A 50,820-nucleotide genomic window follows, 5' to 3' on the forward strand; every position below is an offset into this window, starting at 1 on the left:
CAGACTGGGTAACAGGTTGGATGAAGTCAAGAATCATGAAAAAAGAAAATTCAGTAAAGGGTTGGCAAGGAGTACTTAAAAAGATTGGATACTGGATCATGATCACGTTTGCATTTATGGTTGCAGCGGGCTTGATCGAAATCGGTGAGATAATCGGTGTAGACTTGCAGATTACAACACTGCTTGGATGGTTCGTGCTGGCCAGTTTGATTGTGAATGAAGCACGTTCCATCTGTGAAAACTTTGTTGAAGCTGGATTCAACGTACCAAAAATTTTGAGCAACGGCTTAGCTGTTGCCGACAAACTTATTAACAAAGAAAGCGAGGACGAAGAATAATGAAGATTTTGCTTATTGCAGGGCATGGTGCAGGCGATCAAGGAGCTTCCGGCTGCGGATACAAAGAAGTAAATTTGACTAGAGAGCTGGTCAACCTAATTGTACCGAAGCTTAGAAAGTATGCAACTGTGGATGTGTACAACGTAAACCGCAGCGCATTCTATGATGTACAGAACGGTACATTCAAAATCAGTAAGTACGATTATGTGCTGGAAGTACATTTCAATGCATTTAATGGATCCGGACACGGAACAGAAATCTTTGTAACAGACAGTGAGCAGTATACCGATGTAGAACAGTCCATCATGAACAATTTGGGAAAGCACTTCGTGAAGCGTGGTGGCTCCGGCGTCAAGGTGACAAACTGGCTGGTGATTTATACATGCAAGTGTTTAGGCATCAGCTCAGCATTATTAGAGACCTGCTTTATCGACAACAAGGCTGATATGGCCGAATACCAGGCAAGCAAAGAATCCGTCGCACAGGGCATTGTAGACGGCATTGCAGAAGGTTTCCAGTTGAAAGCAAATAGCACAGAGCAGAAGCCAGGTAATAAGCCTGCAGAACATAAGAAACCTTCCAAGCCTGCGAAACCAGCACAGCCTGATCAGATCCTACATGTTGGAGAATACTTCACAATTCCAGGAGTGCATAGCGTAGACCAGGTATTGGCCAACATGGATAGCATCTGGTGCGAGGAGATGACCGGGAACGGCGGTAACTCCATTCAGGCGGGACCACTTACCAAATGCGATAAGAACGGTAAGAAAACAAAGTCACAAGTTTTTAGCGTAGGTGATTACTGGAAATGTGACAAGAAATTTAAGGTGCTTGCGGTGGATAAACCTACAAATTCAGTGCAGGCAAATGTCGGAGGTCGTAAAATCTGGTTGTATGCTGGTCCACTGCGTGAAGTCTAATATATGAAATAACCCTACTTCTCTTGACTGAGAGGTAGGGACTTTTTTTGATGATTATTTTCATTTTAATGAAAATAAAAAATTACATTTACAATGCCAAATAATAAAAAATGAATTATAATAAACAGTGATGTATAATTATTCTATAATTTCAAGCAAAATAAATAATTTTGTTTTGCAGTAAAAGGTAAGGAGGAGAAGAAATGGTTGAATATAATGTTTATTGTGATGAAAGCTGTCATTTAGAACATGACAACAGTAATGTTATGGTTATTGGAGCTGTTTATTGCCCTAAAAAGATGGTAAAAAAAATTAATAAAGATATCTATAGCATAAAAGAACGATATGGGCTACCTAAAAACGGTGAACTTAAATGGGTGAAAATATCCAATAGTAATTTTAACGTTTATCGTGCATTGATTGAATATTTTTTCAGCAATAATGATTTACATTTTAGAGCAGTGATAGCAGATAAAACTAATCTGAATCATAAAAAATATTCACAAACCCATGATGATTGGTATTATAAAATTTATTATACTATGTTGAAGAATATTTTTTTGAAAGGGAGTACGTACAATATTTATATAGATATTAAAGATGTATTTTCAAATAAAAAAGCAAACAAACTACATGATGTTTGCTGTAACACATTTTGTGATTTTCAGCATAAAATGATATCAAAAGTACAACCAATACGCTCTAATGAAGTAGAAATAATGCAATTAACCGATATAATAATCGGTGCTATTGGGTATGTAAATAGAAATTTTATAGAGGGGCATAAGTATAGCGAAAGCAAACTAAAAATAATAGAATTAATAAAAGGGAAAAGCGGATATTCTTTAACGAAAAGTAGCTATTATACGGACTTTAAATTTAATTATCTTATCTGGAGTGCTGATTTTTATGACTAAATGCTATTCAGATTTACTAGAGCCTTATGAAGGCGGACAATATAAAATGTATCTTGAAAAGATATATAATATTTATAAGGAGGATTTACTAAATAATGGCGAATTACAACTTAAAGGTAAACCAGTTAAACTTAGGCATCATCCGATGTATAAAGAAAGAGAGGAAAGTTTCTATCACTTAACGCATAGAAAATATGACAAAAATACTTTTAGGCAACCTGACTTTAAAAGGTGCGAAAGAATTAGATGGATAAGGAAAATGATTGAAAATGTTGGTAGATGCAAGTGTTGTGGTGTGAATATTGAGAGTTGTGCTGGTATTTTGATTTGGATAGAAAAATATAAAGGTAGTGATCGTATTCATTTTTATTTAGAGAATGAGAATTTTCTATTAGTTATAGAGAAACGTACAGAATATTATTTAATTATTTCAAGTTTTTATGTTGATTATAATAAAAAGAGCTATTATATTAAAAAATATGAAGATAATAAGGCAGAATATAGCGATATATAAAAACAAAAAACGCCATTTAATAAATTAAATGACGTAATCAGAAACTCCTTCTACATCACGGTAGATGAGCATAAATGGATTATATCCACATACATATTATAAGATAAAATCAAAAAAAATCAATAAATTTTTGCAAAATCACATAATCTTTGTTGATTTTTTATTAGAATTAAGATATTATATACCTTCAGATTTAACTACTCTCCACACCAGAGAGTAGCCTTTTTTGTTAAATATGGAACTTCCAATGTTTTACTACGATAATGATTTGCAATTTTTGAAGAAATGCTATATAATTTCGTAGTCACTCTTTCATACAGTTTATGCAGTGACAATGGGACAAAAGCCGGCTATAAGCCGGCTTTTTATTATCGAATTAAAATTAAGAAAAATTAAATAATTAGAGTTTACATACATGTGAATATGTAATATACTTTTATTGGCTCTCTACCCCTTTCGGAAATACCCCAATATTTTCCCACAGAGAGTCAGGCCGGTGTATACCGGCTTTTTAAATCTGCAAGCAAATGAAATGTTGATTAAATGTAGGTATGGCATAAAGAAAAGAGCGTCAACGTGTAACTCTTTTCAATACTTAGAATTAGAGGTGTGAGTAATAACTATCACTCATTATAATATATGTTAAAACACAAAAAAAGTGCAGAAAAAACAAAATACTTGAAATTAAAAATATATATGATAGAATATTTTCGCCTGTTGAATATTGCCTAGGTATTGAACAAAGGCGGCCACTATCTTTGGCGAAGTTCGGATTTATCCGAACTTTTTTATTATCTTGCTTAATAACACTAAAATATTCATAACGTATTTACAAATGTTCATATAAACTATATAATGATTACGTTGCCGCCCATTAAAAAGAAAGAGATACCTAGGCAGTATTTTGCGGCACTTGACCACCTTAATGGTGGTTTTTTTATTAACGGTTATCAAACGTTTAATCTTTTATCAATAAGTATTATAATAAGCCTAATTAGGCATCTAATTCCTCCATATCATATATTGAGATACGCAGATGTATCTCAATAACACGTAAGGAGGAAATATATATGTGTAACAGATGTGAATGTAATGCTTATGACTTTAACGATTATGATTTTGACAGATTCGAGTGTGATAGAAACCGTAGATGCGATGATGATTTCGGCACAAACGCATTGAACGAAGCAGAACGAGTAGCTCGCAGTACAATGCGTCAACACTGTAGAGAAAATCGCTGTGCACGACAATTTGTACGCTGCATGAGAAATGCCCGGTGCGGATCTAATTGGTAACTTGCACTAAAACTTAATGTATATTTGTTCACTCTGATTTAGCTTTTAACTGTGTATTTGTGATTGCATCAGTAAAAATGTAATTTAAGAGTCTGTATATGAATAGCCAATTTGCTACTCTCCACATTGGAGAGTAGCATTGTTTGTATCAATTCATTTATCATATAATTCGTGATGCTCTATATCGATTGTGTTTGTCTTTGGTGTCCTGCCATTACAGCATTGCATAATAACGGTCAAAGTGGAATTTGTGTTAGGAAATATCTGTACACCGTTGATTATTTCTTTATCAAAATCATCTTTTATAACTTGTACATCATATTGTGCATAAGGACATGTCTGTGGAATGCTATGCAAGGAATGTGTGCTGTCTGGGGTAGGGAGAGTAATAGGTTCACTTAGCCCCTTTTCATCGGTATAACATCCCATTATAAATTTAGAAGCACTGTCTGTTCTCTCATACACTCTTATAGCTGCCTGATTAACAGGAGCACCGTTTGCTTCCATAGTTTCAATTGTTAATGTGCCTGTCATTTCACTCACCTCCGATATAAACTATGCAAAGGCGATTGCGATGTGTCATTAAAAATATATAGTAACCTGTTATCTATATAGATATTTTTATTTATTACTATGAAAATAATAAATTTAATTATGCATATTGGTCTTTATAGTTATACCGCACCACACACTAAGGTTGATATCTAGGCAGTATCTAACTTGCGGTATTGACCACCTATGGGTGGTCTTTTCAAGTGTGAGGGGCATGTTATACTTAAAAAAGGCGATTTGATTATCGCCTGTCATATCACTATAGTTTTACAACCCGGTATTCCCAGTAACCTCTATTACATGGACCTGAATGTATAGGCTCACAGCCAGGGATACGTCCAGAAATATATTTTCCTGTTAATAAATATTTTGCATTAGGTTTCTTTGTTGTTCCCAAAGCTCTTAATGCGATTCTACATACATCCACCTTATTATTTGTAAGGTATTGTACCCCACCACAATGACCAGCAGCAGTAATTATAAAATAAGCGATTTTTTTAAGTAGACCACCTGAGCGAAATTTAGGTGTTTCTGCATTAAATTGGTTTGCGTAGTCCCTAATTACGATGCTATTATCAGATTTATATATTACTTCAACATTATCTTCATATTTCTCAACTAGCTCATTATCTTGATTTTTGTATTTTTCTTCAACTACAGATTGATCAATACCACAAGATTCTGTCGAATTGGTATCAGCCTTTACATTAAAAATTGGTGTTGCAGATAATATCAGCAACATAGATATAAAGATTTTTTTCATTTTTATTTATCTCCCTTTTATTTTATGATTGATATAAAATACAATTATGAAAATTAGTATTGTAAACAATAAAGCAACATAGTTGTTTACAAAAGATAGTCTATATAAAACATTTAAAATAATTAATAAAGCAGCTCCCACCAAACACACAACTGCCATCTTATTGTCTTTACTCATGTAACCTCCTTTCTTCGCTTTTATGTCTATTAGAATTATGTTATTACTATGTTCCCACCCCTTTGCTTTATATAACTAATTTAACAAATCTCTATAAAAAATCAACTATATTTAAGGTTTCTTAAGAAAACGATTTCAGTATTTATGCATTGGAGACATAGCTTCACCTTATTATTCATGATAACATCACTATTTTTTGTAAATAGATTAGCAATAATATATTACCGTTATCTGTAAATAAATCTTTAAGCTTTTAAAAAATATATGGTATCATTGTGTTGGAGGTAAAGTGTATGCAAGAAAAGAGAAGTCCTTTAGAATGTCCGTTTTTAGATTATAAAGGTATTATGTATGTATTAGGTGATGTCTGTAAAAAGAGCCAAGCATATAAGATTATACATGATTTGTTAAATGAAAAAGATGCTAATGGAGATTTACTTATTGACCCTAAGCGGATGCCAAATATCGGTAAATTGATAGTCCCTACAGATATATTCTGTAAAAGATTCGGTATTGATAGAGACAGATATAAATAGTATCTATTGAAAAAAAGGAGCTAATATGTCAAAGAAAACAAGCCCATGTATTTTGTCTGTTGAAGCGGCGGGAGAATTATTAGGCTTAGATGCACAGACTGTTCGTATTTGTATCAGAGCAGGCCATTTTGGAGATTTTGCACGAGCGATAAAAAGCAAACCAACAAATGAATGCTATCTCTATATAATAAGTAAATTCAAACTATATCAATACTTAGGTTTGGATGTTAATTTGTCCACAGAGGAAACTTTGGAATTAGTGAGACAAGGGAAACCTCCTTTTATAGAACAAACATCATACCCTATAAAAGATTTGCTATCTGAAATGAAAAGTAAGGGATGCACACTTTTTGAAAGGAATACTGCAAGCACTGTATCAAGTGTTAGAAAGGTGATAAAGGAATAAACATCATAAACAGAAGTGCAAAAGTTTTCACACCCTGTTTTTTATATATAGTCATCCAAAGATATCCAGATATCTTGTATTCTTTTACAAGCGATGAAATTCGTCGGCTGTATTAGAGCGACAGCAACAAATTAACTGCAACTGGAAAACAGACATAGTTCAGAACGCTGTACGAAATTCGGATGGCGTTTTTTACTGGACGACTTAAAGTCCCTTGGTACCGGAGCGATATTTCCATTCTTCATTCATGTTGAATGGGAAAACCCTTATTAGTCATCAACTACGGATGAATTTCGTTCGCAGTTAATCCCATTTGCCAAGCATGGTGAATGGGATAAGGTTAGCATGGAACGCTTCTTATGACGAAAAAATGACGAAAAAATTTAAAAAAGTGTGTTCTATATGCAATGGATGATAGCGTATGACAGCTATTTATCGTATATGAATACGTATGAATGGTTAAAAGTTGTACGATTCCGACCGGGACCACCATTTGACGAAATGTAACCACTCAGAAATGAGTGGTTTTTTCTATGCTCTGCGGGGAAGGTGCCTTGATTCGAATAGGCTGCTCTTATTCAGCGGCGGAGGAGCTGGGATGTTATCCGTTCACCTTCCGGTTTTCGTCAGGGGATTCCTCATGAAGGGCAAATATTGCGGGGCGAGGCGTTTTATACGCGATAGCTTAACGATATATGGGTAACAGAGGAGGTTGTAGCCTGCGTGAGAAGCTGTGCGGTAAAATTACCATAGACAGCGACCATGAAAAACGATCCATATGTGAAAGGTGTACACTTTTCTTACACAGTCCCTTTCATAGAATGGTAGCTCTTACATTGATTAACATGCAGAAAGCGTATATAATGGTGTTATAAATTACATATGCAGGTTTGCAATCAGCCCGTTTCGATTATGATGTATTCTGTCATGATACGAAGCAGCGGCATAGCTCTACCTTCATTCCTGCAGCTGTTGAACTACATGAAAGAAGGTACCTTATGAAAAAAGGCTGGTTGTTTTCTCTGCTCGGAATTTTTTTATGTCTCATACTACTTGGCGGAGTCACCATCAATTCCATATATCGTGTCCAGCGACATGGACGCCTGATCAATTATACCGGAATCGTGCGCGGAGCTTCTCAGAAACTCGTGAAAATGGAGCTTAATGATATTCATGGGGATGACTTGATAGTGTACATTGATGATATTGTGAACAGCCTTTGTACCGGACGCGGTGCTTATGACCTGCCTTTGCCGGACGATGCTGACTATCTTGACGAGCTGCATCAAACAAAGGAAGCGTGGGAACAGCTGAAACAGCAAATCTATGCTGTCAGAACAAGCAGGAATGATCAAAACGTGAAGCATCAGCTGCTACAGGACAGTGAGGATTTCTTTCAGACAACCAATGATATGGTCTGCGCTGCAGAATCCTTTACCGAGCAGCATGCAAAGCGCCTGATGCTGCTGGATATAATCATGTTTTTGAGTGTGCTCGCTTTATGGGTTTTTATTTTTATAACAAATATTCGTAAAATACTCCGTTTGGAAACCACAAACAGACAGCTGAAGGATACGGCGGGAAGAGACACCCTAACCAAAGCCTATACACTTGAGTATTTCATCACAAGCGCAGAACAGCTTATGAAAAGCAATACGAAGTTTAAATACGCACTGTTCTATGTGGATTTTTCGGATTTCAAATATATCAATGATGTTTTCGGTTATGCGAACGGAGACAATCTGTTGAAGCACTATGCGGCGCTGCTGATAAAGGATAAGGAGCATGATGAACTGGTAGGACGCATCAATGCGGATAATTTTATCATTCTCCGTCATTATAACAGCAGAGCTGAGCTGACAAAACGGCAGTCTGCCGTGGATGCTGCTATTCGTGACTATATGCGCTCTCATCTTGACAGACAGGCGCTCAGTATTTGCTGCGGTATCTGCTGTCTGGAGGATGTCGATGAAAAGCTGAATCTGAATGAATTGCTGAACCGTGCCAATTTTGCGAGAAAAATGGTGAAAAACGGACATGAATTAAACAATTACTGCTTTTATGATGAAAGCATCCGGCAGCATTTACTGGAAGAAAAGTCGATAGAAAGCGGTATGGAGGAAGCTTTGAGTAGTCGCCAGTTTGAAGTGTTTTACCAGCCGAAGGTTTGTATGCGAACCGCAGAGATTGCAGGCTCGGAAGCACTGGTGCGCTGGCGTACGCAAAAGGGCACGTTGCGGATGCCGGATCAGTTTATCCCTGTCTTTGAAAAAAATCGTACCATCCCGCAGCTGGATCAATATGTATTCGAATCCGTATGTGTGTGGTTGCGAAATCTTCTGGATGAGGGTAAGCCGGTGCTTCCCGTATCTATCAATGTTTCACGTCTGCAGTTCTGCAATATGGATTTTGTAGAGACCTATGCAGGCATAAAAAAGCGCTATGCCATTCCGGACGGCCTGCTGGAAATTGAATTTACAGAATCCGTCATGTTTGACAACTGGGAGAGACTGACCTCCATTGTGGATCAGCTGCATTCCTGTGGCTTTGCATGCTCCATTGATGATTTCGGGAAGGGCTATTCTTCTCTGGGAATGTTTAAAAATCTGAATGTGGATGTATTGAAAATTGATGCGCTGTTTTTCCATAATCTGGAGACAGAGGAAAAGGATCGGCTGCTGGTTGAAAGCATCATTCAGCTTGTACGGCAGTTTGGTGTGAAAACAGTGGCAGAGGGGATTGAAACCAGGGAACAGATTGAAATTCTAAAGCATATGCGCTGTGATTATATTCAGGGCTATGTTTACTATAAGCCAATGCCGCAAAAGGAATATGAAAAGCTGCTGTTGCAGTTGTTTCCTCTTTGCGCACAAGAAGCGGTAACGGTATGTCCGGTTTGAAGACAGGAGGAATGCCTATGCAGGCTGGGGATTGTTTGCAAATTCTGCGTGAGATAAAGGATGTTTCCTTTGCGAGCGTTGATGAACAGGGGAATCCGCAGGTCAGAATCATTGATGTTATGCTTGTAGAGGGTGATAAGCTGTATTTCTGTACTTCAAGAGGGAAGGATTTTCACAGGCAGATGCTTCAGCATCCGCAAATCGCGATTACCGGAATGAACAGCGCGTATCAGATGGTGCGCCTGCAGGGGCGCTCGATTCGTCTGTCACAGCAGGAGTATTGGATTCATCGTATTTTTGATGAAAACCCGTCTATGAAGGACGTCTATCCCGGTAATTCGTTCAGCATACTGGATGCCTTTGTGGTTTGTGATGCACAGCTTGAATTCTTTGATCTTGGAAGACAGCCGATCGAACGCCGATATTTTACAATCGGTGAAGCATCGATGCCGAAAAAGGGGTTTATGATACAGGAGAGCTGTATCCAATGCGGAAGCTGTATTCGTCATTGTCCGCAGCAGTGCATTGTGTGTGGGGAACCCTGCTATATCCGGCAGAACAATTGCCTGCATTGCGGTCTGTGCGCAGAGGTTTGTCCAGTTCATGCGATCATCAGAAGATAAAGGCAACTCCTGTTTCTGTTGCAATGAGAAAAATGTGTGAATTTGCATGAGAATCAGGGTTAAGAAAAATGTAGTTGTCATGCAGCAATGAAGCGGTTTCATCTTTTACTGCTGTTCTCATTCATTAAGCACGGATAACAGCAGATTATTCTTAAAAAAATCAGGTTTTTTCCTGATATATGTGACATCTGTGTGATAATGTGCTATGATATTACTATCGCCGCTGTTATTTCAAATAGAAAGAGATACCTAGGCAAAGGAAGCGGCAGTCATCCGAAAGGATGACTTTTTTCGTTTGCAGGGGGATTCACCTGTCGTTCGCCTTTTATAAAAAATAGGAATCGTTCAGAGCTATCCGGATCGAGAACGGTAAGCTGCAGTATTAGCAGAGGGAAAAGAATCAAGTGTACGGGCTTGTAGAAAATAATGCACCTGATCTTTTTATATTTGCAGACTATCCAAATGTGTATCCCTGTCTGACTGCCCTGAATCGGTTGTCCTATAAATAGCCATGATGAAAGAAGCATACAGCAGGATAGGACTTATTTATATGGGGAATGATTGCTGGCGACCTTAATTTCGATAAATATTTTTATGTATTGCTTGACAATTCTTTCTCGATACTGTACTATTGTATTAGGTAGTTAATACAGTGATACACAAACCATTTACGAGGGAGGAATTATATGTTCTGGAAATTATGCAAGCATGAGCTGAAATGCTCATATCGAAGCTTTCTTGTTTTATATGCCATCGTCATGGTGGCGGCACTTCTGATGAATCCTAGGAATGAGGGAATGATAACCAACATTGCAGCAATTGTCTATATTATCATGAGTGTGGTTATGTTCATCATGTGTGTTGTCGTCATTATTAAGAATTACAGCAATTCGATGTTCTCCAGGAATTCGTATCTGACGCATACCCTGCCTGTCACAAGCACACAGCTGCTGTTGACAAAAATTCTGAGTGCGGTGTTCTGGATCATTGTTTCCGTGTTTGTCCTGTTTCTGTCGATGCTGATTATCGGTCTGCGTGTCAGCGGCTTTGATTTTTCAGCAATTACAGAGACGCTGCAGCAATTCTTCAGCACAGTGATTGCAGTGGATTCTCTGCTGTATCTGTTCTATATGATTGTCGGTACGGCAGAATCCGTGGCCTTGGTCTATCTGGTTATGAATATAACACATACCACCTATGTACCGCGATATCGCACGGCAGTTGCCATTCTGCTTTATATTCTGATATCCTGGATACTCAGCTTTGTGTTTGATCGGATATTACTTGCTCCGTTTCATCTTGCCTCCGATGATTTTGCCGGCACGATCATGGGGATGTTTATGGGAATGCAGGTGGAATACCAGTTCATGGCAGGTGTGGGCATCATGATTGTGAAATCCCTGCTGCTTCTCAGCCTGTTCTTCTTCGGAAGCAAATATATCCTGGATCATAAACTGGAAATAGAATGATGAATGACCTGAAGGAGAGAGCACTGATCATACTGATTATTCTGCTATTCTCGTTCTGGTATGTATTTACCGGATATCTGCTGCTGGATTATTTCAGAATCGGATGGCCAATCTATATCGTAGGAGCACTGCTGCTGGGAATTATCATCATAGCAGTACTGCAAACAGTGAAACGAATGAAAAACGGAGAGTATTAGGAAGGAAGTGAACCTGCATGAATTTTGATTCCAAGATGCCGATCTATCTGCAGATTATGGATGAAATAAAGCGATGGATCGTTACAGATGTATATCAGCCTTCTCAGAAAATTCCTTCTGTCCGTGAACTGGCTGTGGAATTTGGTGTCAATCCGAATACGGTACAGCGTGCGCTGAGTGAACTGGAGCGCAGCGGTCTAGTGGCGAGTGAACGCACGAGTGGCAGATTTATCTGCAACGATACAGAAATGATACGGAAATTAAAGGAAGATGTAATCTGTAGAAAAACAGATATGTTTATTGAAGAAATCCGTCAATACGGATGTGATGATGAAGCCATCATCGCCACAGTGGAAGAGAGGTTGCACAATGGAAAAGCTGATTGAAATAAGCGGGCTTAGCAAAGCCTATGGGAAAAAGCAGGCCCTGCATAATGTGGATATGGTTTTTGAGGGAGGGCAGATCATCGGTCTGCTCGGTCCTAACGGAAGTGGAAAGACAACGCTTTTAAAGGTTATGACCGGACTGCTGAAGGATTATGACGGTGTCGTAAAAATCGATGGAACATGCATCGGGGCAGAGACGAAGGCGATGGTGTCCTATCTGCCGGATGAGCCGTATTTCTCAGACTGGATGAAGGTGAAGGATGCACTGGCTATTTTTGTCGATATGTATGCGGATTTTGATCTGGATAAATGCCTGACGATTATGCGGCGTTTTCAAATTGATGATGGAATGCGCATCAAGACGATGTCTAAGGGGACAAAGGAAAAGTTTCAGCTGGCTCTGGTAATGAGTCGCAAGGCAAAAATCATCGTACTGGATGAGCCGATTGGCGGTGTCGATCCGGCCGCAAGGGAAGTGATTCTGGATACAATTCTGGAAAATTATTCTCCGGAGCAGACGATTCTTATTGCAACGCATCTGATTGCGGATATCGAACGTATCTTCAGTACAGTTGTCTTCATCAAAAACGGACAGATTGTCTTGAACAGTGAAGTCGAGGATGTGCGTCAGGAAACAGGAAAATCCATTGATGAACTGTTCCGTGAAGAATTCCGTTACTAAATAGTTGCTTGCTTTTCAACCATACAGGTATCAAGGAGATTTCCATCTGCGCTTTTCGTTCAGTGAAATGGGAATCTTTTTTTATTTTGCGAACTGCCTGTATATAATGTGTACAGCAGCTATGTCTGAAGCGGTGACTATGCCCGTATGCATTATCGGGCATATACGGTTGTGTATCACATGGAAGGCACGGTAGGTTATTGGACCATGGCTCGTACAAGCAGTATACACAGGCAAAAAGCTTAGCACATTATGCGATTGTCCTGCATTGCTGTATATGAAGAAGAGGGTACGATGAAGGCATCATGCAATTATAAAACTTCAAAACATCCTTCAGTATGCGATTGTTTGCACAGCATTGCAGACACAGCTTCGAAAAAGTGGGAAAATCCACAGTATTTTCTCTGTTCAAGGGCTTTTAAACACGATATAATAATGCAGTATATGAGTACATGAATTGATCTTGTTTGGGAGGTACATATGAAATATGATTTTGATACGGTTCTGTCGAGAACGGGAACCGGATGTATCAAATGGGATAAGCCCTTTGCTTGCAGTGATGAACAGACGGTGCTGCCTCTATGGGTGGCGGACATGGATTTTCCCTGCAGCACAGAGATACAGGAGGCCCTGCACCGTCGTGTGGAGGAGCAGATTTACGGATACTCCTGCGGCTTTGATGATGCATACAGAAACAGTGTAACTGGATGGTTTCAGCGTCGCTTTCAATGGACGATTGCGGCAGATTCCATCTTTTATGCAGGGGGAGTCGTTCCAGCTATCGCCTATCTTTTGGAAATTCTGAGTGAGGAGGGTGACAGCATACTGATTCAGCCGCCGGTATATTATCCGTTTCGCAATAAGATTCTGGCAACCAGGCGCTGTGTTGTGGAAAGTCCCCTGTGCATTACGGATGGAGTCTACACGATTGACTTTGCGGATTTAGAGGAAAAGCTGGCTGCGGATGAGGTAAAGGGAATGATTTTGTGTTCTCCGCATAATCCGGTAGGCCGGGTATGGTCAAAAGAAGAGCTGCAGCAGGTGGCTGATCTTGCGCATATCTATGGAAAATGGATCATCAGTGATGAAATTCACTGTGATCTGATACGGGAGGGAATTCATCATATCCCGTTACATACGCTGGTTCCGGAATATAAGGATGAAATCATCGTCTGTACAGCGCCCAGCAAAAGCTTTAATCTGGCAGGTCTGCAAAACAGTAATATCATCATCACAAAGCCGGAATATCAGCAGCGCTGGAAGGAGTTTGTCGGAAACCGACTGTCTTTGAACAGCTGCAATTCCTTTGCATTAGCGGCAACGAAGGCGGCATATAATGAAAGTGAAGACTGGTTGAATCAGGTGAATTCCTATATCGATCAGAATATTCGCTATGCATGTGACTATCTGGAAAAAGAGCTTCCGCAGGCTGTTGTTTCCCCCTGCGAAGGAACCTATCTGTTGTGGGTGGATGTCCGTGCGTACTGTCCTGACGAGAGGCAGCTCGAGAAGCGGATGCGACAGCAGTCTCTGATTTTGGATGAAGGCTATCTGTTCGGTGCACAGGGAAAGGGCTTTGAGCGTATCAATATGGCTGCACCGCGTTCTCTGATTGAAGAATGCATGCGCCGGTTTGTCAAAGCGGTGTCGGGGGAAGCTATAGAATAAAATGAAAAAGAGCAGCTGCTTTCTTCGAAAGAGGCTGCTGGAAAAGGAAAGGAAAATGGTATGCTGTATCTTGAATATATCGTATTGGCGGCACTGGTGGTGTTTTTGTCTGTACGTCTGTCGTATTACGTTGATTGTCTGGATAAGAAAACAAATCTGTCCGGTGCGTTTATAGGAGGTGTCATGCTTGCGGCTGTGACCTCTCTGCCTGAATTATTTACATCTCTGACTGCGGTTCTGGCACTGGATCAGCCGGATCTGGTACAGGGAAATGTGCTGGGTAGCAATATCTTCAATCTCTGTGTCATTGGAGGACTGATGCTGTTTACATCCCGCCGTTATCAAAGAGCCACACTGTCAAAATCACACAGCAAGACGCTGTGGTTCGGTCTGGTCATGTATGCCCTTGTATTTGCGGCCATCATGATGCCGAAGGAGGTTGGGTTCAGTTTTCTGAAGGTTAACCTGATGTCCGTTCTCATTCTGCTTGTGTATGCGGTAAATGTGAAATTCATGGGGAATGATGACAGCGGTGATGTGGAGGAGGAAGTGTATATCTCGCTGAGTGTAAGGCAGATTGCTGTTCGGTTTATCTGTTACAGTGTGGGACTTGTTATCGTAAGTATCCTGCTGACAACGGTAACGGACCGCCTTGCGGAGGAGCTGCAGCTGGGGGCTACGGTTGCCGGGGCAATCTTCCTGGGAGTGGCTACCTCACTGCCGGAGCTGAGTGCTTCTGTCAATCTGGTACGGATTGGAAATTTCAATGCATCCTTCGGTAATATCGTCGGCAGTAACCTGTTCAATTTTATCATACTCTGCTTTGCGGATGTTCTCTTTACGCAGGGAAGCATTTATGTCAATGAACCGCAGGTAATGAATCTGCTCGGCTTTGGTGCGTTTTCCATGGTCTGTACACTGGTGGTTATATATGGAAAGAAGCATCGCGCCCTGGTTCTGTTGGCGAGTGTGGCGATACTCGGCTCTTATGTCACAAGCATTTTACTGTCCATGTAATAAATAGCGGAGGGTATGGCTGTTTCTATGTTTTTTATGCTTTGAAAATAGAATAATCAGGAGGATCAGGTTCGTCTTTATCATGTACCTGATCTTTTTTTCTGTATATTTATCATCCTGCCTGTTTTTCGAATATGCATTTATACATTCATTTTTTGTACGGTTATGCAGATCGTGGTGGATAGGAATGACAGACAATGGCTTTGTTAATCTACTGAAACCATCTTGACAGAATGACCGGGATACGATAAGATAAACATAAATTAAACAGTGTTTAATTTATTAAGAGGTGATGACTGTGAGAACATTACGATTGAATGATACGGAATATGCGTTTTGCGATGAATTGGGGATGGAGACAGTGGATGTCAGAGAGTTGAAGCTGCAGGGCTGTATGGGATGTGGAGCCTGTGAACGTCGCATACATCATGGTGGTGAATGTGCAGTTGCGGATGATATGCAGATGCTGTATCCCAAAATCGCGCAATGTGAAAAGCTGGTCTTCATATGCCGGCAGAGCTTTGGGTGCTGCAGTCCGAAGTGCAAGCGCATTTTGGATCGTATGGCGGTGCTTGGCTATCCGGAATATACCGTAAAAAACAGGGAGCTGACCAAGAAGGGATGGAAAATACCGCTGCGTGAAATCGAATTTCTTCTTTACGGAGAGGCGACGCCACAGGAGCTGGCATTGTTTGAGGAATGGCTGGAGGAGATCCATGGTATTACCGGGGGTACGCTCATGCGTGTACAGTATATTGGTGAGGAGGCAGCACTATGTCCATACTGATTTTGAATCTGAGTCCGCGCAGGCTTGGAACCAGTGCCCTGTTGGGAAGACTTATGCAGGAACAGCTCGGTGAGCAGACGCAGCTGTGGAGCTGTCTGGATATCGAGGCTGCATGGGACAGCTTTCTGGAAGCTGCAGGGCTGGCAGATACATGGATTTTTATCACTCCCTGTTATGTGAACGCTATCCCGGGGGATGCAGTAGAGGTACTGGCTAAGCTGCATCAGGCAGAGCTGTCGAGAAACAAATATGTATATGCAATCGCACAGGGTGGAATGCCATACACTCATACGCATCACTGCTGTATCGGCAATATCGAGCTGTTTGCAAAGGCGATGCAGCTGCGCTGGATGGGCGGCTTGGTTATCGGGGGAGGGGCAATCATTGACGGTGTTACATTGAAGCGTCTTCCCAATGCGGTACCGGTGGAGCATTGCCTGCAGAAGCTGATTGCCTGTATACAGCATAAAACGAAAGTTGACAGCTTGCTTTCAAAGCAGGCGGAAATGAAAATCCCAGGCTTTGTAGCCCGTCTGATGTGTTTGAAAATGAATCATACGATTCACAAGCAGCAAAAGAAAATCAAAGCAGACCGCCATATCTGCTTTTATGCAAAGGAGGAGAAGCATGCGCGTAAAGGATGAGGAACAGATAGCATCACGCAGGGCGCTTATCATGCGTGCAGCCAGAGAAATCATGGAAACGCAGGGAATGGAGGCTTTAAGCATTCGTAAAATAGCGGCGATGATACAGCAGACACCCGGTATTATTTATCATTATTTTTCCGGGAAGGAGGAGCTGATGCTTGCGGTCGTACAGGAGGGATATCAACATATCCTGTGCATCATACAGCAGACCATGGCATCTGAAAAATCTCCCGCTGCCCAACTGCGAGCCACGTTGTTTGGTTATGTTAGAGGGATGCTGGAGGATCCGCTGCTTTATCAGGTCGTCATGCAGAGCAAGCTTCCTTCCGTACAAAAGCAGACTGCAATTTTGCAGGAAAATCTGCGCCAGCATCGAAAAAGTATTGCTATGCTGTGCACCTGTCTGGAGGAAGGCATAGCATGCGGAGAGTTCAGTGTGGAGCAGGTAGAGCTTCGCGCACAAGGCATCTGGTGCTGTGTATACGGTCTTTTGGAGCGTATCCTCATAGAACAGCCGGTGCCTGCATACCGGGATAAGGTCATTGAGGAAGTGCTGGATTTGATCATGGCATCTCTGCGACCGCATGAAACAGCATAGGAAGCAGAGCAGTCAGAAACGCAGGCATATGACAGAGACAGTATCACGATCTATGAGGCAGCCTGCAGAAAGCAGGGGAATGGAGAACAAATGAAAACACTGATTATTTATAAAAGTAAGCATGGCACCGGGAAAGAGGTGGCAGCGTATCTGCAGCAAAAGCTTTGCGCAGATTTACAGGAAGCAGACCCTGCACTGTCGTGGGAAGGCTATGAGCGCATTGTATGTGTTGGAAGCATTTATGCCGGCAGGCTGGCAAAGCAGCTGCTTGCCTGCATTCGTGCAAATACGAAGGAGCTGGCAGGGAAAAGCGTCGGTATGCTGCTGTGCGGTATGAGCGATGCTGCACCGGAAAAAATCATCACAGAAAATCTGGGAGAAGCATGTTATCGGCAGCTTGCCTTTTCTGTGAATATCGGCGGCAGACTGGACTTTCAGAAGCTGGGCTTTCTGGAAAGAAAAATCATCCGCATGGTGAATAAGCAGGAACATCTGTATGAGGATAAAGACGCTGTACTTGTAGACCGCCTGCGCTGGGATACGATTGACAGTGTCATTGCAGGGCAGACTCATGAAGCGTAAGCTCATCAAGGCTCTGGTGGTACTGATTCTTCTTGGCGCGGGAGGGATTGCTTATCAGTTCTATCAGACGAAGCAGCAAAGTGATGCGCTCGCATTTGAAGCCGTGGATATGAACCGTCTGCAGGATGGCAGCTATGAGGGAGAATGTCAGACTGGTCTGGTGCAGGTACGGCTGCGGCTGCGGATTCAGAATGCTGCCATACAGAGAATTGAACTGCTTCAGCACGATAACGGTATGGGGAAAGATGCTGAGCGTATTCTTGAAGATATTCAAAAGCAAAACAGTACGGTTGTCGATGATGTTTCCTCTGCCACCATATCCAGCAGAGCAATTCGCATGGCGGCACAGAATGCACTGAAAAAGGCGGCTCTGCCGCAGTAAAGCAGCCTTCCGCATTCCACCAGTGAATGGGGAACGCAAAGTCCGATTGGGATGAGCCAGTGCGGCTAACTGCTTAAACAGCGATATACGGATACATCCGAAAACGACGGGATGTATCCTTTTTATGTGCAGGGAAGAAAAATCTTGCGCCTGATCCATTACGGCACATGAGGATTGCTTTTTGCAGCCTGCGCAAGATGTTGTGAAAAGCGCAGCGGATATACGCAGTAAAAAGGGAGCGTCAGCTGAACATCGCATGCGTCGTGAACAAAATGGTCGCGCGTGGTTTGAATATGACACATCCGGAAAATGAGCGATAATTTTACTTTTTCAAAGGGGCGAAATATGCTATCATATAAGGAGCGGAAAAGAGGGATTCAATGGAACTGAAACTGATTGATTTAGTGAGAAAAATGGAACAGAACAATCCGGATCTGGAGTATTTTGAACAGGGTACCTTTACCATGAAGCCGGTATATATGAAGAAGTCCAATGTTATCAAAATGGAAATCTCTCTGCCGAAGCCACTGCCGTTTCAGGTATGGGATGTTTTCTGTATGCGTTTAACAAAGCTGACACGCTGCAGTGTGGATTTGCATATCACAGCTGAAAAGGCCGAAGCGGAGCTGCTGGAGGTATCCAGCTATATCGAACGCTTTGTCTCCCGGCATATGCAGCTGAAAATATTTCATGAATCACTGCCGACCATCAATGAACAGAAATATCTTGTCTATCAGATTCTGGATGAGCAGGAACGCGACCGGGCGATCCAGAATAAGCATTTGCTGCAGGAATTTCTGGAGCGCTGCGGCTTTCAGCTGGAAATTCATGTTGAGGAAATGAAAAAATCCGCACCGATTCCGACGGTCACGGTGAAAAGTGAGGCGGCAGCGAAGCCGGTGAAGGTGTATGAGGAAAAGAAAAGCTATAATTTTAAGCCGAAGGGGAAAAAGGGGCTGGACCAGTATGTGCCGTTTTCCATTCATGATATAACGGAAGAATGCCACGGTATCCGTATCCATGGTAAGATCTTTGAAACGGAAACACGAACGCTGCGCAATGGACGTGATATCCAGATGCTGTGGATCGGGGATGACGACGATGCCATCATCATGAAGCGGTTTGAACGCGGTGCCGTCACAAAGGAAGTACTGGCGGAAATAAAGAACGGAGACTGTGTCGTAGCCTATGGTAAGGCGGAATACGATGCCTATACCCGGGAGCTTGTCTTTATGCCTGACGTGATTGAAAAGGTTGCGGAAGTAAAGCGTGTGGATGAAGCAGAGGAAAAACGTGTGGAGCTGCATGTGCATACCAAGCTTTCGGAAATGGACGGTGTCTGCAATATTGAAGAATACATCGATCAGGCGAATGCGTGGGGAATGGATGCCATCGCCATTACTGATCATCTTGTCGTACAGGCCTTTCCAAAGGCACAGCATAAGGTGGAGGCGATCAATAAGGGCAGAGAAACACCGTTTAAAATGATTTACGGTCTGGAAATGAATATGGTGGATCCTGCACTGCAGATTGTTCGTAATATTCAGGACATTGAACTGGAAAAGGGGACCTATTGCGTATTTGACCTTGAAACAACCGGTCTATCCAGCCGTTTTGATCACATTATCGAATTCGGCGGGCAGATCGTTAAGGATCGTGCCTGTATAAAGAGTCTGCAGCTGTTTATCAAGCCGCCGGTGGCGCTGAGTGCCTTTACCACGGAGCTGACCGGTATTACGGAAGAGCATATGAAGAATGCGAAATCCTTTGCGGACAGCATAGATGAGATTCTCGACTTTATCGGGGACAGTATCCTGGTGGCACATAATGCGACCTTTGACTATAACTTTCTAAACGATGAGCTGGCAAGAATCGGACGTCCCCCAATCATGAATCCTGTGATTGATACACTGGATCTTGCCAGAAGCATGCAGGCGGACCGTAAGGGCTATCGGCTGGGGCAGATTGCCCGTTCCTATGGCATTCGATACGATGAGGATGTTGCTCACCGTGCCGATTATGATGCGGAGGTTCTTGCGCAGACCTATATGAATATGCTGAACGATTTGAAGCATATCAAAAACCTGCAGGAGCTTCAGGATATGCAGACAGCAGAGAGCTTTCGCAAGGTGCGTGTCAAGCATGTGACGATACTGGCGAAAAATATGGCGGGACTGAAGGAGCTGTTTGAGCTGGTGACGCTTTCCCATACCAGCTATCTTGCCTACAGCAGTAAAAGTACAAACAATATCGTAGCGGAGCCTAGAATTTTGCGAAGCGAAATTGAAAAGCGGCGTATCAACGGCAATCTGCTCATTGGCTCCAGCTGTCTGAACGGCGAAGTGTTTGACATGGCACAGACCCGCAATGAACAGACACTGGAGGAGGTTATGCAGTTTTATGATTACATAGAGCTGCAGCCGCTGGAAAACTACCGCCACCTTGTGGAACGTGATTCCATTTCCAGTATGGAGCGGTTAAAGGAAATTCTGACATCCATTGTGAATGCAGCCGATAAGCTGGATAAGCTTCTGGTTGCCAGCGGAGACTGTCATTATGTACAGCCCGGTGAGAAAATGATTCGTGATATTTATATTTCCTCACAGGCGATTGGCGGTGTCCGTCATCCTCTCTATATCTACAATCAGGAAAAGCGTCGGAAATTCAAGGCGCCGGACCAGCACTTCCGTACAACGAAGGAGATGCTGAAGGAATTCGCATGGCTGGGAGAACAGCGCGCCTATGATATGGTTATTAAAAACACCAAACGGATTGCCGATATGATCGGGGAAGTGAAGCCTGTCAAGGATCGTCTGTATCCGCCGGATATCGAGGGCTCTGATCAGAAGCTTACGGATATCTGTTATGAAAATGCTCATAAAAAATACGGACCGGTGCTTCCCGAAATCGTGGAAAAGCGCCTGGAAAAGGAGCTTGCAAGTATCATCGGACACGGCTTCTACGTTGTTTACTATATTTCCCATCTGCTGGTTAAAAAGAGTCTGAATGACGGGTACCTGGTAGGCTCTCGTGGATCGGTCGGCTCCAGCTTTGTTGCGACGATGTCGGAAATAACCGAGGTTAACCCGCTTGCACCGCATTATGTATGTCCGAAGTGTCATTATGTGAAATTTTATACGGACGGAAGCGTGGCAGATGGCTTTGATCTGCCGGATATCATCTGTCCAAACTGTGGAGAAACCATACGAGGGGACGGACACGATATTCCGTTTGAAACCTTCCTTGGCTTTGAAGGGGATAAGGTTCCCGATATCGATTTGAACTTCTCCGGTGATTATCAGCCCAATGCCCACGCCTATACAAAAGAGGTGTTCGGGGATGATCATGTGTACCGTGCAGGAACGATCGGTACCGTTGCGACGCAGACAGCGTTTGGTTATGTGAAGGGATATGAGGAGGAAATGGGCATTGAAGGCAGTATGCGAAATGCACAGGTCCTGCATCTGGCGAAGGGCTGTGAGGGAGTGAAGCGTACGACCGGGCAGCATCCGGGTGGTATTATCGTCATTCCGCTGGATTTGGATGTTCATGATTTTACACCGGTACAATACCCTGCCAACAACCCGTATGCGGAGTGGAAGACCACCCACTTTGAATTCCACGATATCCATGACAATGTTTTGAAATTTGATATTCTGGGACATGTCGATCCGACCGCAATGAAGATGCTGGAGCGGATGAGCGGGATTGATCCGACGACGATTCCGATGAATGATCCGGAAACGATGAGTGTTTTCTCCAAGGTGGATGCCCTGAAGATTGATACGAGTAAATCCTGTGAGGAAACCGGAGCAGCCGGATTACCGGAGTTTGGAACGCCGTTTGTGCGCGGTATACTGGAGCTGACGCGCCCGACCACCTTTGATGAGCTTTTGAAAATATCCGGTCTGAGCCATGGTACTGATGTCTGGCTGGGAAATGCGAAGGATCTGATCGACAACGGAACGTGTACGCTGAAGAGTGTCATCGGATGTCGAGATGATATCATGGTCTATCTGCTGCACAAGGGACTGCGGCCGAAGCTTGCCTTTACCATCATGGAGAGTGTGCGTAAGGGGAAGGGCTTGAAGGATGAATGGATTCCGGAAATGAAGGCCAACGGTGTGGAGGACTGGTATATTGATTCCTGTCTGAAAATCAAGTATATGTTCCCGAAGGCACATGCGACAGCCTATGTTATGATGGCGATTCGTATCGCATGGTTCAAGGTGCATCGTCCGCAGGTGTATTACTGCATGTTCTTCTCGATTCGCTGTGATGCCTATGATATTGAAACAATGATTAAGGGAGAACAGGCAATACGGCGCCGGATGCAGGAAATCAGCGATATGCTGAAAAATAATGAAACGAAAAAGGATGTTTCCAAAAAGGATAAGGATACCTTCAATACACTGGAGCTTGCTCTAGAAATGAACCTGCGGGGCTATTACTTTACCAATATTGATATCATGCGCTCAGCATCCCGTGAGTTTATCGTCGATCCGGAGAATGCGAACTACATCATTCCGCCGTTTACCAGCATCGACGGACTTGGTGAGAACGTTGCGGATACGGTTGTGGAGGCACGAAAGCAGGGAGCCTTCCTTTCCAAGGAGGATTTACAGCGGCGTACGGCATTGAGCGGAACACTGGTGAAGAAGATGGAGAGTATGGGAGTTCTGGAGGGAATGCAGGATGAAAATCAGATGTCTCTGTTTTCCTTTTAAGCGTTAAGGAATCCATCGACTCGCAAAACAACACTTCCGTGTTGTAGGATGAACAGGCATATGCCTGTTTTTCTTCGCCCTTACAAAAGAGCATTTACTCGTAAATTGCACCTGTACAGGCTGAACGGTGTGACTGCTGACAGCTTCGGCCGTATAAGAATCGAGTGGCAACGGGAAGTAATTTGTAAAAGGGAGATACGAATGCTATAATTTTAGAGAAAGAAGGATGAGATTTGTGAAAGAGAGAAAACATGGAAGTACGCTTCATATTCTGCATAGTGCAGGAAATTTTAAATATGTATTGATTGGGGAAGGGCTTGCGGCCGGTCTTTGTGCCGGTCTGATTGCCGTGCTGTATCGCATCATTCTGGGCTACGCGGAGGATTTTGTTGCGGCTGCGGTTGCATTTATCCGCACCGACTGGACGCATATTGTGTTGTGGTTTGCTTTTCTGCTCATACTGGGATTTCTGGTTGCGCAGCTCTTGAAGGCGGAGCCGTTGATCTCCGGTAGCGGAATTCCGCAGGTGGAAGGAGAAATCATGTCCTTTATCGACCAGCAGTGGACGCGTGTGCTGCCTGCGAAGGTGATTGGCGGAACGCTGTGTGCCTTCGGCGGTCTGTCTCTGGGAAGGGAAGGCCCCAGCATACAGCTGGGAGCGATGGCAGGAAAAGCGATTGCAAAGCTGTTTCACCGCGTAAAGATGGAAGAGCGTCTGCTTTTGACCTGCGGGGCTGCGGCAGGACTGGCTGCAGCATTTAACGCACCCCTTGCCGGTGTGATGTTTGCACTGGAGGAGATTCATAAAAATTTCAGCGTGTCGGTATTGATTTCCGTCATGTGTGCGAGTGTGAGCGGAGATTTTCTATCCCGCAATGTGTTCGGTCTGGCTCCGGCATTTCATTTTGAAGTCCTGAACACCTTTCCGCTTGGCTATTACTGGATGCTGATTCTGCTGGGAATCGTCTGCGGCTTGTTTGGAGTACTGTACAATAAATCCACGATGAGGGTGCAGGCACTGTTTGCAAAAAGCGGTCTGCGGCATTACGGTGTGATGGTGGCAATGCTGCTGTCCGGTGTGCTTGCCCTGTGTCTGAGCGATGTGCTTGGCAGCGGACATGCGATGATCGAAATGCTCAGTGAGAATCCTGTCATGATGCTTCGCACACTGTTTCTTTTGCTGGCAGTGAAATTTGCGTTCTCCCTTATCAGCTTCGGCTCCGGAGCCCCGGGCGGTATTTTCTTCCCGCTGCTTGTCCTTGGCAGCTTTACCGGGGCAATTTTCGGGAATATCGCCGTACAGGTGTTCGGCTTCTCTGCCGGCTATATGAATAATATAATCATTATGGCGATGGCAGGGGCATTTGCCGCTATCGTTCGCGCACCGATCACCGGAATCATTCTGATAGCAGAGATGAGTGGTACCTTGACGAATCTTCTGCCACTGGCGGTGGTATCGCTGATCAGCTATCTGTGCGCCAGTCTGTTGAACTGTGAGCCGATTTATGAAAGCCTGCTGCACAATCTCCTTGTGAAAAACGGTGTGAATCTTTCTGCCTTCCATGGAGAGCGCCATCTGGTGGAAGCCGTTGTAGAGCTGGGAAGTCCGGTCTGTGATCAGGCAATATGCGATGTGAAGTGGCCGAATAAGTGCCTGCTGATCAGCATTGAGCGGCAGGGGAAGGAGCTTCTGCCGAAAGGAAGTACTGTGCTGCATACCGGGGATAAGCTAATCGCCTTACTGGATGATGAGGATGCCCCCTATATTCAGCATCAGCTGGAAAAATGCTGTAGCTCAAAGCTGGAATAAAGAAGCGTATGGAAGCAGAAGGAATACGGTATACAGCTGGTTCATGAGACAGATGAACAGGAGAACTCCTAAGAAAATCATACAGCTTGTTCCTGTATGCAAGAGAATTATGAAAGTAGCGCAATCTGGAAGCAGGGGAAAGACATATGCTTGTGAAGGAAGAAAATGGAGGCGTTTATGAAGCTGGTTTATAAAAATCTTACCATCTGCAGCAAAGCGGAAGGAAGTATTCCTGTATGTGATACAACCTGTGTACCTCAGCTGCAGGAAAATCTAATGAACAGCACTTTGCAGCTGTATCTGCTGCTGGATACCATTTATGCCGGCTATATGCAGGTGACGCTTCAGTCTGCACGCACGGTGACGATCGCAATGCGGCTGGCGAATATCGGAAAGGATTTTGCACTGCTGCATCGACAGTATGTGTATATGCTGCTGTTCTACGTCCTGTATCGCTGGGATATCAAGCAGGTGATGATGGAGGTGGATGCAAAGGAGCAGCAGCTGCAGGAAAATCTTGTTCAGCTGGGCTTTCAAAGAATCGAATATGAGCAGGAACATCCTGCCATAGCAAAGACCCCTCTTCTGTACCGATTACAGAAGTCTGATTTCAATCGTACAGATAATCAGGATGCAACGGAACTGCAGAAGCTTTCTCTGGAACAGCTCTGGGAACTGTTTCCGATTGTCATACGACCGTATAATGAGCAATATACAGCATGGTATGATGCGCAGCGTCTTCACCTTCAGGAGCTGCTGAAAGCCTCCATTGTAAGGATGTCCCATATCGGAAGTACAGCGGTGAAAGGACTGGAAGCAAAGCCCTGTGTGGATATTCTGCTGGAAACGGATACCCGCCATCCGCAGAAGCTGATCGAAACGCTTACACGGGACGGCTGGATACTGATGTCGAGAAAACAGGAGGAGCAGGGGGATATCCTATGCTTCAATAAAGGCTACACGGCCCTTGGATTTACGGAGAAGGTATATCATCTGCATGTACGCTATCCTGCAGCATGGGGAGAGCTTTATTTCTGTGAGTATCTGCGTACCCATGATGCGGTGTGTCGCAAATATGCAGCCTTGAAAAAAGAACTGGCACAGACCTATCGCAGAGATCGGGATGGATATACACAGGCAAAAACAGAATGTATTGAGGAAATTACAAAACTGGCCCGTGCAGAGCTTTCTGATAAATTCATCATCAAGTGAGGAAATCGCAGAGAACGCAGCTTTTGATGCATTTCTTCCATATACGTCACATAACTGGAAAATTAAGGAAAATCCGTCGAACCCGGCAGGATAAAATCCTTAATTTTTTTAATTCTTTATGTACAAAACCATAGCCAGAGGGTATAATGGTGGTATAAAGTAGCAGAAAGTGGTAGATAGTGGAGGTGAAGGGCATGTTCATGGGTGAATACGCACATAATATTGATAAAAAAGGGCGTATCATCATTCCTGCAAAGTTTCGTGAGGAGCTGGGAGATCATGTCATCATCACACGCGGGCTGGACGGCTGTCTGGCTGTTTACACAAAAGAGCAGTGGGAGACCATCTATGAGCAGCTGATGAAGCTGCCTTCAACGAAGAAGGATGCCCGTATGTTTGTCCGAATGATGACAAGCAAGGCCGCTGAATGTGAAATTGATGCACAGGGTCGTGTACTGATTCCCTCTCCCCTTGTGAAGCTGGCAGAGCTTGTGAAGGAATGCATGGTGATCGGTGCTGCCAATCACGTGGAAATCTGGTCCAGAGAACGCTGGGAGCCGGTGGATGAGGAAGCAAACGACGCCTTTGAAGACATAGCCGAGAGCTTAACGGAGTTTATGATATGATGAAACACTACAGCGTATTACTGCAGGAGAGCATTGACAATCTGGCAATTCATAGCGATGGAATCTACGTGGACGGTACGCTGGGACGAGGCGGTCACAGCGCGGAAATACTCGCACGGATACCGCAGGGGCATTTATATGCCTTTGACCGTGATGCCTCTGCTATCGAGGAATCCAGGGAACGGCTTGCGCAGATTGGCAATAATGTAACCCTGATACATAGTAATTTTTCAAATCTGAAGCGTGAATTAACAGCACGCGGCGTTACCGGCATCGATGGTATGGTTCTGGATCTGGGCGTATCTTCACCGCAGTTTGATGAAGCACAGCGCGGTTTCAGCTACCGCTTTGATGCACCGCTGGATATGCGGATGGATCAGAGCCAGAAGCTCAGTGCCTATCAGGTGGTGAACGAGTGGGAGTACCAGGAGCTTGTACGCATCTTTTTTCAGTTTGGTGAGGAAAGCTTTGCGAAGCAGATTGCCAGAAAAATTGAAAAAGCAAGAGAAGTAAAACCGATTGAAACAACCTTTGCGTTGGTGGATGTCATTAAATCCGCACTGCCTGCGAAGGTGCTGAATAAGAAGGGACACCCGGCAAAAAAGGTGTTTCAGGCAATTCGTATTGCCGTGAATGATGAGCTGGGTGAGCTGCAGCTGGTGCTGCGGGATGCACTGGAGCTTCTCCATGTCGGAGGAAGGTTGTGTGTCATCAGCTTTCAGTCGCTGGAGGATCGGATCGTAAAGGATACCTTTTCCTCCTGCAGCAAGCCGAAGCAATATGATAAGCGCATTCCAATCCTGCCGCAGGATATGGAAGCTGCACCGTATCGGCTTCTCAATAAAAAGCCGATAACCGCTACGGAAGAGGAGCTGAGGGAAAATATGCGCTCTCATTCCGCAAAGCTAAGATGTATAGAAAGGATCAGGTGATGAACATGGCGAAGGCGAAAATAGTGAAAAGAAAAAGAAGACTGCGTATAGAAGGACTTGCGACACTGCTTTTAACACTGTCGATTTTCGGATACTTCGGTGCCAAGTTTGCACTGAAATCCTATAACATAACGCTTCAGCTGAAGGCACAGGAAAGCGAGCAGAAGGCAAACACATTAAAAGAGGACGTGGCAAATCTGGAGGCGGATATCACAAAGCTGGAGGATCGCGACCGCGTACTTGGAATGGCTGAAAAAGAGGGGATCAAAACGAATCAGGACAACGTTGTTGTTGTAGATAAAGATGAAAAGAAATAACAAAGGCGTGATGATATGAACCCGAAAAGAAGTAATCGAACATTAATATATATGCTGTTGATGATAGGGATCATTGGGGTAGTTATTTTATCCAATGTCCTTTTTACTATGGTGACACAGAAGCATCTGCGTACCGGTACCAATGTAAAGGAATACAAGGATCCCGACATTTCCAGCAGCAATGTCCTGAAGGCAAAGCGCGGTACGATTTATGATCGGAACGGCGAGGTAATTGCGCAGGATGAGGATACCTACAAGCTGATTGCATACCTGAACAAGAATCGTAAGGGAATCGGCAACAAGCCTGCCTATGTACAGGATATCACCAAGACGGCCAGACTGCTTGCCCCGAAGCTGGGCATGGACGAGAAGGATATTGTTGATACGCTGACAAGGGCACAAAAAAACAATCAGTATCAGACAGAGCTCGGGGATAAGGGGAAAAATCTTACCAAGGAGGTAAAGGAGAGCATCGAGGCGCTGGAGCTGCCGGGTATTTCCTTTGAAGAATCGGTAAAACGGTATTATCCATCCAGCGTATTTGCTTCTCATCTGATCGGCTATGCGCAGTTTGATGAAGAAAAGAATACAATGGTTGGCAAAATGGGGCTGGAGTCTGCGTTAAATAAATATCTAAGCGGTAAGGACGGTCTGGAGGTGTATCAGCAGGATGCAGACGGAAACCTGTTGCCGGGTACCAAATATACGAAGACCTATGCGACGGATGGGAACAATGTCGTTTTAACACTGGATCGCAATGTCCAGCAGACCCTGCAGAATTCACTGGATAAGAGTGTGAAAAAAACAGCAGGCGGAGTCCGTGGCTGGGGCATTGTCATGGAGGTGGAAACAGGGAAAATCCTCGGTTGGGCATCCTCTCCTTCCTTTGATTTGAATAAACGGGATATGAAGGATTACATAGACCTTCCATCAGACTATCTGTATGAACCGGGGTCTGTTATGAAGGGGATAACGTATTCTGCGGCCATCGACAGCGGGAAGTATCCGTATAATGAGACCTTTGATTCCGGAGCCTTCCATTTCGTGGAGGACTCCAAGGGGAAAATCTATCGAACAAGTAATTCGGATTTAACTATATATGATGCATTGGGTAAGAATCACGGCACGGTTACCTTTGATAAGGGCTTTGTATTGTCCAGCAACATTGGAATCTGTGAGCTTTTGACAAAGTATATGGATCCCTCAATCTATAAGGAATATCTTGATAAATTTGGTTTTTTGAAGCCGGTGAATTCGCCATTCTTAAATAATAGAGGCGGTACGATTTTCTTTAATTATGCATCGGAGAAGCTCTCCACCGGCTTTGGACAGGCAATCAGTGTTAATGCCCTGCAGATGGTACAGGCGTATTCCGCAATCTTCAATGATGGGAAAATGGTGGAGCCGTTTGTTGTCGACCGTATTGAAAATGCGAATGGCAAGATTGTAAAGCAGTATGACACAACGATAGCAGGTCAGCCGATTTCAGAGAAAACAAGCAAGTATATGCAAAAGCTGATGAAACGGGTCGTATATGATAAGGATGGTACGGCAGCTCCCTATAAAATGAATGATGTGGAAATCATTGCCAAGACAGGAACCGGCGAGGTTGCGGGGAAAAACGGCTATGACGGCAGCCTGTACACCAACTCTGTCATGATGGCGGCACCGGCGGATGATCCGAAGGTCATGGTGTATTATGCATTTCAGGCAAGTGATATTCTCAGCTATGACAGAGAGCCGATGAAGGAAGTCATGCGCTCTGCTCTGGTAGCGGCAAACATCACCAGTGACGGGGAATCGAATAATGGACAGAAAACATATAAGGATTTTAAGCAGTCCGATATGCCTTCTTTATTGAATCATTCTCTTGACTATGCGAAGGAAAAGCTGGAGGGAACCGCAACCAGTCAGGTCATCATCGGAAACGGCTCCAGTGTTATCAAGCAGTATCCGAAGGTGGGAGAAACCATTATATCCAATCAGAATGTCTTTATTCTGACAGATGGCTCCAAAATCACCATGCCGGATATGAAAGGCTGGACAAAGAAGGATATCACCGCATTCTGGGAGCTGACGCATATCGAGGTTGAAATGAGCGGTACCGGCAGGGTGACCTCACAGAATATCAAAACGGGAAAATCAATCAATAAGGATACCGTTATTAAAGTTAAGATGGAATAGTGGAAGTGGCACCTGTTAAGGGGCCATTTCCTGTAAAGGGGGAGTGTAGATGAAGAGAAGCAACCGAACACTGGTAATGATGATGATGGCTATGGGATGCATTACGCTGTTAATTTTATCCAATGTTTTATATACCATGACCTCCGCCAGACATTTTCGTACCGGAATGAATGTTAAAGAATATAAGGATGGCGATATCGTAAAAACCGAGGTTTTAAAGGCCAAAAGGGGAAGCATTCTGGACCGCAGCGGAGAAATTCTTGCAAAGGATGAGGATACATATACAATCATTGCTGTTCTAAGCAAGACCAGAAAGGATATCGGTAATCGACCCGCTTATGTGCAGGACATTGATAAAACAGCAAGGCTGCTTGCACCCAAGCTCGGTCTGGAGGAGGCCTTTCTTCGTAAAAAGCTGCAGGATGCCAGAGATTCGAATATGTATCAGACCGAATTCGGAGAAAAGGGGAAATATCTTTCCAACAGTGTCAAGGAAAGTATAGCAGCCTTAAAGCTGCCGGGCATAGAATTTCAGAGCAGTGTGAAAAGAACCTATCCCAACAGTGTCTTTGCCTCGCATCTGCTTGGCTTTGCACAATATGATGAAGCAAAAAAGAAAATCACCGGACAAATCGGTCTGGAAGCAGCGCTGTATGAGGAGCTGAGTGGTACCAATGGCAGTAAGGAATATCAGAAGGATGCGGATGGCAACCCACTGCCGGGTACAGAATATACAAAGGCCTATGCGAAGGATGGCGATAATGTCGTATTGACACTGGATCGCAATGTGCAGCTGACCCTGCAGAGCTCACTGGATAAAAGCGTAAAGAAGACAAGCGGCGGTGTTCGCGGCTGGGGAATTGTCATGGAGGTAAAAACCGGTAAGATTTTGGGCTGGGCTTCCTCACCGTCCTTTAATCTGAACAGCCGGGATGATATTAAGGATTATGTGGATCTTCCTTCTGATTTTTTATATGAGCCGGGGTCTGTCATGAAGGGCATCACCTACGCAGCGGCGGTAGACAGCGGACATTATCCCTATAACAAAACCTTTGACAGTGATGTGTATCATTTTGTGGAGGACAGCAAGGGAAACATCCATCGTACGAATAATGCGAATGATCAGGCAATCTATGATGCCGAGCAATACAAGCACGGGACGATCAGCTTTGACAAGGGCTTTGTGTTATCGAGCAACATCGGTATCTGTGAGCTACTGGCAAGCTATATGGAGCCATCGATCTATAAGGAATATCTTGAAAAATTCGGCTTTCTGAAATCGGTGAATACCCCTTATCTCAGCAATAAGCCCGGAGAAATGCAGTTTACCTATGCATTGGAAAAGCTTTCCACCGGCTTTGGACAGGCAATCAATGTCAATGCTTTACAGATGGCACAGGCGTTTTCTGCTATTTTCAATGACGGCACCATGATGCGGCCCTATGTGGTGGATCGCATCGAGCGTTCAAACGGAACCGTCGTGAAGCAATATGAACCAAAGGTAGTGGGGAAGCCGATTTCAGAAAAAACAAGCGCCTATATACAAAAGCTGATGAAGCGGGTTGTGGATGATAAGGATGGAACGGCAAGAATGTACCGGATGGAGGATGTGGATATCATAGCGAAGACCGGTACCGGACAGGTATATGGCAAGCAAGGCTATGATCGCAGTCTGTATACGAATTCCATTATGATGGCAGCTCCTGCAAAGAATCCCAAGGTGATGGTCTACTATGCATTTCAGGCGAGTGATTATCTGAACTATGACAGAGAACCTGCGAAAGAGGTCATGCGCTCAGCGTTGGTCGCAGCCAACATCACTGCCGATAAAGCGTCCCTGAATGAAGAGAAAGCATATAAGGGTTTCAGAGAAACGCAAATGCCCGTACTGAGAAATCATTCACTTTCCTATGCATTGGATAAGCTGAAGGACACGCATACGGAGCAGATCATCATCGGGGATGGCAGTGAGGTTATGGAACAGTTTCCACAGCCAAAGGAAACCATCATTTCCAACCAGAGAGTATTCCTTCTCAGTAATGGCAGCCGCTTAACGATGCCGGATATGACAGGCTGGACGAAAAAGGACATTACCGCATTCTGGAAGCTGACACATATTGCTGTGGAAATGGATGGAACCGGAATGGTTGCTTCGCAGAATATAAAAGCAGGAAAGGCGATCAATAAGGATACTGTGATTCAGGTGAAAATGAAATAATGCGATTGCCAAAGAGCGGATAGCGGCGGATACAGGATGAAAGCAGGGAATACACAAGGCCTCCCGATAAAGCAGGGAAAATGTAATATGGAATAAGACTTTACAATCCTATAAAATGATTATGATAGCAGGAGTGCGTACTTGGGACAGCGAGTCATGAAACTTGGATGAATAAGAGGATGATACAAAGCGAATGCTTGTCATCTTCTTTTTTATACATTCCCGATGATGCTTTACAGCCTGATAGGAAATTCACCTTTTCTTTGTTTTAACTGTTATACGTACTTTAGAAGGCGGATAGAAGCTGATAGTTCTTCTTTTTTTATCAGCTGCACGTGCAAAAATATGACGACGAGATACTGGTGGAATTGCTCGCTGAAGGGATGTGAAGCTCCTGAAAATACGACCTTACACAGCATGGCAGCACTGCGGTATTTACCGGCTACATGACAAAACTGATAGATACCTGATCGTGTTCTTCAGGTATAATAAAGAAAAGAAAATACGCTAAAGAAGAGAAAGAAGGAATCGTATGAAAATTCTGATAGCCGAGGATGATGAGGTATTGGCAAGAGAAATACAAATGGCCTGCACACGCTGGGGCTTTACCGTGGATACCGTGCAGGATTTCCAGCAAATCGCAGAAACGCTAGCACAGCTAAAGCCGGACCTTCTGTTGCTGGATATCAATCTCCCATACTATGACGGCTTTTACTGGTGTGAAACCATCCGCAGATGTTCCATGCTTCCGATTTTGTTCATATCCAGCAGGGATCAGGATCAGGATAAAATTATGGCGATGATGAGCGGTGGCGATGATTATCTGCAAAAGCCCTTCTCTTTACCCCTGCTGATGGCGAAGCTGCAGGCGCTTTTGCGAAGGAGCTATGAATATGTCGGACATACCGTAATTGTACTGCATGAATCTCTTTGCTACGATCTTGACAAAGGAGTGCTGCAGTATGGTTCACAGGAGATTGTGCTGACCAGGACAGAGCATAAGATTTTGCAGATTCTTGCTCGAAACCGTGGCAGTATCGTAAGTCGTGAGGAGCTGATGATGCAGATTTGGAGTACGGATGAATTTATATCGGATGGCTCCTTGACTACCGGCATTTCACGCTTAAAGGCAAAGCTGCGGTTGTACAGTGATGAGGATTTGATACAGACACGCAAGAAACAGGGGTATCTGCTGATATGAAGGGCTGGCTGAAGGACAGGCGTTTATGCATTTGTATCCTGTTAGCGTTGCTGATCATTTACCATCTGTATTTTCTCTGGCTTTCCTCTGTAAAAATGGAGCTGTCCGAACTGCTTTATGCGGATTTCATGCTGCTCGTGGTGATTGGAGTGTGTACGGTGTCCGATTGGTATCGATGGTTAAAAAAGACAGAAGGTTGGCAAAACGCGATGCAGACAGCCTCCTATGTACTGAGTGAGGAGCTGGATGATACCGGAGAACTGCAAACGGTGCTTGCACATAATGAGCAGGAATACCTCAGGGAACAAAAGGAGCATTATATGCAGCAGCAGGAGCTGCAGGACTACATATCCCGCTGGTCGCATGAAATAAAGCTGCCGCTGGCTGCCCTGCGAATGATGAATGAGCGAAATACCGATGCCGCCTTGCAGAAGGATATGCAAAAGCAGCTGGAGAAAATGGAGCGTCAGCTGCATATGATGCTGTGCACCGCCAAAGCCTGGATGCCGGCAGGGGATCGCAGCATTATGAAAATAGAATTGAAAAAAGCCATTCAAAGCGCTGTGAAAAATGCTTCCTATTTTCTGATTCACGAGGGCTTTGAAATTCAAATCGAGGATTCTGTGGATATCCTTGTCCTCAGTGATGAACAATGGCTTGTCTATATGCTGGATCAGCTGATATCCAATGCTGTCAAATACCACAAAGAGCACCCCGTGCTTACCTTTTTCTGTGAAGTAAGGGAATATGCTGTTCTGCACGTTCGAGATAATGGCATTGGAATTCGTCAGGAGGAGCTTTCAGCGGTGTTTGAACGGGGGTATACGGGAAGAAATCAACGCAATGGTGCCTATCGTTCGACGGGGATGGGTCTGTATTTTGTGCGCAAGATTGCAGACCTTTTGGGACATACGGTTACCATCACCTCTCGTGAACAGGACTATACGGATATACAGATTACCTTTTCCCATGACGGCGATTTTTTTCATCTGACAGATTTGTAAGGTTATGTATAAAAACTGTCATCCTGTGGTAAGGATTTTACTATCACGGGCATGGTATGCTTAACCTGTAAGGAGGAATCTGAAGATGAATGAAATCATGAAAATAAGAAATCTGTCGAAAATCTATGGAAAAAAAGAGGTAAGAACGACAGTACTGAATAATCTGTCACTGGATATTGAGGAAGGGGATTTCATCGCGGTTATGGGTCCCAGCGGGGCGGGGAAGAGTACGCTTTTGAATCTGCTGAGTACGATCGACAAGCCGACACAGGGCAGCATTATACTGGATGGACAGGAGCTGACAGCCATTCGCAATGAAAAGCTGGCAAAGCTTCGAAAGGAACACATCGGCTTTATCTTTCAGGATTACAATCTACTGGATAATATGACGCTGATGGACAATATTGCCCTGCCGCTTTCATTATCCAACGAGAAGGCAAAAAACATACAGCAGCGTGTGCAGGAAATGGCAGGGCTGTTTCATCTGGAGGGGCATTTGGAAAAGTATCCGCATCAGCTAAGCGGAGGTCAAAAGCAGCGTGGAGCCGCTGCACGTGCACTGATTCGCAATCCCCGCATTGTGTTTGCGGATGAACCGACGGGTGCACTGGATTCCAAAAGCAGCCGTGAGCTTTTATGCAGCCTGAAGGAAATCAACGAGGAGCGCAATGCGACGATTCTGATGGTCACACACGATGCCTTCAGTGCCAGCTACGCCCGCAAGGTGTTTATGCTGAAGGATGGAGAGATATTTACAACGCTTCATGCGGATGCAGAGCGTTCGGTATTCTATGAGCGCATCCTGCAGCTGCTCGCTTCCATGGGAGGTGACTAACATGCAGATACTGCGTCTGAGTATTGCAAATTTCAAACGCAATATCCGGTTCTATCTGTCCTATATTCTGTCTCTTTCCTTCAGCGCCTTTATCCTGTATGACTTTCTTGCCTTAATGGATTCCGGACTGCTGGAAATCATGGGAAAAAAGAATCAGGAGTTCAGTGATATGATTCTGGTCTCTATGATTGTCGTGCTGCTGTTTTTCGTCTTCTGCTTTCTCTGGTATGCGACCAACGTGTTTTTGAATTTGCGGAAGAAGGAAATGGGGACTTTTATTTTCATGGGACTGGACCAGAAAGAAATCTCCCGTATGTATACGCTGGAAATGCTGTTGGCTGCTTTGAGTGCCGTATTGACCGGGATTGGTGCAGGTGTTGTATTCTTTAAGCTGTTTGCCATGCTGTTTTTTCAGCTGAGTGGTATGGAAGCGGATATTTCCATGCAGTTTTCCTTCGTATCCGCTCTGCAATGTGCCGCAGCCTTTCTCATTTTATATCTGCTACTTGCCATAAAAGGGTATTTTTCTATCATAAAGACAAGCATCAGGGATATGCTGGAGGCAACCCGTCAGCGTGAGGTGGTAAGGGCAACAGGGCTTCGTGCTCTGCTTTCTTCTCTTCTCTTTTCCACCCTGCTGATTGGCGGATACTTCTGTGCTATGCAGATTGGGGAAATGGACAGCTTCAGCTATATGCTGCTTGCTGTTGTTCTGGTCATTGCCGGTGTATACGGCCTGTATCGTTCGCTGTTTCCCTATCTTTTACAGCAGCTTTCCATCAAAAAGGGTTTTCTTTATCGAAAGCAGCGGACATTATGGATCAACAATCTGGTGTTTCGCGTAAAGAAAAATTATCGTACCTATGCTATCGTAACCATTATGATGCTGTGCTCCGTCAGTGCTCTGAATGCAGGGCTGGCCTTTAAGCAGCGCTATGACGCCATGGCGGCAGGGGAAGGACAATTCTCCTATATTCTGCTCAGTACACAGCCCATTCCGACAGAAGACCTTAACAAAGCCGCAGCGGCTTTTGGAAACATGGAATATCAGGCAGTGCTGCAGGGCTTTCCGTATACCTATGAGGATGAAAACCATCTGATCTATACAGATATGGTGCTTTCCTATACAGACTATGAGACATATTGTAAAAGCATTCATAAACAGGTGTTCGCCAGGGAACCGAAGCCGGGAAACGGTCTTTGTCTATCAAAGAAATATCTGATTTCCATGGCTGATGAGGTAGAGGATATCGTTCCCTTTCCTCGACGCTCTATCCACATTCAGGAAAAGAGTGAGGAGTATTATTTTGGAATCATGCAAAACAATATGAACTTCATCATTCTGAATGATGAGGACTATCAGGCTGTTATCAATGAAAAAACACAATATATGCATATGCAAATGGTGCAGATGGATACCGCCGTCGATATCAAAGAGCTTCGCAAGACATTGGCACCGCTGTGTGATGAACAGATTTCAGCTATGGGGGTCGATCCCGAAAATGATGATCTGGCATTTGTCCGCGTTATGTACGCTGCCTGCGTCTTCATGTTTCTAGTCTTCGTCGTTTCCTGCGGTGGTGTGATCTTTATGAAAACCTGCAACGATGCGGATGATGATTATGGCCGCTGTCAGATTCTGAAAAATATCGGCATATCGAAACAAGACATGAAAAAAGCCATCCACAGGGAATTGGGCTTCACCTATATCATGCCGCTGCTGCTGACAGCTATTTCCAGTGTGTTCATCATTCATGCCATTGAACGGGTTATGCGAACAAAAACACTGCTGCCGATCAATCTTTTAACTCTGGCGGTTGTCTTCCTGTTCGATCTGATGCTGTATCTTATTTCTGTACAGATGTATGAAAAACGCTGCGGACTTGCGGATGAAAAACAGAGGTAAGGATACGCATGAAAATACAGCTGGAACGGTATACGTAAAAAAGTATTCCGGTTAATGCATGCTGTGTATCCAGTGTGCATAATTCAAAGTCAGGATATCCTGTGCATAGAAATTGATAACCTATGACTCATAAGGAAAAGTCGTATACAGGGCTGTCTTCAATCTCAAATCGGGCAGCTTGAACAAGGATAGAAAGAGCTTCTTTGGAATAGGGATGTGAAGAATTATGTGTAAGCTTACCATACAGTTTCGCCATATTCCCACAACCCGTTGACTGGAGCAGGAGCCCCTATACCAAAGGTGCTTCCCAGAGTGTGATTTCTTAACCGTTTGCCTGCTTGTGGTATGTATCGAACGAGGATGCCACATGCCTCTTAAGCATGTCCTTATAAAGAAAGTATCCGGAAGATAAAAGCAGAGGATAACATGATCGCGCTGCTTTACTTCTTGCACGCAAAAGGAAGCTTACATAAGCTTCCTTAAAAATAATGGATATCAAATTATCGTAGGGGTACATCATTTACATGCTTTTCTTTACGAGCACGGTTGTATAACCGGCATTGGAACAACAGCCTCTTTGGTATATCTCATGCGGGTGTCCTGGCTTAGCTTATTTAAAAACCGGAATAAACCATGTAAGGATATCAAAAATTATACCTATGATTCTGCACTGTTTATCACCTTTTATTTTATCTTTTGCCACATATGCTATTTGTTCCATGGTGAATCCTTCCTTTAACAGCTCTTTTACCTCCTCCTCAGTAAATTTTTCTTTTATTAGTTTCTCTTGCTCATCCTTGGCAGCTAATGGCTTTTTTCTTTGTGTTGCTTGTTTGTTATTTCTCACGGTTGAGTTTGTTTTCAGCTGAATATACAAGTATCGTTTTCACAGGGAGCAAACACGGTGATCGCCATTAGATTTGCGGTTGTAGCAGCTGTTATTTTCATAGTATGCGCCTCCTCGGAATGGTTCTTCTATCACCTATATCATATCATAAAAAAACAGGTGATAAAGCTAATTTATTCATTTTCCTATGCTGCAACAGCTCTGCATTCACTGCCGGTTCTGTCACTGCAATACAACGCATGAAGTTCTGAGAAATGATGTTTGCGTATACCCTTGCGCATCCTTAAGAATGCTTCTTCTCCTCATAATCAGCATCTGCACCGACACGATTCGGATATTCTCTACACATTCTTTTTGTTATTCCAATAGCTGTGTTCCCATGCAGAGGAATCCGCGATATCGTCATCCAGCACAGCCATTTGCATATTGCAGTCTTGCTTGCATACGTTGTTTGATTAAATAATGCATAAAAGCCACAGGGCTTTTGTTAGTTCCTGTGGCTTTTATGCATTCCTTTGCCTTTCTCATTGCCTGTTTCTTCATCTCTGTTTTTTTGCCGCATCCTCCTTGTCAAAATAGATGCGCAACGCTTTTCCCATGAATCTGGATGCTCCCCTGCCATAGCGCTGATCCGTCTGCTGTATCAACGCTTCATTGTGCAGGTAGCTGTCAATCAGCAGCTTTTGCTGATGCATACCTGGATTACTGCCACAGGCTTCCTCTTCCGGTATCAGATGCTGCATGTCGTAAATGATCTGCTGCACCTGTGCGGATGCGGGGTCACGTGTGGTATCCTGCAGCAGTTTCTCCATGAGCTGTTGATTACGTTTTCCATAATTCTGCTGCCTGATATGTTCCAGCTTTTCCATAATCTCTGAAAAATGCTCCAGATTGTACTTCATGGCATCAGTATACGCCGCAGTGCTTCCATAGTATTCAACTGCGGTTTTTGCGATATCCGCTTCATGCTCGCGTATATGGGCGATAATGTCATCAAAGGCGGCAATGCTGCCCCACTGCTGCATGATTTCCTCGGTATGCTCAGCTTTAAATTGCTCCAGCAGCTGCAGGTAGCTCTGCAGCTTAAAATCTTCAAATTCCATACAGGATTCTCCCTTCTCTAATTTATCGAGCAGCGATAGCAGACGATCTAACCGATCGCGCCGCTTGATCAGCAGAGCCTTCTGCTTCTGAAATGCTTCTGCCTGATCGTATTCCTTCTGTGTCATAATGCGTTTGATTTCCTTCAGCGGAAAATCCAGCTCTCGAAAGAGCAGAATCTGCTGCAGGGTTTTCAATGCTTCCTCATCATACAGGCGATAGCCTGCTTCCGTAAGTGACGTTGGTTTGAATACGCCGATTTCATCATAATATTGCAGGGTCCTGACACTGATGCCTGTCAGCGCTGCGACCTCTTTCACTGTTTTCATGGTACCACTCCTGTCTTCGATACGTAAGTCATTTTACTTTGCGCGCGCCAATGCTTACCATATCTTCTCTTTCATCATACAGTATCACGCAGCGTGAGAGTCAACAAAAAAATATTATTTACTGAGCACTGCTGCAAAAAGGGAATCCTAGGAATGAAGCCAGGGCTTGCGCATGATTTCCATCATAAAACCGAACTTGATTTCATACGATGGATTGAGGTGATCCGGTATGATTCGAGGAAAGGTCAAAACGAGAATATCCACTATCTTTCTCTGCTGCATTCTTATTTTTTGCTGTATACTGGGCAAGCTCGGTTATGAACAGATCTTTCATCATACCGATATTATGGAAAAAGCCCTGAGCCTGTGGGAGCGTGACTTTACCGTAGCGGGTCTGCGCGGCTCCATTCTGGATAAAAACGGAAATGTTCTGGCACATGATATTCCAAGTACATCGGTGATGGTCGTACCTGCCCAGATACAGGATGCCGACAAGACAGCCCAGCAGCTGGCAGATGTATTACAGGCGGATAAGAAAAAAATCCTGTCTACCATCACCAAGCATGTTAGCACCCAGAAGCTGCAGCCAGAGGGACGTTTGATCAGCGATGATAAGGCGCGCAAGCTGGAGGCGATGGATTTACCAGGCGTTTATCTGGTGCAGGATTCCCTGCGCAACTATCCGAATAATAACTATCTTGCACAGGTGCTGGGCTTTACCGGTATCGATAATCAGGGGTTGGCAGGTCTGGAGCTGCAGTATAATGATATTTTGTCTGCGAAAAGCGGTGCTTTGAATATCCCGTTTGATGCCAAGGGGCATAATGTTGAATTATATAAGGAAAGCTATGAGGCACCGGGCAGAGGGATGGATGTACAGCTGACCATTGATTCCAATATTCAGGATATCGTGGAGCGGGAGCTGAACAATCTGGTCAAGCGCTATAAGCCGAAATCCGCACTGGCTCTGGCGATGAATCCGAATACCGGGGAAATTCTGGCCATGGTCAGTAAGCCTGACTTCGATCCGAATCATTACAAGGATTATTCCAGTGATGTATATAACCGCAATCTGCCAATCTGGAAGAGCTATGAGCCCGGCTCCACCTTTAAATCCGTAACCTTCGCTTCTGCATTGGAGCTGAAGCTGTTTGATATGTTTAAGGATACGTATTACGACCGCGGCTATGAAATGGTCGGCGGTGCCCGTATCAAATCCTGGAAGGCGGGAGGTCATGGGCAGCAGACCTTCCTGCAGGTGCTGGAAAATTCCTCCAATCCCGGCTTTGTGGAAATATCGAGGCGTATGGGACTGGACAATGAATATGACTTTGTAAAAAAATTCGGCTTCGGTGAAAAAACGGGCATTGATCTGCCCGGAGAAAGCAAGGGCATCATGTTTAAGAAAAGTGCGATGGGAGAGCTGGAACAGGCGACGGTTGCATTTGGACAGGGGCTGAGTGTCACACCGATTCAGCTGGTTACCGCTTTCTCTGCCATCATCAACGGCGGAACCCTGTATACGCCGTATATCACCAAAAGCATCAACGACCCGATTACCCATGATGCAATACTGGAATATAAGCCGACAGCAAAACGCAAGGTGATCAGTGAGGATACCAGCAAGAAGATGCGCTATGCATTGGAAAGTGTTGTCGCCAACGGCGGCGGTAAGCCGGCATATACCGAGGGCTATAAAATCGGTGGTAAGACCGGTACGGCACAGATTGCGGAAAACGGTGTGTATTCCACCAGTAACTACATTCTGTCCTTTCTGAGTGCGGCACCGATTGATGATCCGCAGATCGTGCTGTATATTGCGGCAGACAGTCCGCAGAATGACGTACTGTACGGTGGAACGGTCATTGCGCCGGTCGCAAAGGCCTGCTATGAGGATATTCTGCCCTATCTCGGTGTGAAAAAGGCGGAGGAACAGATTCCAAAGAAACTGGTCTGGCCGGAAACGGAAAATATCAAGGTGCAGGATTTTAGAGGAAAGAAGAAAAAGGATGTAGCGCAGGAGGGTGTCACCTTTACCTTTATCGGCAGCGGCGATACGGTAATGGAACAGATGCCAGAAGCAGGCACCACACTCAGTGCTGAGGGAGGGGAGGTTTGGATTTATCTTGGAAATGATAAGGTTAAATGAGTTGTTTGCACTGCTGCATATCGACTGTGAGGATGCGCGTATCCTGCAGGGAATCAGTGATGATACCCGCGACGTAAAAAAGGACTGGCTCTTTGTCTGCCGCAAAGGAAGCCTATATGATGGAGCGGCGTTTTTACAGGAGGCGCTGGACAAGGGGGCAGTGGTGCTGTGCGATCAGATGCTGCCTATGCAGCATGTCTACTACACACCGCATGTAGAGCGCATTACACAGGCATTGCTGGAGCTGTACTATGGGGATTTATGTACCCGTCTGCATGTGATCGGCATTACGGGAACCAATGGAAAAACAAGTGTTGCCAGCATCATCTCCCAGCTGCTGAAGATGGAAGGATGCCGGGTTCTGCAGATCGGCACCGGGAGTGTCCGCTATCCGGATGAGGTCATTGAAATTCACAACACCACGCCGGGCTGTTTTCAGCTGGCAAACTATTTCAGGAGAGCGCACGATGAGAAGATTACCCATGTTGTCATGGAGGTCAGCTCACATGCCATTGATCAAAACCGCATCAGCTTTCTGCATTTTGATGATATCGTTTATACGAATATCACACAGGATCATCTGGATTATCACCTGACCAGAGTGCATTACCGCTATACCAAATTCAAGCTGCGCCGCTATCTGAAGCCGCAGGGAACCATTGTGTACAACAGTGACCTCAGCTATATGCAGGAGCTGGTCAACCTTGCCCAGCATGCCTGTATCAGCATCGGTATGCAGGCAGCACATTTTCCGCTGCATCATGTGGAACTTAGTGATCATGACCTTTCCTTTCGCCTGCAGGGCTATGATTTTCATGCCCGTTTGCTGGGTATGGTGAATGTATACAATCTGGCAGAGGCAATTGTGGTTGTCCATCGACTGGGCTTTTCCTATGAGCGCTTGCGTAAGGATTGTGAGAAGCTGCTGCCGGTCAGCGGTCGCATGGAGGTTATGGAGGTTGGCGGATTCACCATCTGGATCGACTATGCACATACTGCAGCCGCGGTCGAAGAGCTGCTGGTCTTTGCCAATTCTGTAAAAAAAGGAAGGATTCTGACCATCTTGGGGTGTGGAGGAGAACGGGATCGCACCAAGCGTCCTGCCATGGCTGCCATTGCCGCAAAATACAGTGATCTTGCCGTTTTCACGAGTGATAATCCAAGAGGGGAAAGTGTAGATCGTATCCTTGCCGACATGAAATGTGAGAGCTTTCCCAACGCAGCAGTCTTCGAAAATCGCTACTTTGCGATAAAACATACTATCAAAGTAGCACAAAATAGTGATATAATAATAATCGCTGGAAAAGGGAGCGAGGAAACCATCACGGCTTTCGGACAAGAATATCCCTTTTCTGATCGATCCTGCGTAAAGGAACGTCTAGCTAAGGAGGAACTACTTTGGAAATAAAATATCTGCTTGCATTCGGAATCAGTCTGGTGGCAACCCTGGTGGTAATGCCGCTGCTCATTCCGTTTCTACATAAAATTAAATTCGGACAGAGCATCCGCAAGGAAGGACCGCAGAGCCATATGGCGAAAACGGGAACCCCGACGATGGGAGGACTGGTATTTGTAAGTGTCCCGATTCTGGTTATGCTGGTTCTGGACTACAAGGCTTTTTTCTCAGGGGAAATGCTGATCTGTGTACTGGCTTATCTGGGCTATGCCCTCATCGGATTCATTGATGATTTCCTGATCGTCGTGAAAAAGAACAATGACGGTCTGAAACCATCTGTGAAGTTTCTGATGCAGTCCGTGCTGGCGGTCGTATTTTATCTGTTCTACCGCTCCATTGCGGAAACGACGCTGATTCTTCCGGTTGTTCATATTTCACTGGAGCTGGGAATTCTGTATTTTGTACTGATCTTCTTTATGTTCACCTGTGAATCCAATGCCGTCAATCTGACGGATGGTCTGGATGGCCTGTGTGCCGGAACCTCCATCATTGCGATTGCGCCCTTTGTGATATTTGCCCTGCTGCAGGGAAATAAGGATCTGGCAATGCTGCTTTTGGCGGTATGCGGTTCGCTGCTTGGGTATCTGCGCTTTAATGTGCATCCGGCTAAAATCTTTATGGGGGATACCGGCTCCCTGGCAATCGGCGGTCTGCTTGCGGCAAGCGCCATGATTTTAAAGCAGGAGCTGCTGCTGGTGGTGATCGGCGGTGTCTTCGTCATGGAGCTGCTGTCTGTCGTCATTCAGGTAACAAGCTATAAGGCGACAAAGAAGCGGGTGTTTCGGATGGCACCGCTGCATCATCATTTCGAGCTGGGCGGTATGAAGGAAACACAGGTGGTGCTGATGTTCTGGAGCATCGGTGTTGTCCTTGCGGCACTTGGCTTATGGCTGGGGGTAATGTAATATGAAGGAACATGTACTGGTAATTGGAGCCGCAAAAAGCGGTGTTGCGGTCGCAAAGCTGTTACAGCGGCATGGCTATGATGTTACGATTACGGATATGAATGCGATCCGTGAGCTGGAAGAGCTGCAGACCCTGGGCATTCATGTGTTTGAAAAGGGACATCCGGAAGAACTAAAGCGCGAAAACTATGCCTTCGTTGTGAAAAATCCGGGGATCAAATACACGGTTCCCTTTGTCCGCTACTTTGTGGAGCACAAGGTGAAGATTCTGACAGAGGTGGAAATCGGCTACCGGTATGCGACAAAATTCAAGTATGGTGCTGTGACGGGGACGAATGGAAAAACAACCATCACCACCATGCTGTATGAAATGCTGAAATATAACCATAAGGCAATCGTAGCCGGCAACATCGGCTGGCCGCTGAGTGAGCTTGCGCTTGCTTATGAAGATGAAGAAAAGGATGTCGCCTTGGAGCTGAGTAATTTTCAGCTGCTGGGCATTGAACACTTTGCGCCGCATGTCAGCGTGGTATGCAACCTCGCACCGGATCATCTGGACTATATGCCGAGTGTGGAATCCTATTATGAAAGCAAAATGCGCATTTATGAGAACTGTACAGAGGATGACTGGTTCCTGCGCAATGTGGATGATGCAACCGTCATGCAGTATGCGCAGCATATTCCATGTAAAGTGATTGATTTTTCCCTGACACGTCAGGATGTTGATTTGTATCGTAAAGACGGTACGGTATATCTGCATGAGCTTGCGCTGTTTGAAGAAAAAAACTTTCATGTCGTCGGCGACTATAATCTGTCCAATGCCATGATTGCATCCTGCATGGCCTATAAGCTGGGCGTATCCGTTTCTGATATTCAAAAGGCGATTGCCGCCTTTTCGCCGGTGGAGCATCGTCTGGAATATATCGGAGAGAAAAACGGTGTAAAATTTTACAATGACTCCAAGGCAACCAATACCCATGCGGTTGCTGCGGCATTGAACTCCTTTGATAAAAACATCATTCTGCTTGCCGGCGGGCATGACAAGGGCATCAGCTTTGAAGATTTGAAGCAGTATGATGAACGCGTCAAGCTGTGTGTGGCTTTTGGAGAAACCGGACCGCAGTTTCAGGATATCTTCTCCTGTGTTCAGGTTGTGGAAACCATGCAGGAGGCACTGGATGCGGCAGTTGCGAACAGTAAGGAACAGGATATCGTCCTGCTGTCACCGGCATGCTCGAGCTATGACCAGTTTCCAAACTATGAGGTGCGCGGTGCCCTGTTTAAGGAAATGGTAAGAAAGTGGCTGCAGGCATAGGTCTGAAAAAGGAGCTTATGCATACGCCCTAGCTGTTTTGGTCCTGAAAAAAGCTTATTTCTTACACAATTGTTATTGTTTTTTCAAGGGGAAAGGTTGTGCTTTACCTCCGTGTGGTTTACAATGGTAAAGAATGAAAAAAAGGAGATTACACTATGTTTCTATTTGATATGATAAAAGCGGTTCTGCTGGGAATCATTCAGGGGATTACGGAATGGCTTCCTGTCAGCAGCACCGGGCATATGATTCTGTTCAACAGCTTCTTTCCGATGAGCTCATCACTGGCCAAACCGGATACTCCGGAATTTGCATTCTGGGGATTGTTTCTGGTTGTTATCCAGCTGGGGTCCATTCTGGCAGTCTGCGTTTTGTATTTTCATAAGCTGAATCCATTTTCATCAAGAAAATCCATCAGTGAAAAACGTTCCACATGGGATTTGTGGTTTCATGTTCTTGTAGCCTCCATTCCCGGTATTATCGGAATCTTTCTGAATGACTATGTTGAAAAGTATATGAACAATGCCATTGTTGTGGCAATTGCACTGATCGTATTCGGTATCGGATTTATTGTACTGGAAAGCACCAAGCATCATCCCAAATACCGTAGGGTTGGTGAAATCACCTATCAAACGGCCTTTCTGATTGGTTTGTTCCAGCTGATTGCGGCTCTGGTTCCCGGAACCTCACGGAGTGGGGCAACCATTTTAGGAGCTTCCATTCTGGGGTGTTCCCGTTTTGCAGCCAGTGAGTTTTCCTTCTTTATGGCGATTCCTGCCATGGCAGGTGCCAGCGGATTAAAATTCTTAAAATACTTCATGCATTACGGATTCTCCATGAGCGGGGGAAATATTGCACTGCTCGTTGTCGCAAGCATTATCGCATTTGTGGTATCCATGTTTGCCATCCGCTTCCTGATGAATTATATCCGCAACCATGATTTCAAAATCTTCGGTTATTATCGAATCGTTGTAGGTGTTGCAGTGCTGATCTGTTACTTCCTCGGCGTATTAAATTTAAGTGCAATTTAATCCAATCGTATACAGGGCAGAGGCTGGTTCAGCTTCTGCCTTGTTTGCTTATGCATAAAGGCTGATATGGCTTGTTTCCAGCTCGTGCTATTCTCAAACAGAAGCAGTGCAACGATAATGTACATAGAGAAGGAGGCTTCTCAAAAGGGTTCTTTCTTACTTTAGTCTGTTTGAAAAAGGGAGAAATCAACTTCTATTGATAAATACAATCGTGTTGATATCTCCCTGTTTAAGTTTACCAGCAATAGAGAAAGAACCCTCAAAAAGACGCATCCCTTTTCTCTATCGCCTGTAGACGACCTCAAAATCCTCGAATACAACCGGCATATCCTCACAAAACGAATAGCCCAAAGCATTTCCTTCCTTTGTGAAAAAGGCACGATGGGTTTTCTGCCACGATTCCAGTGTATCGTCCTCACCCTCCCGCATACACAGCGCGAAGGTTATCTTATGGAAGGGAAGGATCGTAACGGCTGTGGTTTTGATCACACAGAAGGGAGTGCCTGCCCAGTCGGTCAGAATATTGAAGTCATTGACCTGCGGCAGCCGTTCCTGCTGTATTTCATATGCATAGAGGCTGCTTGCAGTCGCTCTTTTTATGTTATCAAGCACCAGCTTTAGCTGGCTGTCCGCAAGCGTTTGTGTCAGTTCAAAATGAAAGGCTTCCTGATTGATATGTGGTGGTAAAGGGAAGCTTGCGCCTCTTTCAGAAAGGATTCCCAAAATTTCTGTATTTCCATACTGCTATGCTTCCTTTAGCCGCAAAACGGCTACGGTTTCACCGTCACACAGCTCGTTGTTTTCATGAAAGCCTGCTGCATAATATAAGGCACGGGCAGCTGTATTCTCTGCCTCATAGGAAAGCCATACGAACTCTGCTTTACCACAGGGCATCGTTTTTACAAAATCAATGGAAGTCTGCAGCGCCTGCTTGCCTAGTCCTTTTCCCTGCCAGGCTTTATCAATCATAAACCGCCAAATGGAATAATTATTCTGTGCGATCGGCGGATCACTTTCTTCCTGTCATCCGTAGCCAAACATGACAAAACCAATCAGACTTTCCTCATCGTAGATGCCAAACGGCAAAGCAACACCACCTTCTGTCATCGTTGTATATGCCTGCAGCATGCTCTCTGTATTGGTTGCCACAAAGCTTTGCTGTTCATCATGCACCTTCAGCCGAACAATGGACCAGATATTGCGTTTGTCAACCTTGCGTAGTGTTATCATCAACATCTCCTTTGCTGTATGGTAGCAGCTTGTTTTGTATTCATCGCTTTTTATTTCTCGTTTTCCCGTAACAGCTTGTCGAGCATATACTCACGGTTATTGATAAACATTTCGGTGATCTGATAGGATGCGGTCTGCTCATAGGTGATTTCTTCAATGATTCCATCATCAAAGCTTAAAATCTGTGCATTGGGAATACCAAGCAAAATCGGAGAGTTTGTTGCAATGAGAAACTGTGAGCCTTCCCAAGCCATCGTTGACAGCTGTATCAGCAGGGTCAGCTGGCGCTGTGGGGACAATGCGGCCTCCGGCTCATCCAGTAAAAACAAGCCGATGTCCCGAAAGCTTTGTATAAAGGATAGAAAGCTCTCACCATGGGAACAGGAATGCAGTTCTCTTCCCTGATAGATGGACGCATACTCCTCAGCCTTGGTCGCAAGATTATAAAAACTTTCCGCCCGTAAAAAATAAGAACAGGAGGGCTGACAGAAACCGCGGCTTAAATGAATCCCCTCGTGCAGGGAGGAATGCGTATCCTTTGTATAAAAGCGGTAGTTTTTGGTACCACCCTCCGGATTAAAACCATAAGCAACAGCAATCGCCTCCAGAAGCGTTGATTTGCCGGAGCCGTTTTCTCCTGTAAAAAAGGTAATCTGTTTTTGAAAGGCTAGCCGGTCAAAGGAGTGCAGTGCCGCAATATGTTGCGTATAGTCGCTAACAGCATCCCAATCTATTGATACTTCGCGTAGAAATAAGCTATGCATACAACCCCTCCTTCTATATGTATCATATCATACATTAACAGGAAAACCAGCAAATAAGCTGCTGGAAGAGAAAAGAAGCATTACGGGGAATGCTTCTTATTCGAACAATTGAAAAATTATAAGCAATGCGTTTATTTAAAATAACTGGAAACCAACTTTTTTCTTGACCTTCATCAGCTTTTTGTGCGCACTGCGTCTTGCTTTTTCATTTCCTTCTGTAATAACCTGTTCCACCATACCGCTGGAGAGAATCTCTTTGTACTTTGCCTGCAGCTCACTCAGGAAATCAAAGACTGCAGCGCCGACCTCCTTCTTGAAATCGCCATAGCCCTTACCCTTATAGCGCTCAACAATGCTTTCGATGCTTTCCCCATTCAAGGATGATAAGATTGTTAACAGATTGGAAACACCCGGTTGATGTTCGGGGTCATACTGAATGATACCCAATGAATCAGTAACTGCAGACATAATTTTCTTTCGTGCTACTGCCGGTTCATCCAGCAGATCAATGGTACCCTTTGGATTTTCCTCAGATTTGGACATCTTCTTTGTAGGATCCTGCAGGGAATAAATTTTTGCACCTACCTTACTGACAAGCGGTTCCGGAATGACAAAGGTATCACCATAACGGTTGTTGAAGCGCTCTGCCAGATTTCTGGTCAGCTCCACATGCTGCTTCTGATCCAGACCTACCGGTACATAATCCGCATCATACAGCAGGATATCTGCAGCCATCAAAGAAGGATACGTAAACAGTCCTGCGGTAATACCTGTTTCACCCTTTGCGGTCTTATCCTTATACTGTGTCATTCGCTGCAGCTCGCCCATATAGGAATTGCAGGTCATTATCCATCCAAGCTCCGCATGTTCATGCACATCGCTCTGTAAAAAGATGGTAGCTTTTTTTGGATCCAGTCCGGCAGCCAGGTACAGGGCAATTAAATCCTTTGTGTTCTTTTTCAGCTCTGCACGCTCCTGTGGAACCGTGATTGCATGCATATTCGCAATGAAGACATACATTTCATAATCGTCCTGATAAGCTACGAAATTCCGTATGGCTCCGATATAGTTTCCGAGTGTTAAACGCCCGGTTGGTTTGATGCCGCTTAGCATTCTTTTCATATAAAACACCTCCATAAAATAAAAAAAGTACCATGTAGGGACGCTGACAGCGTGGTACCACCCGACTTATTCCATTGCTTTTCGCACAAGGGAATCACTTGCCTGTAACGTTAAAGGCTTTTACGGTTCCCGCAGGAACATGCTCCAAAGACCCAATTCATTTTACAGGCTCCTGCTGACTTGCACCATATACCAGCTCTCTGATGAGGAACTGCCGTAAAACTACTATATCTTCATCTCTGCATTTCTGATTCCTTATTATCATACTATTATCAAATATGAAAAACAAGGAAAAAAGCAAAATCTGCAAAAATTGCTTTCCTATTAAAATACAATGAATTATAATAGATATATGTGAAGGAGGCAGAGAAGATGATTATTTTATATACTTCGCCTGGGTGTGCTAGCTGTAGAAAAGCGAAACAATGGTTAAAAGACAATGATATGAAATACATTGAAAAGAATATTTTTACAACACTGCTGAAGGAGGATGAAATCAAATACCTTTTGCAGAGAACAGAGAATGGTACAGAGGATATCATATCCACGCGTTCCAAGGCGTTTCAGGAGCTGCATAGAGATTTGGATGATATCTCTATCAAGGAGCTGGTGGATATAATACAGAAAAATCCATCCATTCTGAAGCGTCCGATTATGATCAATGAGAAGAGCTTCGTTGTCGGATATGACGATGATGAAATCACGGCACTTGTTCCGGCGAAGCTGCGGCTTACCGCACAGCAGGCATGTAATCCAAGCTGTGCAAACTATCCGATCTGCGGCAGGGTTCGCGAGGAAGCATAAGAGCTTTACAAAATGGAAGCAACTAAAAGAGCTGTGACAGACTGTCTTCAGGCAGGTTGTCACAGCTTTTTATTACCTTTCATCGCATTTTATTTTATAAACGGAGATGGAAAAGCTCCTATAGAATAGAGAAACAGCTGTAAACAAAGGATGTAACCGTTTACGATTGATAATGTTAAAAAAAAGATGAAAAAAGTGAATTTTATCGTTGACACAGGGTATGATTCGTTGTATTATATACGAGCGCTGATGAGAAACAAGGGCGCACGAAATAGAAATTTCGGTCTTTGAAAACTGAACAGGAAACGTCAATTGTTTGAGAAAACAATATTCTCGGTATAACGATAACAAAAATGAAATTCAAACGCAAGTCATGCGTTAGAGCTAAATCAAATGGAGAGTTTGATCCTGGCTCAGGATGAACGCTGGCGGCATGCCTAAT

The 50,820-nt window shown here is 44.4% G+C and carries 50 protein-coding genes; 38 read left to right on the forward strand and 12 right to left on the reverse strand.

Annotated elements, in window-relative coordinates; genetic code table 11:
• The 5 genes from KSZ58_RS19815 to KSZ58_RS22960 form a co-directional block, all read left to right on the forward strand.
• A partial coding sequence (locus KSZ58_RS19815; protein ID WP_217752883.1) for a phage holin family protein occupies nucleotides 1-338 on the forward strand: 338 nt, incomplete at its 5' end.
• A complete protein-coding gene (locus KSZ58_RS19820; protein ID WP_009270710.1) occupies nucleotides 338-1,258 on the forward strand; it encodes an N-acetylmuramoyl-L-alanine amidase in 921 nt (306 codons plus the stop codon). The genes KSZ58_RS19815 and KSZ58_RS19820, both read left to right, overlap by 1 nt.
• A gap of 203 nt (nucleotides 1,259-1,461) precedes the next feature.
• Complete coding sequence (locus KSZ58_RS19825; RefSeq protein WP_008818040.1) at nucleotides 1,462-2,175, forward strand: DUF3800 domain-containing protein; 714 nt, start codon at nucleotides 1,462-1,464, stop codon at nucleotides 2,173-2,175.
• Complete coding sequence (locus KSZ58_RS19830; protein ID WP_224727417.1) at nucleotides 2,168-2,689, forward strand: hypothetical protein; 522 nt, start codon at nucleotides 2,168-2,170, stop codon at nucleotides 2,687-2,689. The genes KSZ58_RS19825 and KSZ58_RS19830 overlap by 8 nt, the downstream gene beginning before the upstream one ends.
• 1,070 nt (nucleotides 2,690-3,759) lie before the next feature.
• A complete protein-coding gene (locus tag KSZ58_RS22960; protein ID WP_009270709.1) occupies nucleotides 3,760-3,984 on the forward strand; it encodes a hypothetical protein in 225 nt (74 codons plus the stop codon).
• Between the two features lie 153 nt (nucleotides 3,985-4,137).
• On the opposite strand, the gene KSZ58_RS19835 is transcribed toward KSZ58_RS22960, so the two are convergent.
• The 3 genes from KSZ58_RS19835 to KSZ58_RS19845 all read right to left on the reverse strand — a co-directional run bounded on the left by KSZ58_RS19835 (nucleotide 4,138) and on the right by KSZ58_RS19845 (nucleotide 5,476).
• The gene (locus tag KSZ58_RS19835) at nucleotides 4,138-4,518 is read right to left on the reverse strand and encodes a hypothetical protein (RefSeq protein ID WP_009270708.1); all 381 of its coding nucleotides are present in this window, start codon (nucleotides 4,516-4,518) and stop codon (nucleotides 4,138-4,140) included.
• Between the two features lie 277 nt (nucleotides 4,519-4,795).
• The gene (locus KSZ58_RS19840) at nucleotides 4,796-5,299 is read right to left on the reverse strand and encodes a hypothetical protein (RefSeq protein ID WP_008817699.1); all 504 of its coding nucleotides are present in this window, start codon (nucleotides 5,297-5,299) and stop codon (nucleotides 4,796-4,798) included.
• A gap of 6 nt (nucleotides 5,300-5,305) precedes the next feature.
• Complete coding sequence (locus KSZ58_RS19845; protein WP_008817698.1) at nucleotides 5,306-5,476, reverse strand: hypothetical protein; 171 nt, start codon at nucleotides 5,474-5,476, stop codon at nucleotides 5,306-5,308.
• A gap of 293 nt (nucleotides 5,477-5,769) precedes the next feature.
• Between KSZ58_RS19845 and KSZ58_RS19850 the strand changes: the two genes are divergently transcribed.
• The 27 genes from KSZ58_RS19850 (at nucleotide 5,770) to KSZ58_RS19980 (ending at nucleotide 37,328) form a co-directional block, all read left to right on the forward strand.
• Nucleotides 5,770-6,012 carry a hypothetical protein gene (locus tag KSZ58_RS19850; protein WP_008817697.1) on the forward strand — a complete coding sequence of 81 codons (243 nt, stop codon included), beginning with the start codon at nucleotides 5,770-5,772 and terminating at the stop codon, nucleotides 6,010-6,012.
• 25 nt (nucleotides 6,013-6,037) lie between these two features.
• Complete coding sequence (locus tag KSZ58_RS19855; protein ID WP_008817696.1) at nucleotides 6,038-6,418, forward strand: hypothetical protein; 381 nt, start codon at nucleotides 6,038-6,040, stop codon at nucleotides 6,416-6,418.
• Nucleotides 6,419-7,416: 998 nt separating this feature from the next.
• On the forward strand, nucleotides 7,417-9,318 hold the full coding sequence (locus KSZ58_RS19860) for a bifunctional diguanylate cyclase/phosphodiesterase (RefSeq protein WP_161129406.1): 1,902 nt from the start codon (nucleotides 7,417-7,419) through the stop codon (nucleotides 9,316-9,318).
• A gap of 17 nt (nucleotides 9,319-9,335) precedes the next feature.
• A complete protein-coding gene (locus tag KSZ58_RS19865) occupies nucleotides 9,336-9,941 on the forward strand; it encodes a 4Fe-4S binding protein (RefSeq protein ID WP_008817693.1) in 606 nt (201 codons plus the stop codon).
• A 686-nt stretch (nucleotides 9,942-10,627) separates the two neighbouring features.
• Entirely contained in the window at nucleotides 10,628-11,410 is a 783-nt protein-coding gene (locus tag KSZ58_RS19870; RefSeq protein WP_002609979.1) for a hypothetical protein, read from the forward strand.
• On the forward strand, nucleotides 11,407-11,607 hold the full coding sequence (locus tag KSZ58_RS19875) for a hypothetical protein (RefSeq protein WP_009588206.1): 201 nt from the start codon (nucleotides 11,407-11,409) through the stop codon (nucleotides 11,605-11,607). The genes KSZ58_RS19870 and KSZ58_RS19875 overlap by 4 nt, the downstream gene beginning before the upstream one ends.
• A gap of 17 nt (nucleotides 11,608-11,624) precedes the next feature.
• Nucleotides 11,625-11,993, forward strand: a complete 369-nt coding sequence (locus KSZ58_RS19880; protein WP_002609983.1) for a GntR family transcriptional regulator — start codon at nucleotides 11,625-11,627, stop codon at nucleotides 11,991-11,993.
• Complete coding sequence (locus tag KSZ58_RS19885; RefSeq protein ID WP_008817692.1) at nucleotides 11,977-12,675, forward strand: ABC transporter ATP-binding protein; 699 nt, start codon at nucleotides 11,977-11,979, stop codon at nucleotides 12,673-12,675. The genes KSZ58_RS19880 and KSZ58_RS19885 overlap by 17 nt, the downstream gene beginning before the upstream one ends.
• Nucleotides 12,676-13,155: 480 nt before the next feature.
• Complete coding sequence (locus KSZ58_RS19890) at nucleotides 13,156-14,343, forward strand: MalY/PatB family protein (RefSeq protein WP_008817691.1); 1,188 nt, start codon at nucleotides 13,156-13,158, stop codon at nucleotides 14,341-14,343.
• Nucleotides 14,344-14,403: 60 nt separating this feature from the next.
• Nucleotides 14,404-15,360, forward strand: coding sequence for a sodium:calcium antiporter (locus KSZ58_RS19895; RefSeq protein WP_008817690.1), 957 nt, complete (start codon nucleotides 14,404-14,406; stop codon nucleotides 15,358-15,360).
• A gap of 298 nt (nucleotides 15,361-15,658) precedes the next feature.
• On the forward strand, nucleotides 15,659-16,147 hold the full coding sequence (locus tag KSZ58_RS19900; protein WP_002609990.1) for a flavodoxin family protein: 489 nt from the start codon (nucleotides 15,659-15,661) through the stop codon (nucleotides 16,145-16,147).
• Nucleotides 16,135-16,791 carry a hypothetical protein gene (locus KSZ58_RS19905; RefSeq protein ID WP_008817689.1) on the forward strand — a complete coding sequence of 219 codons (657 nt, stop codon included), beginning with the start codon at nucleotides 16,135-16,137 and terminating at the stop codon, nucleotides 16,789-16,791. Before KSZ58_RS19900 ends, KSZ58_RS19905 begins: the two co-directional genes overlap by 13 nt.
• Entirely contained in the window at nucleotides 16,775-17,392 is a 618-nt protein-coding gene (locus KSZ58_RS19910; protein ID WP_008817688.1) for a TetR/AcrR family transcriptional regulator, read from the forward strand. The genes KSZ58_RS19905 and KSZ58_RS19910 overlap by 17 nt, the downstream gene beginning before the upstream one ends.
• 90 nt (nucleotides 17,393-17,482) lie before the next feature.
• Nucleotides 17,483-17,974 carry a flavodoxin domain-containing protein gene (locus KSZ58_RS19915; protein WP_009270703.1) on the forward strand — a complete coding sequence of 164 codons (492 nt, stop codon included), beginning with the start codon at nucleotides 17,483-17,485 and terminating at the stop codon, nucleotides 17,972-17,974.
• Nucleotides 17,964-18,356 carry an FMN-binding protein gene (locus KSZ58_RS19920; protein ID WP_009270702.1) on the forward strand — a complete coding sequence of 131 codons (393 nt, stop codon included), beginning with the start codon at nucleotides 17,964-17,966 and terminating at the stop codon, nucleotides 18,354-18,356. Before KSZ58_RS19915 ends, KSZ58_RS19920 begins: the two co-directional genes overlap by 11 nt.
• 380 nt (nucleotides 18,357-18,736) lie before the next feature.
• The gene (locus KSZ58_RS19925) at nucleotides 18,737-23,083 is read left to right on the forward strand and encodes a PolC-type DNA polymerase III (protein WP_008817685.1); all 4,347 of its coding nucleotides are present in this window, start codon (nucleotides 18,737-18,739) and stop codon (nucleotides 23,081-23,083) included.
• Nucleotides 23,084-23,309: 226 nt separating this feature from the next.
• On the forward strand, nucleotides 23,310-24,893 hold the full coding sequence (locus KSZ58_RS19930; RefSeq protein WP_217752884.1) for a ClC family H(+)/Cl(-) exchange transporter: 1,584 nt from the start codon (nucleotides 23,310-23,312) through the stop codon (nucleotides 24,891-24,893).
• A gap of 177 nt (nucleotides 24,894-25,070) precedes the next feature.
• A complete protein-coding gene (locus KSZ58_RS19935; protein ID WP_008817683.1) occupies nucleotides 25,071-26,105 on the forward strand; it encodes a GrpB family protein in 1,035 nt (344 codons plus the stop codon).
• Between the two features lie 194 nt (nucleotides 26,106-26,299).
• On the forward strand, nucleotides 26,300-26,731 hold the full coding sequence (mraZ, locus tag KSZ58_RS19940) for a division/cell wall cluster transcriptional repressor MraZ (protein ID WP_008817682.1): 432 nt from the start codon (nucleotides 26,300-26,302) through the stop codon (nucleotides 26,729-26,731).
• Nucleotides 26,728-27,663 (forward strand): 16S rRNA (cytosine(1402)-N(4))-methyltransferase RsmH, encoded by a 936-nt coding sequence (gene rsmH / locus KSZ58_RS19945; protein ID WP_021419956.1) that lies wholly within the window; start codon nucleotides 26,728-26,730, stop codon nucleotides 27,661-27,663. Before mraZ ends, rsmH begins: the two co-directional genes overlap by 4 nt.
• Nucleotides 27,663-27,980: a hypothetical protein gene (locus KSZ58_RS19950; RefSeq protein WP_002610005.1), complete on the forward strand. Its 318-nt coding sequence runs from the start codon at nucleotides 27,663-27,665 to the stop codon at nucleotides 27,978-27,980. Before rsmH ends, KSZ58_RS19950 begins: the two co-directional genes overlap by 1 nt.
• Before the next feature lie 15 nt (nucleotides 27,981-27,995).
• Nucleotides 27,996-30,164, forward strand: a complete 2,169-nt coding sequence (locus tag KSZ58_RS19955) for a penicillin-binding protein (protein WP_142419913.1) — start codon at nucleotides 27,996-27,998, stop codon at nucleotides 30,162-30,164.
• Nucleotides 30,165-30,213: 49 nt separating this feature from the next.
• The gene (locus KSZ58_RS19960; RefSeq protein ID WP_217752885.1) at nucleotides 30,214-32,382 is read left to right on the forward strand and encodes a penicillin-binding protein; all 2,169 of its coding nucleotides are present in this window, start codon (nucleotides 30,214-30,216) and stop codon (nucleotides 32,380-32,382) included.
• A 532-nt stretch (nucleotides 32,383-32,914) separates the two neighbouring features.
• A complete protein-coding gene (locus KSZ58_RS19965) occupies nucleotides 32,915-33,583 on the forward strand; it encodes a response regulator transcription factor (RefSeq protein WP_009588208.1) in 669 nt (222 codons plus the stop codon).
• Entirely contained in the window at nucleotides 33,580-34,587 is a 1,008-nt protein-coding gene (locus KSZ58_RS19970) for a sensor histidine kinase (protein ID WP_008817676.1), read from the forward strand. Before KSZ58_RS19965 ends, KSZ58_RS19970 begins: the two co-directional genes overlap by 4 nt.
• Before the next feature lie 85 nt (nucleotides 34,588-34,672).
• On the forward strand, nucleotides 34,673-35,422 hold the full coding sequence (locus tag KSZ58_RS19975) for an ABC transporter ATP-binding protein (RefSeq protein ID WP_008817675.1): 750 nt from the start codon (nucleotides 34,673-34,675) through the stop codon (nucleotides 35,420-35,422).
• 1 nt (nucleotide 35,423) lies between these two features.
• Nucleotides 35,424-37,328 carry an ABC transporter permease gene (locus tag KSZ58_RS19980; protein WP_009588210.1) on the forward strand — a complete coding sequence of 635 codons (1,905 nt, stop codon included), beginning with the start codon at nucleotides 35,424-35,426 and terminating at the stop codon, nucleotides 37,326-37,328.
• Nucleotides 37,329-37,938: 610 nt separating this feature from the next.
• Here KSZ58_RS19980 and KSZ58_RS19985 read toward each other — a convergent pair.
• From KSZ58_RS19985 to KSZ58_RS23295, 4 genes are all read right to left on the reverse strand, one after another.
• Nucleotides 37,939-38,175, reverse strand: a complete 237-nt coding sequence (locus KSZ58_RS19985) for a hypothetical protein (protein WP_035303444.1) — start codon at nucleotides 38,173-38,175, stop codon at nucleotides 37,939-37,941.
• Nucleotides 38,176-38,577: 402 nt separating this feature from the next.
• Entirely contained in the window at nucleotides 38,578-38,718 is a 141-nt protein-coding gene (locus KSZ58_RS19990) for a hypothetical protein (RefSeq protein ID WP_254884739.1), read from the reverse strand.
• Entirely contained in the window at nucleotides 38,715-39,605 is an 891-nt protein-coding gene (locus KSZ58_RS19995) for a MerR family transcriptional regulator (protein ID WP_008817673.1), read from the reverse strand. Before KSZ58_RS19995 ends, KSZ58_RS19990 begins: the two co-directional genes overlap by 4 nt.
• A gap of 147 nt (nucleotides 39,606-39,752) precedes the next feature.
• A complete protein-coding gene (locus tag KSZ58_RS23295; RefSeq protein ID WP_272490532.1) occupies nucleotides 39,753-39,887 on the reverse strand; it encodes a hypothetical protein in 135 nt (44 codons plus the stop codon).
• On the opposite strand from KSZ58_RS23295, the gene KSZ58_RS20000 reads away from it, so the two are divergent.
• The 5 genes from KSZ58_RS20000 (at nucleotide 39,835) to KSZ58_RS20020 (ending at nucleotide 46,458) form a co-directional block, all read left to right on the forward strand.
• Nucleotides 39,835-41,754, forward strand: coding sequence for a penicillin-binding transpeptidase domain-containing protein (locus tag KSZ58_RS20000; RefSeq protein WP_002610016.1), 1,920 nt, complete (start codon nucleotides 39,835-39,837; stop codon nucleotides 41,752-41,754). The genes KSZ58_RS23295 and KSZ58_RS20000 overlap by 53 nt on opposite strands.
• The gene (locus KSZ58_RS20005) at nucleotides 41,738-43,162 is read left to right on the forward strand and encodes a UDP-N-acetylmuramoyl-L-alanyl-D-glutamate--2,6-diaminopimelate ligase (RefSeq protein WP_050783712.1); all 1,425 of its coding nucleotides are present in this window, start codon (nucleotides 41,738-41,740) and stop codon (nucleotides 43,160-43,162) included. Before KSZ58_RS20000 ends, KSZ58_RS20005 begins: the two co-directional genes overlap by 17 nt.
• Complete coding sequence (mraY, locus tag KSZ58_RS20010) at nucleotides 43,153-44,115, forward strand: phospho-N-acetylmuramoyl-pentapeptide-transferase (protein ID WP_002610019.1); 963 nt, start codon at nucleotides 43,153-43,155, stop codon at nucleotides 44,113-44,115. Before KSZ58_RS20005 ends, mraY begins: the two co-directional genes overlap by 10 nt.
• 1 nt (nucleotide 44,116) lies before the next feature.
• The gene (murD, locus tag KSZ58_RS20015; RefSeq protein WP_009588219.1) at nucleotides 44,117-45,430 is read left to right on the forward strand and encodes a UDP-N-acetylmuramoyl-L-alanine--D-glutamate ligase; all 1,314 of its coding nucleotides are present in this window, start codon (nucleotides 44,117-44,119) and stop codon (nucleotides 45,428-45,430) included.
• A gap of 155 nt (nucleotides 45,431-45,585) precedes the next feature.
• Nucleotides 45,586-46,458, forward strand: a complete 873-nt coding sequence (locus KSZ58_RS20020; RefSeq protein ID WP_008817670.1) for an undecaprenyl-diphosphate phosphatase — start codon at nucleotides 45,586-45,588, stop codon at nucleotides 46,456-46,458.
• Between the two features lie 282 nt (nucleotides 46,459-46,740).
• Here KSZ58_RS20020 and KSZ58_RS20025 read toward each other — a convergent pair whose 3' ends face one another.
• The 5 genes from KSZ58_RS20025 to trpS form a co-directional block, all read right to left on the reverse strand.
• Nucleotides 46,741-47,181: an ASCH domain-containing protein gene (locus tag KSZ58_RS20025; protein WP_008817669.1), complete on the reverse strand. Its 441-nt coding sequence runs from the start codon at nucleotides 47,179-47,181 to the stop codon at nucleotides 46,741-46,743.
• Between the two features lie 21 nt (nucleotides 47,182-47,202).
• Complete coding sequence (locus KSZ58_RS22965) at nucleotides 47,203-47,460, reverse strand: N-acetyltransferase (RefSeq protein ID WP_227761521.1); 258 nt, start codon at nucleotides 47,458-47,460, stop codon at nucleotides 47,203-47,205.
• A 21-nt stretch (nucleotides 47,461-47,481) separates the two neighbouring features.
• Complete coding sequence (locus KSZ58_RS22970; RefSeq protein ID WP_008817667.1) at nucleotides 47,482-47,688, reverse strand: hypothetical protein; 207 nt, start codon at nucleotides 47,686-47,688, stop codon at nucleotides 47,482-47,484.
• Between the two features lie 50 nt (nucleotides 47,689-47,738).
• Complete coding sequence (locus KSZ58_RS20035; protein WP_161129404.1) at nucleotides 47,739-48,452, reverse strand: AAA family ATPase; 714 nt, start codon at nucleotides 48,450-48,452, stop codon at nucleotides 47,739-47,741.
• 135 nt (nucleotides 48,453-48,587) lie between these two features.
• Nucleotides 48,588-49,574, reverse strand: a complete 987-nt coding sequence (gene trpS, locus KSZ58_RS20040) for a tryptophan--tRNA ligase (protein WP_008817665.1) — start codon at nucleotides 49,572-49,574, stop codon at nucleotides 48,588-48,590.
• A 372-nt stretch (nucleotides 49,575-49,946) separates the two neighbouring features.
• Here trpS and spx point away from each other — a divergent pair, with 372 nt between their 5' ends.
• Nucleotides 49,947-50,378: a transcriptional regulator Spx gene (gene spx, locus KSZ58_RS20045; RefSeq protein ID WP_002610030.1), complete on the forward strand. Its 432-nt coding sequence runs from the start codon at nucleotides 49,947-49,949 to the stop codon at nucleotides 50,376-50,378.
• Nucleotides 50,379-50,820 lie beyond the last annotated feature (442 nt).

Source organism: Erysipelatoclostridium sp. DFI.2.3 (genome assembly GCF_019132535.1).
Taxonomy (GTDB): Bacteria; Bacillota_I; Bacilli_A; order Erysipelotrichales; family Erysipelotrichaceae; genus Clostridium_AQ; species Clostridium_AQ innocuum.

Coding starts and splice junctions, on each gene's coding strand:
- KSZ58_RS19820 (WP_009270710.1), top strand. CDS start 338: ATGAAGATTTTGCTTATTGCAGGGCATGGTGCAGGCGATCAAGGAGCT.
- KSZ58_RS19825 (WP_008818040.1), top strand. CDS start 1,462: ATGGTTGAATATAATGTTTATTGTGATGAAAGCTGTCATTTAGAACAT.
- KSZ58_RS19830 (WP_224727417.1), top strand. CDS start 2,168: ATGACTAAATGCTATTCAGATTTACTAGAGCCTTATGAAGGCGGACAA.
- KSZ58_RS22960 (WP_009270709.1), top strand. CDS start 3,760: ATGTGTAACAGATGTGAATGTAATGCTTATGACTTTAACGATTATGAT.
- KSZ58_RS19835 (WP_009270708.1), bottom strand. CDS start 4,518: ATGACAGGCACATTAACAATTGAAACTATGGAAGCAAACGGTGCTCCT.
- KSZ58_RS19840 (WP_008817699.1), bottom strand. CDS start 5,299: ATGAAAAAAATCTTTATATCTATGTTGCTGATATTATCTGCAACACCA.
- KSZ58_RS19845 (WP_008817698.1), bottom strand. CDS start 5,476: ATGAGTAAAGACAATAAGATGGCAGTTGTGTGTTTGGTGGGAGCTGCT.
- KSZ58_RS19850 (WP_008817697.1), top strand. CDS start 5,770: ATGCAAGAAAAGAGAAGTCCTTTAGAATGTCCGTTTTTAGATTATAAA.
- KSZ58_RS19855 (WP_008817696.1), top strand. CDS start 6,038: ATGTCAAAGAAAACAAGCCCATGTATTTTGTCTGTTGAAGCGGCGGGA.
- KSZ58_RS19860 (WP_161129406.1), top strand. CDS start 7,417: ATGAAAAAAGGCTGGTTGTTTTCTCTGCTCGGAATTTTTTTATGTCTC.
- KSZ58_RS19865 (WP_008817693.1), top strand. CDS start 9,336: ATGCAGGCTGGGGATTGTTTGCAAATTCTGCGTGAGATAAAGGATGTT.
- KSZ58_RS19870 (WP_002609979.1), top strand. CDS start 10,628: ATGTTCTGGAAATTATGCAAGCATGAGCTGAAATGCTCATATCGAAGC.
- KSZ58_RS19875 (WP_009588206.1), top strand. CDS start 11,407: ATGATGAATGACCTGAAGGAGAGAGCACTGATCATACTGATTATTCTG.
- KSZ58_RS19880 (WP_002609983.1), top strand. CDS start 11,625: ATGAATTTTGATTCCAAGATGCCGATCTATCTGCAGATTATGGATGAA.
- KSZ58_RS19885 (WP_008817692.1), top strand. CDS start 11,977: ATGGAAAAGCTGATTGAAATAAGCGGGCTTAGCAAAGCCTATGGGAAA.
- KSZ58_RS19890 (WP_008817691.1), top strand. CDS start 13,156: ATGAAATATGATTTTGATACGGTTCTGTCGAGAACGGGAACCGGATGT.
- KSZ58_RS19895 (WP_008817690.1), top strand. CDS start 14,404: ATGCTGTATCTTGAATATATCGTATTGGCGGCACTGGTGGTGTTTTTG.
- KSZ58_RS19905 (WP_008817689.1), top strand. CDS start 16,135: ATGTCCATACTGATTTTGAATCTGAGTCCGCGCAGGCTTGGAACCAGT.
- KSZ58_RS19910 (WP_008817688.1), top strand. CDS start 16,775: ATGCGCGTAAAGGATGAGGAACAGATAGCATCACGCAGGGCGCTTATC.
- KSZ58_RS19915 (WP_009270703.1), top strand. CDS start 17,483: ATGAAAACACTGATTATTTATAAAAGTAAGCATGGCACCGGGAAAGAG.
- KSZ58_RS19920 (WP_009270702.1), top strand. CDS start 17,964: ATGAAGCGTAAGCTCATCAAGGCTCTGGTGGTACTGATTCTTCTTGGC.
- KSZ58_RS19925 (WP_008817685.1), top strand. CDS start 18,737: ATGGAACTGAAACTGATTGATTTAGTGAGAAAAATGGAACAGAACAAT.
- KSZ58_RS19930 (WP_217752884.1), top strand. CDS start 23,310: ATGAGATTTGTGAAAGAGAGAAAACATGGAAGTACGCTTCATATTCTG.
- KSZ58_RS19935 (WP_008817683.1), top strand. CDS start 25,071: ATGAAGCTGGTTTATAAAAATCTTACCATCTGCAGCAAAGCGGAAGGA.
- mraZ (WP_008817682.1), top strand. CDS start 26,300: ATGTTCATGGGTGAATACGCACATAATATTGATAAAAAAGGGCGTATC.
- rsmH (WP_021419956.1), top strand. CDS start 26,728: ATGATGAAACACTACAGCGTATTACTGCAGGAGAGCATTGACAATCTG.
- KSZ58_RS19950 (WP_002610005.1), top strand. CDS start 27,663: ATGAACATGGCGAAGGCGAAAATAGTGAAAAGAAAAAGAAGACTGCGT.
- KSZ58_RS19955 (WP_142419913.1), top strand. CDS start 27,996: ATGAACCCGAAAAGAAGTAATCGAACATTAATATATATGCTGTTGATG.
- KSZ58_RS19960 (WP_217752885.1), top strand. CDS start 30,214: ATGAAGAGAAGCAACCGAACACTGGTAATGATGATGATGGCTATGGGA.
- KSZ58_RS19965 (WP_009588208.1), top strand. CDS start 32,915: ATGAAAATTCTGATAGCCGAGGATGATGAGGTATTGGCAAGAGAAATA.
- KSZ58_RS19970 (WP_008817676.1), top strand. CDS start 33,580: ATGAAGGGCTGGCTGAAGGACAGGCGTTTATGCATTTGTATCCTGTTA.
- KSZ58_RS19975 (WP_008817675.1), top strand. CDS start 34,673: ATGAATGAAATCATGAAAATAAGAAATCTGTCGAAAATCTATGGAAAA.
- KSZ58_RS19980 (WP_009588210.1), top strand. CDS start 35,424: ATGCAGATACTGCGTCTGAGTATTGCAAATTTCAAACGCAATATCCGG.
- KSZ58_RS19990 (WP_254884739.1), bottom strand. CDS start 38,718: ATGAAGAAACAGGCAATGAGAAAGGCAAAGGAATGCATAAAAGCCACA.
- KSZ58_RS19995 (WP_008817673.1), bottom strand. CDS start 39,605: ATGAAAACAGTGAAAGAGGTCGCAGCGCTGACAGGCATCAGTGTCAGG.
- KSZ58_RS20000 (WP_002610016.1), top strand. CDS start 39,835: ATGATTCGAGGAAAGGTCAAAACGAGAATATCCACTATCTTTCTCTGC.
- KSZ58_RS23295 (WP_272490532.1), bottom strand. CDS start 39,887: ATGCAGCAGAGAAAGATAGTGGATATTCTCGTTTTGACCTTTCCTCGA.
- KSZ58_RS20005 (WP_050783712.1), top strand. CDS start 41,738: ATGATAAGGTTAAATGAGTTGTTTGCACTGCTGCATATCGACTGTGAG.
- murD (WP_009588219.1), top strand. CDS start 44,117: ATGAAGGAACATGTACTGGTAATTGGAGCCGCAAAAAGCGGTGTTGCG.
- KSZ58_RS20020 (WP_008817670.1), top strand. CDS start 45,586: ATGTTTCTATTTGATATGATAAAAGCGGTTCTGCTGGGAATCATTCAG.
- KSZ58_RS22970 (WP_008817667.1), bottom strand. CDS start 47,688: ATGATAACACTACGCAAGGTTGACAAACGCAATATCTGGTCCATTGTT.
- KSZ58_RS20035 (WP_161129404.1), bottom strand. CDS start 48,452: ATGCATAGCTTATTTCTACGCGAAGTATCAATAGATTGGGATGCTGTT.
- trpS (WP_008817665.1), bottom strand. CDS start 49,574: ATGAAAAGAATGCTAAGCGGCATCAAACCAACCGGGCGTTTAACACTC.
- spx (WP_002610030.1), top strand. CDS start 49,947: ATGATTATTTTATATACTTCGCCTGGGTGTGCTAGCTGTAGAAAAGCG.